Origin of the sequence: Roseibium sediminicola, from assembly GCF_023156505.1 — a bacterium.
Lineage (GTDB): Bacteria > Pseudomonadota > Alphaproteobacteria > Rhizobiales > Stappiaceae > Roseibium > Roseibium sediminicola.
In genome coordinates this window covers 168,821-225,621 of record NZ_JALNMJ010000003.1, presented here as the reverse complement: position 1 = coordinate 225,621, position 56,801 = coordinate 168,821, and the positions used below count along the sequence as shown (strand labels likewise).

Below are 56,801 nucleotides of genomic sequence, written 5' to 3'. Positions count from 1 at the left end.
GGATGGTGCTCTCGCACTCGCCGCGCCAGCTGACGAATTCCTTCGCAAGCGGATCTTCCAGCTCAACCGGCGTCTTGGACAGCGGGAAGAAGCCCGGCAGGGCGTTGCCGAAGATTTCCGCGAATTCCGGCGACGCCACCCAGGTCAGGAACGCCCTGGCCGCTTCCGGATGGGCAGTCTTGGCGTTCATGCCGATGCCGATATCCGTGTGGTCGGAAATGTAGCAGGTGTCGCCCTTGTTCTGGACCGGCGGCTTGAAGGCACCCATTTCGAAGTCGGCCTGGGTGTTGAAACCGGAGATCTCCCAGCTGCCGGCCGGATAGATGGCGGCGCGGCCGAGTGTGAAGATGTTCTGGCTGTCCGGATAGGTCTGGGCCTCGTAACCGTCGCCGAGATACTCGCCCCAGCGGGCCAGGGTCCGATAAGGAGCAACCCACGGCTCGTCGGTCAGCTTCTGAACGCCGAGCAACAGGGCCTGTCGTCCGGTCTCACCCTTCCAGTAGTTCGGACCGATGTTCTGATAGCCCATCGTGGCCGCTTCCCACTGGTCGTTGGTGCCCATCGCCATCGGGATGTAAGTGCCGTCTTCCTTGAACTTGTCGAGGGCGGCGAAGAATTCCGCCTCGGTGGTCGGCACTTCGACGCCAACTTCCGCAAACGCGTCCTTGTTGTAGATGAAGCCGTGAATAACGGAGGCCATCGGCACGCAGAAGCTGGCCGAACCGTCGTCAGACTGCCAGGCAGCCTTGGCGACATCGGAGAAATTGCCCATGGCTTCCATGTCAGACAGATCGGTCAGGTGACCGGCATCATAGAGCGCCAGCGAGGCGTCGAAGGGGCGGCAGGTGATCAGATCGCCTGCGGAACCGGCATCCAGCTTGGAGTTCAGGGCGGCGTTGTATTCCGTCGGAGCGGACGGAGTGAACTTCAACTTGATGCCCGGATGGCTGGCCTCAAAGGCCGGAATGATCTTCTCCTGCCACAGGGCCAGGTCGTCATTTCGCCAGCTTTCGATGGTCAGGGTGACGTCTTCAGCATAAGCGGTCGACGTGAAAAGAGCAGTACTGGCCAGGGCCAGTGCGAGGAATTTCCGATTCATAAGACACCTCCGAAAGTTCATCCGGTGAGGATGATTCCAAATGTTGCTGCCCGGCGCTGGATCTTCCCGCTTGTCGTGGCGGACGCCCCGATTGAGGCCTGCCGCCATCTGGCGCGTTTTTGTTTTACCGCCGGTGCAGAACAACCGTGCCGAAGGGCGTCAGCGCCCTCCTGCTGACATCATATAATACCTATTTGATACCACTTGTCGACCTATTAGTTTGAATTTATGAAAATCAATTTTGAGGGGGCATTTTTGGCAATATCACCCATCATTGGTATTTCTTTGGCATCTTTTTCGCTAAGTTCCCGGGCGAAAGGTATGGTTTTTCTGGATTTTTGGGAGCGCCGTCACCGCCGAAATCCGCGTTTTCCGGCTGATCCTGAAAAAATTGGACTGCTTTTCGAGCCGGGAGGACGAAGTGCCGGTCGTGAATGGGTGGCCCCTGCCCTTCCGGCCCAGGAGGCGCACTGAAACTCGTGGGGCGCGCTGCGGCAGACGGAAACGGGACCAGCCCGCCAAATGAAACAGGCCGCCCGGTGGGCGGCCTGCTTTTGGTTTTGATGGTCAGGAAATTACGCGAATTTCTTGATCTCTCCGGATTTCAAGCGGCTCAGGTAGCTGTTGAGCTCTTTCTTGACGATCGGCATCAAGGCGTAAAGCGCGATGATGTTGACGACCGCCATGGCGAAGATCGCGGCATCGGAGAAATCGATCACCGGGCCGAGGCTGGCGGCGGCACCGATCACCACGAAGATGCAGAACAGGATCTTGAATGCCAGTTCCTTGGCCTTGCCTTCGCCGAACAGGAAGGTCCAGGCCTTCAGACCGTAGTAGGACCAGCTGATCATGGTGGAAAAGGCAAACAGCACCACCGCGACAGCCAGCACATACTGGAACCAGCCGAAGGCCGAGGAGAAGGCCGCCGAGGTCAGCGCGACGCCGGAATTGCCGTCAACCGTCTGAATGGTGGAACCGCCTTCATTGAGAAGGTAGAGACCCGTTGCCGGATCGGCCACCAGCTGGCCGGTGATGATGATGACCAGTGCGGTCATGGTGCAGATCACGACGGTGTCGATGAACGGCTCCAGCAGGGAAACGAACCCTTCTGTGATCGGTTCCTTGGTGCGTACCGCCGAGTGGGCGATAGCTGCGGAACCGACGCCGGCCTCATTGGAGAAGGCCGCCCGCTTGAAACCCTGGATCAGAGCCCCTACCAGGCCGCCGGCAACGCCGAGGCCGGTGAAAGCGCCGTCGATGATCTGGCCGAAGGCCCAGCCGATCTTGTCAGCGTTCACGCCGATGATCACCAGAGCGGTGACGACGTAGAGAACACCCATGAACGGCACGACCTTCTCGGTGACCGAGGCAATCGACTTAAGGCCGCCGACGATGACGGCAAAGACGATGGCTGCGAAGACGACACCGGTAATCCAGCCCGGATAATCGCCGATGACATTGGCGATCTGGGCATGGGCCTGGTTGGCCTGGAACATGTTGCCGCCACCGAGCGAGCCGAGAATGCAGAAGATTGCAAACAGAACCGCCAGGAACTTGCCGGCCGGAAGACCGCGTTCCTCGAAGCCCTTGGTCATGTAATACATCGGACCGCCCGACACCGTGCCGTCTTCGTACTCGTTGCGGTACTTCACACCAAGCGTGCACTCGGTGAACTTGGACGCCATGCCCATCAGGCCGGCAAGGATCATCCAGAAGGTCGCTCCTGGACCGCCGATGCCGACGGCAACGGCCACACCGGCAATGTTGCCGAGACCGACGGTACCGGAGAGTGCCGTGGCCAGGGCCTGGAAGTGGCTGACCTCCCCGGCATCGTTCGGATCGGAATAATCGCCTTTCACCAGGGCGATGGAATGCGGAAACGCCCGGAACTGGATGAAGCCGAAATAGAGCGTGAACACGGTGGCCGCGACCACCAGCCAGGCGACGATCCACGGGAAGGACGTTCCGGGGAACGGGCTGAAAATAAAGCTGACGAACCAGCCGGTGGAGCTGGCAAAGAGGGCATTGACCTGTTCGTCGATCGATTGGGCCATCGCCGGCGCGGAGGCGCAGAGCGTTGCCGTTGCGGCAAGGGCCGCGGCGCTGAATTTTTTCATGTTGAATTCGCCTTCAGGAAACTTACGGAACGATGGTGACGGGCACAGGCGCGGCCTGGGCCAAGCTGCCGGCAACCGAACCGAAAATGCGCGTGGAGAGACTGGAATGACCGGTTCGGCCAATCACCAGATGCTCAACGCCCTCGTCCTCGGCGATCTTGATCAAGGTTTCCGCGATGTGGCCGTAGCGCAGCTCGGTCGTGACCTCCAGGCCGCTTTCGGCCAGCTTTGCCACGACTGGAGCCAGCACCGCAGTTTCCGCGCGTTGCAGTTCCTCGGTCCGCCGCTTGTGGCGCTCCTCGATTTCCGTAGGTGTCAGGAAGGTGTAGGGCGACCATTCCAGCACATGTGCAATGACGAGCCCCGCTCCACTGGCCTTTGCAAGACCAGCCGCGAATTCCAGCGCGTTCGCGCCGCTTTCACTGCCGTCGTAACCGACGACGATCCTCTTCGACATGTTTCTTTTCCCCTGTCATGCGGCATTTTGCCGTAGAGGAAATTTACCCTGCTAAGATTCACAAATATTCTCGAATTTCGAAAAGATTCGGATATTTTATGAATAATTATCGAATTTGACCACGATCTTCGGAAAATTTCTCATGGATGCGCTCGATCAGAAAATTCTTACAGCTTTGCAGAAAGACAGCCGGATCTCGATGGCCAGGCTGTCCGAACAGGTCGGCCTGTCGCTCTCGGCCTGCCACCGCAGGGTCAAGCTGCTGGAGAGCAACGGGATCATTTCCGGCTACACCGTTCGCGTGGATCGAAATGCGCTCAACCTCGAGATCCAGGTATTTATCGAGGTGAAATTGACCAGCCAGCGCAAAGACGACATCACCGCGTTCGAAAACGCGATCGAACGCATGCCGGAAGTGCTCGAATGTCATCTGATCTCAGGCGAGTTCGACTATCTGATCCGTTTGATCACCAGAAACACCGCCGCCTATGAAAGCCTTTACCGCAACCGGCTGTCGCAGATCCCCAGCGTCTCGCAGATGAAGACCCTGCTCAGCCTGTCGACGGTCAAGGAGTTCCGGGGCCTTCACCTGGAGCAGTAGCAATGCCGGACCGTGTTTTTGGCTTGCCCCCCTCAATCAGGAGCAAACCCTGGCCCAATGCGAGCGGCAGAAAGCTTGCGCCAATGGCTACAAGAACCCCCTCCAGACCTGGCCAGGGCAGACCGAGAATCCCGGAAAGACCGGGATGCGCCAACGCAAGCACAATCAGGACAACACACAAAGCCAGTGCCGCCCAGACATAGCCGTTGCGCACTATGCCGCTTTTCAGAAAATGCGTGGAAGCGCTCCTGACATTGAAGACGTTCCACAGCTGCGCAAGGGCAAGCGTCACAAAGGCAACGCTTACGGCGCTCTCCGGGGCCAACTCAAGCTGGAACAATGCCACCGCGAAGGCTCCCAGGGTCGCCAGTGTGATCGCACCGCCAAGAAAGGCGATCAGGAACCAGCCATGCCGGTCGACGATCGGCGCGCGCGGATCACGTGGCGGCCGCACCATCACCTCGTCGTCGCCCTGCCCCAGCCCGAGCGCGAATGCCGGAAAGACATCCGTGACGAGATTGAGAAAGAGAATCTGGAGCGGCAACAGAGGTACAGGCAGGCCAATGCCTACCGCGATGCCGACGATCAGCACTTCGCTCACGTTGCAGGACATCAGATAGAGCACGAACTTGCGGATATTGCCGAAGATGATGCGGCCCTGGCGCATGGCATCAACGATGGTCGCGAAATTGTCGTCCTTCAGGACAATGTCCGATGCTTCGCGCGCAACCTGTGTTCCGCGCTGCCCCATTGCGATGCCGATGTCGGCTTTCTTGAGAGCCGGCGCGTCATTGACGCCATCGCCGGTCATGGCAACCACATGACCACCGTCCTGGAACAGCGAGACGAGGTTAAACTTGGTCTCCGGAGCCACCCGCGCAAAGACGTCAATATCCATGAGGCGGATTTGCGCTTCCTTGTCGCCGGAAATCAATTCCTGCTCGCCGACATCCTGTCCCGACAGCACCTTTGGATCCCGACGGCCTATGCCGGCCTCCTGCGCGATCTTTGCCGCCGTATCCGCATGATCGCCGGTCATCATCACGATTCGGACACCTGCGTTCTGGCATGCGCTGATCGCTTCCGGGATTTCCGCGCGCAATGGATCCAGAAAGCAGACCAGGGCAAGGAGACACAAGTCTTCGTAAGGTTTCGTGGAGGGCATGTCGGACCACTTGCAGGCGAGTGCGAGAAGACGCTGACCCGAGCGGGCGGCCTCGGCCTGGCGGGAAAGCCACGCCTCGCGATCTTCTTCAGTGATCGGTTGTATACCGTCTTTGCCCAAAACACCGGAGGCGGCCTTAATGACGGCTTCCGGAGCCCCCTTCACGGCATAAAGGTAACGCCCGTCGCAGGCATGAACGGTGGCCATCATCTTGCGGACCGGGTCGAAGGCATGCTGCCCGACCGGCACGAATTCCTCGTGAAGTGTCGCACGATCGAATCCAGTGCCCGCCGCCGTTTCAAGCAGCGAAATCTCCATCGGATCGCCGATGCCTGGCACGGCGGCTTTGCCATCCCACTCGGCGGTGTTGCACAGCGCACCGACTGTCAGGGCCCAGTCGAGTTCCTTCCACGTCCGCGGGTCGATCTGCCGGTCTTCAGCCGTGAAGAACACACCCGCATCACCGCGCGAAACGCCGACGGCTCCCCGATCCGTCAGATACCCGACGGCGGTCATGCGGTTTTCCGTGAGCGTGCCGGTCTTGTCCGTCAGGATCAGGGTTGTTGCACCGAGTGTCTCAACGGCGGACAGTTTGGTCACAAGCGCGTTTCTGTTCGCCATCCGCAACAAGCCGCGTGCCAGGCACAAAGTGGCCACAACCGGCAGGCCTTCCGGTATGGCGGCTACTGCGAGTGCAACGCCGGTCTTGAGCATTTCGGGGATCGAGTGTCCCCAGGCCATGCCTGCCAGGCTGGTTGCAGCCGCGAGGACAATGGTCAGCCAGACCAGCTTTTGGCCGAGGATGTCGAGACGCCTTTCCAGAGGCGAAGCTTCCTCGTCCGCCTTCTGCGCAAGGCTGCTGATATGCCCCAGCTGGGTTGCCATTCCGGTGGAAACAACAATTCCCTCGCCGAGCCCCTGTGTAACCGCTGTTCCGCTGAAAGCCATGTTGGTGCGTTCGGCCAGCGGGGTCTCTTCCGGCAAGAAAGTCACTTGCTTGATCACGGGAGCCGATTCACCCGTCAAAAGGGACTCGTCGCAATAGAGGTTCGACACGGAAACCAGGCGCAGGTCCGCGGACACAACGTCGCCCGCCTCCAAAAGGACGATGTCACCGGGGACCAGGTCCTTTGCGTTGATCACGCGCGTTTTTCCGTCCCGCCGGACACGGCAGCTGACCTCGGTAATGCGCAGCAGCGCTTCCATGGAGCGGGCCGCGCGCAACTCGGTGACGAAGCCGATAGCGGAGTTGAGCAGAAGTACGACGCAGATTGCGACCGCATCTGCAATATCGCCGAGGATTAGCGACAATACCGCTGCCGCGGCCAGAAGCCAGACGATAAGGCTCCTGAATTGGTGCGCCAGTATGCCTAGAGCACTTCGTTTCTCGTGCAGGCGAAGGCTGTTGGGACCATGAGCCCTGAGGCGTCTGGCCGCTTCCCCCTCGTCGAGGCCGACCGGCGTTTGAGTTCCCAGTTCCGCGGCAATGTCCACGGCCTCGGACGCGAAGGATTTTTCCGTACTCTTCAGACTGTCCCCCGTTGCTGCAGGTCCTGCCTGCCTGACTTGCCCGGCAGCTCTGTGCCCCGCAGCAGGCTGCCGGGACATATGCGCCACTCTCCGCAATCCGTCACCGCTACGCCAAGTCAGGAACACTCCGTATGTCCGGACGCAGCGGATGCCGCGCCGTATGACGGAACCAGCCTTCCCCGGCACGCCGCAGCCTCGCCATTGATCCAAGCCCTTCCGTAGGTAGTCGCCCCCAGCTTGTGCCGAGATCGAAACTGCGCCGATACTATACCGGCATACCATTCAATGACGTGGAAACATTATCGCATGTCCATCAGAACGATACTCGCAATAACAGATTTGGAGACAGCTCTGACGAACATTGACAAGGCCGTTTCCATTGCGCGTGCCTGCAAGGCTCACCTAACGGTGCTTGCCGTCGGTGAAGTGCCGCACCTGCCGTTTTACGGCTATGGCGGCCATGGCTATGTCGAGATCTGGGCGCGGGAATGCGACAAGCGAAAAACGGCTTTGACCTCGGTCGCCGAAGACCTGGAAAACCGCCTAGCAGGGGAAGACATATCCTTTGACGTCCGACCCGGCCTGGCCGCCATCGCCCGTGAGGACGATCTGGTTGCCCGGCATGCGATCTACTGCGACCTGGCGCTTGTCCTGCGGTCCGGGGAACTGGAGCTGTCCCTCGTGGAAAAAAATGCCATAGATGGCGCCCTGTTCGATTCGGGCAGACCGGTTCTCTATATTCCCAAGACCTTTGAGAACGGCCGGATCGGAACGCGAGTGGCAATAGCCTGGAACGCCCGGCCGGAGGCAGCGCGTGCGATCTCCGATGCATTGCCGTTCCTGATGGAGACCAAGGACATAACTCTTCTGGTCGTGGACCCTGTCGTCGGCGATGATGATCATGGCGAGGACCCGGGCAGCGACATCGCGCTTGTCCTTGCCCGCCATGGCCTCAAGGTCACTGTCCAGAACGTTGCCTCTACCGGCAGAACGGTGTCCGAAACGCTTCTCGACACCTGCCGGGAACATGGCACCGACCTGTTGGTCATGGGGGCCTATGGTCATTCGAGATTGCGGGAGAACATTTTGGGAGGCACCACGCGGGAGATGCTGGAGCGAAGCCCCGTGCCCCTGCTGCTGTCACGCTGATGACCGTCGGCCTGACGCACCAACGTCGCCAGCAGCTCAAACACCAATGACGACCGCTGAAGGGACCGGAGATCCAGTGAATGAGCGTGAAACTTACATTTCTTGGCGGTGTCGGAACGGTCACCGGATCGAAATATCTGCTGGAGGCCGAGGGGCTGAAGATCCTCGTCGATTGCGGTCTCTTTCAGGGATACAAGCAGCTGCGCCTTCGCAACTGGGGCCCCTTGCCGGTCGACCCAAAGAGCATTGACGCGGTCATCCTGACCCATGCGCATCTGGATCATTCCGGCTATGTGCCGCTCCTGGTCCGAAACGGGTTCAAGGGACCGGTTATCTCGACCGAGGCGACCCGTGACCTCTGCGCAATCCTGCTTCCCGACAGTGGTTTCCTGCAGGAAAAAGACGCCGATTTCGCCAATCGCCACGGCTTCTCCAAACACCATCCGGCGCTGCCGCTCTACACACGCAAGGACGCGGAATTGTCGCTGGAGCGGTTCAGGCCGGTCGGTTTCGGCGCGCAGAAAAAACTCTTCGACAAGGTGGACGTCCGCTTCCGAGGCGCAGGCCATATTCTCGGGGCCTCAACGGTCGAGCTGGACTGGAATGGCCGTAAGATCGTGTTTTCCGGTGATCTCGGCCGTTATGGCGACGGCATGATGCTCGACCCGGAACCGGTGCGGCATGCGGACTATCTTCTGGTGGAATCCACCTATGGCAACCGCCTTCACGAACAGGAAGATCCAGAGGATGTTCTGGCCAAGGTCATTACCGAAACAGCCGGCCGAGGCGGGACCATTGTCATTCCGGCCTTCGCCGTCGGGCGGGCCCAGTTGCTCCTGTTCCATATCCAGCGCCTCAAGGACGCCGGTCGCATCCCTGACCTGCCGGTTTTCCTGGACAGCCCAATGGCGGTCAGTGCCTCGGAGGTCTATCGCGGGCACCTTGGCGAACACAGGCTGACCGCAGAAGAATGCAACTGGTCGGGAAATGCGGCACGTTATGTCCAGGACGTCGAGGAATCAAAGGATCTCGACCGGAACCGGATGCCCAAGGTGATCGTTTCGGCCAGCGGCATGGCCACCGGCGGGCGCGTGCTGCACCACCTCAAGCACTATGCGACCGATCATCGCAACACGATCCTGTTTGCCGGATACCAGGCCGGCGGGACAAGGGGAGCCGCGCTCGTCGCCGGCGCGACCAGCGTGAAAATTCACGGCTCACAAATACCGGTGCGCGCGCAGGTCGGCAGCCTGCAGATGCTGTCGGCCCACGCGGACGCCGACGAGATCATGCGCTGGCTCGGCAACTTCCAGGCACCGCCCAAACTGACCTTCGTCACCCATGGTGAGCCGGACGCAGCGGATGCCCTTCGCCACCGGATCGAAAGCGACTTGCACTGGTCCTGCCATGTTCCGGACTATCGCGAGGAAATCGAACTTGCCTGAACAAGGTCGTGGCGACTCGACAGGCGCGGTGCCTTTTCGATCATGGACCCGGGTGCCAGGACCCAGCCGCGCCTCCGGCGAAACGCACCCCGGAAGGCCCTATTTGACGTCGAACAGGAAATAGTCCGGCCACAGGTCCTGAAAGGTGCCGATGTCGATCTGCAGCTTGTTGAGGTGGCTGGTCATCGCGGCAACCGCCGCATCGGCGTTGCCCTGTTCAATTGCGTCGAGAACCGCTGCGTGCTCGGCAACGATCATCTCCATCCGGCCGTCCTGCGGCAGGGTCAGACGCCGGTAGCGTTCCACCTGCACGCGGATCTTCTCGATCATTGTCCAGATGCCGGGATAGCCGCCGGCGGAAGCGATGCCCGCATGAAAGGCGTTGTCGGCCTCGTGGAAGGCCTGCTCATTGCCGGCTTCCGCGAGTTCGCGCTCGCGCTGGATAACGGCCCGCAGCGCCATCAACTGGCTCTTGCTGGCCTTTGCGGTCGCCTCGCGGACGCAAACCTCCTCCAGCGCCTTGCGGGCAACGATGGCTTCCTGCAGCTCTGTCACCGGTATCCTGGCGACGAAAGTGCCCGATTTCGGCACCACATCCACCAGGCGCTCCTCGGCCAGCCGCAGGATCGCCTCGCGTACGGGTGTCCGGCTGATGCCGTATGTCTCGGTGATGTCTTTCTCAACAAGCGATGTGCCGGGAGGTAGCGTGACGTTAATGATGGCGTCGCGCAGGTCGCGGTAGACGATCTCGGAGTTTCGCGTCGCCCTTGCGGACTGACGCGTCACCGGACTGCGCGGCGGAGAATTGCGCGCCCTCGGCTTGCGTTGCCTCGCCTCGCCCGCGGGTTTCTCGTCCAGTCTCACGGCCATCTCGTCTCCCGAAACCGCATCTTGCAAGCACGTAGAGTGTCGGCACTATCCGCCTCAAGACTCAACGGTTTCTCCTCTTCCGCTCATTTCACTAGCAGCCGGCATGTCGAATGGCCAGCCGGTTTGGGTTGCATTCTTAAAATATGTCATATACGTAAAATATCTTGTATACTAGTTATGCAAGTCAAGGCCGACCGGGTTGAGGAGCCTGGTTGGCCAACGGGAGGACATCATGATTGGAAGAACGATGAAGCGCGGCCTGTTGGCCGCCGCCATGACACTTGCCCTTGCCGGCCAGTCCTGGGCCGCCGACCTGAAATGGGCGCATGTCTACGAAGAAGGCTCCAGCTACCACAAATGGGCGCTCTGGGCCGCGGAGCAGATCCAAGACAAGACCGAAGGTCGCGTGACAATTTCGGTGTTTCCCGCCTCTTCGCTCGGCAAGGAAGCGGAAATCAACGAAGGCCTGACCATTGGCTCGGTCGACATGATCTATACCGGCCCGAATTTCGCCGAACGCGACTACGGCCCGATCGCCATCTCCGACTATCCTTTCATGCTGAAGGACTACGCCCACTGGCAAGCCTATCGGGACAGCGATCTTTTCAAGGAGCTCTCGGACGGCTACAAGGAGGCGACCGGCCATACGGTGATGGGTATCACCTGGTACGGCTACCGGCATGTGACCTCCAAGTTTCCGATCACCAAGCCGGCCGACATGGAAGGCCTGAAGATCAGGGTCCCGGACTCGCCGCTGATGGTGCTGTTCCCGAACGCGGTGGGCGCCAACCCGACGCCGATCGTCTTTTCCGAAGTCTATCTGGCCCTGCAGCAGGGTGTTGTCGATGCCCAGGAAAACCCGCTGCCGACCATCAAGTTCAAGAAATTCTACGAGGTCCAGTCGAACATCAACTTGACCGGCCATATCGGCAACTCGCTGATTGTCGTGGTCTCCGAGACCGCAATGGGACAGCTCGGTGATGACGCAGTCATCGTGGAAGAAGTGGTCAAGGACGCCCTGGCGCAGAACGCAGACGAAATCTACCAGTCCGAACAGGAGCTGGCGCAGTGGTTTGTTGAACAGGGGATCCAGGTGAACGAGGTTGACAAGGCAGCGTTCCAGGCAGCTGTCGCCCCGATCCTGACCGACGAAAGCAAGGTGCCCTATACCCAGGAGCACTACGAGCGGATGCAGGCCCTCGCTCAATGACGGACAGCAGCGAGGCAGTGGCAGGCAAGCCGCCGCGTGACACCTCACCCTTGCCGGAAGGGCGCGCCGACAGCGCGCCCGACCTGCTCCGGTTCGAAGACGAGAAAACCGATCTGAGCGCCGTGAAATGGATTGATGCTCCCGGTATTCTGGTCTTCTGGGTGCTGGCCGTGGTGGTGTTCCTGCAGTTCTTTACCCGCTATGTGCTCAACGATTCCCTCGCTTGGACCGAGGAAGTCGCGCGCTATCTGCTGATCCTTGTCTGTTTCCTGGGATCGGTCACGGCAACCCGGCGCGGCGCTCATATCACGCTGGAATTCCTGATGCGCCTGGTGCCGCCGGCCCTGGCGAAAGTCCTGACATTGCTGTCCCAGACGATCACGCTCGGCTTTTTCGGCGCCATGACCTGGATCGGCGTCGAGCTAACCCAGAAAACCCGGCAGAAAATGATTTCCCTGCCGATCCCGAAAGCCTGGATCTACACGATCTGCGTGATCGCGCTCGCCCTGACGACCCTCTATTCGGCCCTTTGGCTATGGCGGCGCCTGCGCCAATCCCCCGAAGAGATCGTCCGTTCCTTGGACGATCACCTGACCACCGATTGAACGAAAGACACACCGCATGGCCATAGCGCTGATGATCCTGTTCCTGTTTGCGCTGATGATCATCGGCGTCCCGGTTGCCGCCGCGCTCGGGCTGGCCTCCCTGGCCTTCATCGTCTTCGAGGGCCTGCCGCCGATGATCGTCCTGGCCAACATGGTCAACGGCATCAATTCTTTCCCGTTGATCGCGGTTCCCTTCTTTATCCTGGCCGGCAACCTGATGAACTCGGCCGGCATCACGACCCGCATCTTCGCCTTTGCCCGCGCGGCCGTCGGCTGGATGCATGGCGGACTGGGGCATGTGAATGTCGGCGCCAGCGTCATCTTCGCCGGCATGTCCGGCGCGGCGGTCGCCGATGCGGGCGGGCTCGGCAACATCGAGATCCGGGCCATGCGCGATGCCGGCTACGACACGGATTTCGCCGTCGGTGTCACGGCCGCCTCATCGACCATCGGGCCGATCATTCCCCCGTCCCTGCCGCTGGTGATCTATGGCGTCGTCGCCGATGCCTCCATCGGCCAGCTGTTCATGGCCGGCATTGTCCCGGGTCTGATGATGGCGCTGGCCCTGATGGTCATGGTGGCCTGGTATTCGCGCCGCCGGAACTATCCGCGCGACCTCGATTTCCGGATCGGCCGGCTCGGCCGGACTTTCGTGGACGCGCTGCTGCCGCTGATGACCCCGATGATCATCATCGGCGGCATCATGTTCGGTGTTTTCACTCCGACCGAAGCCGCGATCGCGGCGGTCGCCTGGTGCATCTTTCTCGGGACCGCGGTCTACCGGACACTTGATTTCCGTAAGATCCTGAAAGTGTCCTTCGAAACCGTGGAAATGACCGCGGCCATCATGCTCATCGTCGCCGCCTCGACCATCTTCGCCTGGATCCTGACCGCCAACCAGACCGCACGGGAATTTTCCGAGTTGATGGTCAGCGTCACCGACAACCGCGTCGCCCTGCTTCTGATCATCACCCTGATCGTTCTGGTGATCGGCCTTTTCATGGAAACCATCGCCGCAATCACGATCCTGACCCCCGTGCTGCTGCCCGTTGCGGTCGGCCTCGGCATCGATCCGGTGCATTTCGGCATCATCATGATCCTGAATCTGATGATCGGCCTGCTGACGCCACCGGTCGGCATGGTGCTTTATGTGCTGTCCAAGGTTGCGCAGGTGCCGTTCGAGCGCTGCGTGACGGCGACGGCGCCGTTCCTGGTGCCGCTGATCACGGTTCTCCTGCTGCTGACCTTCGTGCCGGCCTTTTCCATGTGGCTGCCCAGCCTGATTTACCGGTAAGGCGCTTTCTCCCGCCGCTTTTTTCGAGGGGTGACCGCTCCGCACCAGGAGGATGTCCCGATTGCACAGTGTCAATGGCTTCCCGGCGGCGCCCCTCGCTGAAACTTGCGCGATCAAGAACCGGTTCCGTCGAGGTACCACGTTCACAAGGATCTGGATCACGACGACGCTGCAAACGGCTTCCTTCTCCGGGCCTCGTGGGCGCTGCTCCACCAGGCGCCGGTCTGCCGGCTCCAAACGCAGCCGTTCCCGGAATGCAGCATACTTAATAAAAGCCAAAATCCGGGACGCGATCGAATTTCAAAAACAAATAAATTCTGTCCCACCAATGTTTTTTTGAATTAATACTTCGAATTTAAGCTCCTCCTCAAAACGAGATACCCACTCCATTGATCTGGTATTTTTTACAATTACCAGATTTGCATAACTCAATTTCCATACACTCCACATGATCGCCACAATTAACTCTGCGGCAATCAAATGGAAATATCGTTCAGCGTCAGATCAAGGGGAGAACACGCCCGGTCCGGTTGCGCACTAGATTTCCCAGGTGCCTGACGGGAGAACGGACCCCACGCCTACAGAGTAATTCGACAACACTTGCCCAACCCTGAACGAATGCGGGTGCTTGCCTGTCCCGTTGAACCAGTACGGAGGACCTCGCCAAGTGACTTTGACAGATCAACAACAGAGATTGGCCATTGATGGCGGCACGCCAGTGCGCACGACACCGTTGCCCTGGGAGCTCCCGGGCGCGCATTGGATCGGCGAGGAAGAACGCGAACTGGTGGATCGGGTCTTGCGCTCGAAGAGCCCGTTCCGCTTCTACGGCATCGATCCCCAGTTCATGGTGGAAACCCTGGAACGGGAATGGTGCGAGACCTATGGGTACAACCACGCGCTGGCCGTCAATTCCGGCACGGCGGCGCTTTCCATCGCCTTGTCGGCGCTTGAGGTTGGCCCGGGTGACGAGGTACTGGTCGCCGGGTACATGTGGGTAAGCTGCATATCGGCCATCGTCCGGGCCGGCGCCATTCCCCGGCTGGTCGATATCGACGACACGTTCTGCATGGATCCCAAGGACCTGGAGCGCAAGATCAGTTCCCGCAGCAGGGCCGTCCTGCTGGTTCACATGAGCGGCGCCCCCGGCCACGTCACGGAAATCGCGGAGATCGCTCGCAAGCACGGACTGGGGCTGATTGAAGACTGCGCGCAGGCCGCCGGTGCCAGCCAGAACGGGACGCCCGTCGGCCGCTTCGGCGATATTGCGACGTTCAGCTTTCAGATGAACAAGAACATGACGTCGGGCGACGGCGGCATGATCGTGTGCAAGGACGACGTGCTTTATCGCCGGATTGTTGCCATGCACGACCTGGGTTATGCCCGCAACGACGCCGGCCGGTTCGATCCGGAGGATACGACCTGTCAGTTCTGGGGCATCGGCGCGCGCATGTCGGATCTCGCCGGGGCCATGGCCTTGGCGCAGTCGCGCAAGCTCGGCAAGATCACAGGTGCCATGCGCAGTGCAAAATGGCGCATCCGCGAAGCCCTGTCCGACATACCCGATATCAAGTTCCGTCATGTTATCGATCCGAACGGTGACAGCGGTCCGTTCCTGATCATGACCTTCGAGGATGCGGATATCTGTTCGCGCTTCATGGCAGCCGTTAAAGCCGAAGGCATTCATGGTCCTGAAGGATCCTTGGGCTGTCTGCCCATGCGCGACTGGGGGCTTCACTGGTATTTCAACATCCCCAGCCTGACCGAAAAACGCTCAAACACCCGGGACGGCTTCCCCTGGTCACACCCGGACAACGCCTTTGCATCACAGATCGACTATCATCGCGGACTGCTGCCGGTCTGCGACGACCTGCACGACCGCTCAGGATTGCTGTCCATCGCCTCAATCCTGACCGAAGCGGATGTCGACGACATTGTTCAGGCGATCCGCAAAGTTGCTTCTGTCTATTTCAATCGCTGAGGTTTGATCATCATGAAATCCCTGTCCTCGGTCCTGACCTCGGACCTGTTTTCCATCGCCAAGTCCACAACGAACATCGACGTCCTGATCATAGGGTCCGGCAAGGCGGGCGTTACCAGTGCCATTGAACTGGCAAACAAGGGCCTGTCGGTCGTGATCCTTGAGGCCGGGCCGTTTGTGCTTTCCAGCCACGTCGGGTCGACCCCGTTCCGCAGCCGCAGCGATCTGACACCGCAGGTTCATAACCTTGTGCGGTACAGAACCGCCTGGACAGATCGGGCTCACTTCGATGAAGCCGTTGCGCCACCCCTGAACAACGACGCCTGGGCGGCCGTCGGGGGCCGCACCCTGTTCTGGGGAGGCTGCACGCCGCGCTTTGCAGAATGGGATTTCGCCGACTGGCCGTTCAGTTACGGCGAGTTCGAACCTTATTACCAGAAGGCCGAGAACCTGATGCACGTCTCGGGCCCGAACACGGACCGTCCAGCCTTTTTCCGGGGGGAGGCTCAACAGGGACTTCTCAACCGCCTCAACGAGGCCGGTATTGAGGCCGTGCACGCCTCGACAGGTGTGGATACCCAGGAAACACTCAACGGCTACATGCCACGCGGTTTCGACAGTTCGTCGGACCGGCTGATCCGCAGCGGGCTTCTGGCGCGAGAGGTCGCACGAGGACGGATTGTGCTGGTGCCCAATACGATTGCCGAACATGTCGACCATGACGGCCGCAATGTTACCGGCCTGGTCGCCAGAGGCACCGACGAAGAACAGCGCTTTCGCCTGGTTGCCCGCCACTACACACTTGCAGGCGGCGCGATCCAGTCAACCCGTCTGGCCCTGGCCTCAGGCCTGAAGGACCTGCACCCGGATGTGGGCACCCACATCGCCGATCACCAGTTCATCCAGGGCCTGTTCAAGTTGCGCAAGCCCCTGAAAGAACCGATTTATGCGTTTATTCCACCGACAAAGGAACGCCCCTATCACATCCAGATCCAGGGTCCGTTCGCTGAAACCTGGTACACGCCCTATCACGCCACCGTCTGGCTCGATTGCAATCCGGACGGCCTGTATCTTCTGGCCTATTGCTTCGGTGTCGGGGAATCCTCGGAAACCAACGAGGTCGTGCTGACCAGGGGCCAGAGTGACGGCCCCGGTGATTTGGGCAAATACGCTGTCATTGCCGACCGCAGCGACAGCGACAAACGAATCCTGGGCGAGATGGACGCCTTCCTGCCGCAGGTTGCCGACGCGCTCGATGCCGAACTGATGCGCACCCAGGTCAATCCGCTCGGAGCAGCCCTGCACGAGATAGGCGGATTGCGCATGTCGGGAGAACCGGACCAGGGGGTCACCAACTCCCATGGTCAATTCTGGCGGCTTCCGAACCTGTCTGTCGCGGACGCGGCCGCGTGGCCTTCACAGGGCTCTGCCAACAGCTACCTGACAATCACTGCATGGTCTCTGCGCCATGCCGAGGGCGTTTACGCACGCCTTTCGGCCTGAAAACGCGAAGGAAGACTCGGATGCTCATAAGATTGGTTGCCCTGGCCGCCCTGTTCGGCATGCTGTTCGGGTTCGATGAAGGCGTGATAGCCGGCGCCCTGCCCCTGATCACCAAGACCTTCGACATTTCCGCAACCGGCGAAGGGTTTATGACGGCCGCAGTCCCGCTTGGGGCGGTCGCGGGGGCAATTCTGGCCGCAATGTATGCAGACAGCCTCGGCCGGCGGAAAGTGCTGATGATGTGTTCCCTCGTCTTCGCGTTCGGCGCGGTTGCAGCCGGCTCTGCGACAAGCGAGGAAATCCTCGTCGGTGCGCGTCTGATGCTCGGTCTTGCCATCGGGGCGTCGGCGCTGGCGGCTCCCATGTTTCTGGCCGAGCTTGCGCCCGCGAAATACAGGGGCGCCGTGGTGTCGGCGTTTCAGTTGATGATTACCGTCGGCATTCTCACCTCCTACCTCGTCGACATGGTCCTCGAGCCCCATGGTGCGTGGCGGTGGATGCTCGCGCTCGGTGCAGTGCCGGCTCTGGTGTGCTTCACCGGCATCATCTTTTCGCCCGAGAGCCCGCGCTGGCTGACCATGAAAGGCGCACGGGACAAGGCGATTGAGGTCGTCAGCCTGATCCAGCCGGACCTTTCCAGGGAACAGGCCACTCACGTTGTCGCGGAAATCGAGCAAGCGAAAGCCGCCGGGGGCGCAGAACCGGGATGGACTGCCTTCCTGTCCGACAACGTCCGGCCGCTGGTGATATTCACGATTGCCGCCTTCGTGCTCCAGCAGGTCAGCGGGATCAACGCGGTCATCTACTATGCGCCGATCATCATGAAAGATGCGGGTTTCGACGGCTCCAGCTCACAACTCGCCGCAACGGTGGGTATCGGGGTGGTGAACGTATTGATGACGGTCGTCGCCATGTTCGTGGTCGACCGTTTTGGCCGCCGCCCCCTGCTCATCCTGGGATTTATCGGGACCGCGCTGAGCCTTGTGGTGATTTCCTTTGCCATGCAGCCCGACAAGCCGGAGCTGGCTCCGCTGGCTCTCACGGCGCTGTTCGCCTATATCGCCTTCTTCGCAGTCAGCCTTGGCCCGTTGCCCTGGCTTTACATGTCAGAGCTGTTCCCGCTCGCGCTGCGCAGCCGCGGCATGGCCATGGCGTCGGTCGCCAACTGGAGCTTCAATTTCATCGTTGTCTTCGCCTTCCCGGTGGTCCTGGCTCATTTCGGCGCTGTGGTGACCTTCGCCATTTTCGGCATCTTCTGCACCATTGGCGCGATTTTCTCCTGGTTCTATGCCCCCGAAACCAAGGGCGTCAGTCTTGAAGAAATCGAAATGCAGCACAGCCCAGCTGCTGCGACATGACAGCTGAACAGGTCACAGGCACGCGGCTCTACCTTGCAGTGGCCCGCGTGTCGTTCCTGACGATTTGCGCGGGTTTGCTGTTTGGCTACAGCACCGCCAGCATCGCTGGATGGCTGGACGAAATCGGCCGCGAATTCGACCTCGGAACGACGGGCAAGGAATACGTCACCGTTTCTCTGGTGTTCTGCTGCTTTCTCGGAGCGATAGCCGCCGGCCCGCTGGCGAAAACGTCCGGGCGACGGATCACGCTGTTGACGGCCTTCGGGCTGGCAGCTGCCGGTTATGGCCTGATCCTTACCCATCCCGGCCTGTCCGGATTGATCCTTGCGCGCATTCTTGTCGGCCTCTCTGTCGGCCTGTCGTCGATGGCGGGGCCCATGTATGCGGGCGAGGCAACCCCGGCCCGGTTCCGCGGAAGCGTCGTGTCCCTGTTCCAGCTTGCCGTCACCATGGGCATACTCGCTGCCTATACCGTGCCGCTTATAATTGAGGACCCGGCGTCATGGGCCTTTGGCATCGGTCTGGGCATCGTGATCGCTCTGGCAGGCTTCGCCGCCTTGCTGATGACACCGGAAAGCCCGGTCTGGCTGGCGCGCGTCGGTCGCGAGGCCGAGGCGCAATCCGTCTCGGCGTCTCTGGGTCTTGCGCGGGTTCCCGTTGCAGGAACGACCGTGCAGCCCGCACTGCCCCTCGGGAAAATCCTGCGGGTCGGCACCACCCCGGCTGTCCTGACACTATGCTGCGGCTTGTTCATTCTGCAAAACCTGAGCGGTATCGACGGCATTCTCTATTATGCTCCCGCGATCTTCGTCGATCTGGGCTTCTCGCGCGGAACCGCCGCCCTCGGGGCGACCTTTGGACTGGGGCTGATCAACCTGATCGCGACCATCGTGGCGATCGCAACGGTCGACCGGCTGGGACGCAGGCCGCTTGCTATCTACGGATCGCTCGTCATGGTCGCCGGCCTGCTGGGAGTCGTCGCTGCCCATCTCTGGTCCTTGCCCATGCTCGGCCTGACTGCCTTGTGCGTCTATATCGCGGCCTTTGCCATCAGCCTTGGTCCCCTGCCCTATGTCGTCATGTCGGAGCTGGTTCCCTCGGCCATCCGGGAGACCGGCATCGCCGTGGCGTCGGCCACCAGCTGGCTGTTCAACGCCCTGATCGCCTTCGTCTTCCTGACCGGCGTTTCAAGCATCGGACTTGACGGGGTCTTTCTGATCTTCGCGGCGGTTTGTGTCTGTTCTCTGGTCATCTCGCTGGTCTGGTTGCCGGAGACCAAGTCCAGAAACCTTGCAGCGATCGAGAGCAACGTAATAAACGGAGTTCCGCTTCGCCAGCTGGGCAAGGAAGCTCAGGAATAGGCACCTGGCCGGCGCTGTAAATGGTGCAGAAACTGTGTTTCTCTGAAAGAGTTTCCCGAAATACCGCACGTCAGGGTGGTCAGCATGTTCAGGATCAATACCTTTGCCACAGTCGTTTCCGCAGCAATGTCGCTGCCGCTCGCGAGTGCCCTTGCACAGGATACCACCCCGCCACTTCAGCCGGGTCCTGATGAGGGCCTTTTCCTGATCGTGACCGATATTCATTTCGATCCCTTCACCAATCCGGCCCTGGTTCCTGAACTTGACAAAAGCCCGCTCTCCGGCTGGCCCGCTATCTTGAAATCGGCACCGCCCACAATCGAGGGCTACGGAAAGGATGCCGGCTTCACGCTGATGCTCTCGGCTCTCGAGGCCGCGGCAGCCCAGAACATGTCCTATGACTATGTGCTCTATACCGGCGACTACCTGAGCCACCATTTCAACGACCACTACAACAAATACGCCGGCCCTTCGCCTGAAGGGGTTACCTCCTTTGCCGTCAAAACCACGCAACTGGTTTCGAAACTCCTGGGGGAGAGTTTTGGCGGGATTCCGGTCTTTGGCGTTCTCGGCAACGAGGATTCCGCCTGCGGCGACTACAACATCGCGCCGAGTGGGGCCTATCTGGATGGCCTTGCAAACCAATGGGCCAAACTGAGCCTGCAGCCGCAGCGTTTCGGCCATTTTGCTTCGGGTGGATACTACAAGGTTGCACACCCCACCCTCGCGGACCAGGACGTCATAGCCCTCAACAGCGTCTTCTGGTCCACACGCTATTCGGACAAATGCAATCCGGATGGCGGCGATCCTGGAGCCGACGTCATGACCTGGCTCGAGCAACAGCTTTCCGAAACGCGGGATGCGGGCCGGAGAGCCCAGATCCTCATGCATGTTCCGCCGGGGATCGACGCTTATGACACGGCCCAGGATGCGGGTGCGGGCACCTGCGACGCAGGCGTCGAGCTGTTCTGGCGCGATCCGTATCTGTCGGACTATCTGGCCCTCATGAAGAAATACGCCGGGACCGTCGATTATTCGTTCTCTGGACACACGCACATGGACGGATTTACGGTGCTCAGGGACGATGGCGGCCAACCGCTGATGGTCAACAAGATCAGCCCATCAGTGAGCCCCAAGTTCGGCAACAACCCGGCGTTTTCGGTATTTCTCTACAACCGCAAAAGCGGTGTGCTGAAGGATTCCGTGACCTTCTATCTGACGAATCTGGTCGCAGCCACATCGGGCGCACAACCGGAATGGCGTCCGGAATACACCTACCGCGGCACCTATTCGGTCCCGGACCTATCCGCTGACAGCTTCGCTTCGGTCGCGGAGACACTCGGCAGCAACACACAGCTGCAACAGCGTTTCATTGACCTTTACTCCGTGTCAGCGGCCAAAAAGCAGATCGACAGCTCGAGTTGGCAGGCCTTTTCCTGCGCCCTTGAGGCCGCTGACATGGATGCCTACAAGACGTGCTACTGCGGCGGCAACTAGAGCCCATCCGTCAGGCCGCCAGGCGGCGGCCGTCCGGGTCGAACAGATGCGTCTTGGCAAGATCGACGGCAATGCCGACCGGCTCCCCGGTCTTCAGCGGAAAATGACCGTGCTCGCGCACCAGCACCTGGCCGATGCCCGGCACATGCGCGTGGATGTTGGTGTCGGAGCCCAGATGTTCGACCAGCTCCGCCGTGCCTGACAGGTGCGCGGCGTCCGGGGCAACGATGTTGAGATGTTCGGGGCGCACGCCAAGTTCGCTGGCGCGTTTCTGGCCGTCCGGCAGACCGACCGAAAGCGCCGCGCCGTTTTTCAGGCGAATGCCGCCCTCGCCCGGCTCGATCTCCAGAATGTTCATGGTCGGCGAACCGATGAACTGGGCGACAAACTTGTTGGCCGGCCGGTCGTAGAGTTCCAGAGGCGTGCCGACCTGCTGGATGTCGCCGGCATTCAGAACCACGATCCGGTCGGCCAGGGTCAGGGCCTCGACCTGGTCGTGGGTGACGTAGATCATCGTCGCCTTCAGCCGCTGATGCAGCCGGGCGATTTCAAGGCGCATTTCGACACGCAAAGCGGCGTCAAGGTTCGACAGCGGCTCGTCGAACAGGAAGGCGCTTGGATCGCGCACGATGGCGCGGCCCATGGCAACGCGCTGGCGCTGGCCGCCAGAGAGCTGTTTCGGCAGCCGTTCGGTCAGCTTGGTGAGGCCGAGGGTCTGCGCCGCCAGGGCGACCTTGCTTGTCCGCTCCTCATTCGGCGCTTTGCGGATCTCAAGCGAAAAGCCCATGTTCCGGGCGACATCCATATGCGGGTAGAGCGCATAGGACTGGAACACCATGGCCATGTCGCGATCGCGCGGCGGCACCTCGTTCATGCGCTTTCCGTCGACGGTAAAGTCGCCACCGGAAATCGGTTCCAGACCCGCGATCATCCTGAGCAAGGTCGACTTGCCGCAGCCGGACGGGCCAACCAGCACGATGAATTCGCCGTCTTCGATGGTCAGGTTGATGTCGCGCATGACTTCGACCGAGCCATAGGACTTGGCAATGTTGTTGAGCTGGATACGTGCCATTTGAATGTCCTCTAGGGTCAGGACCCATGAATTTGGTTGATTTGGCGCAGCAAACGGCGATGAGCTGCGAGGAAAAGCGCGAAAAGCGGGCTTCCTGCCCGGTTGAGCGGTTTGACGCAGCAGATCGAAGCCGTTTTTGCGTCCCTACGGGATAGTGTGAATTTGCCCGGCAACGTCGTTGCAAATCTTTGAAAACCAGGCGGTTTCCTGCAGTTTTGCGCCTCGTATCCGAACAAATTCATCCCTACCAAATCAACCAAATTCATGGGTCCTGACCCTACCCTTTGACGGCGCCAGAGGTCAGCCCCTGGACCAGATAGCGCTGGATGAAGATGAAGAAGAGACAGGACGGCACCAGGGCAAGCACGCCGGCGGCCATCATCTGTCCCCAGTCGACCGAGAATTTCGAGACGAAGGTCAGCAGCCCGACCGGGAAGGTCATGGTGTCGTTGGAATTGATCAGCATGAGCGCAAAGAGCAGTTCGCTCCAGGCCGCCGTGAAGACAAAGCCAAGCGTCGCGCCGAGCCCCGGCAGGGTCAGCGGCATGATGATCTTCCTGAGCGCCTCGAAACGGGTGCAGCCGTCGATCATGCCGGCTTCCTCAAGATCCTTCGGGATGCCGTCGAAGAAGGACTGCATCAGGAAGGTCGCGAAGGGAATGTTGAAGGCGGTGTAGACGATGATCAGGCTGGTCAGCGAGTTCAGGAGCCCGATGGCCGCAACGATCTTGTAGATCGGCGCGATGATCATCAGGAGCGGGAACATCTGGGTGATCAACATCAATGCGATCACCAGCCGCTTGCCGCGGAAGTCGAAACGCGAGAAAGCATAGCCGGCGGCTGCCGCAAAGCAGGTGGTGATGGCGGCCGTGCCGAGCGACACGATCAGGCTGTTCTTGAAATAGGCCAGGAAATCCGTCGCCACCAGGACCGTCTCGAAATTCTCGAACGTGACCTTGCTCGGGAAGAGCGCCGTGCCTTCGGTGTAGATCAGCTTGTCCGGCGTGATCGCGATCTTGGCAAGCCAGTAGAGCGGGAACAGGGCGAAGCCGACATAAAAGGCCAGCGCCAGGTATTTTCCCGTGACCGCCAGAGGCGTGCTTCTGCGGAGAGCGCTCATGGAAACCTCAGATCTTGACCAGCTTCTTGCGCAGAACCAAGAGGATCACGGCATAGAGCAGCAGCAGGGCCAGCAGCGCGACGGCAATCGCCGAGGCGTAGCCGAATTCCAGTTTGCGGAAGGCGGTGGTGAAAATGTAGGTCGACAGGATCTGCGTGGAATTGGCAGGCCCGCCGCCGGTCATGACGAAGATGAGATCGGCGAAGTTCGCGATCCAGATCGTCCTCAGCATGACGGTGATGGCGATCATCGGCGCCAGGAACGGCAGCGTGATCTTGGTGAATGTCTGCCAGGCCGTGGCACCGTCGATCTCCGCGGCTTCATAGAGCTCGCCCGGAATAGACTGCAGGGCCGCCAGCAGCGTGATGGCGAAGAACGGAATGCCGAACCAGACATTGGCGGTGACCGGGCCCCACATGGCCAGGTTCGGATCGCCCAGGATGTTGAACGGTTCGGACAGGATGCCGAGCGCGGCGAGCCAGTGCGGCAACGGGCCGATGGTCGGGTTGAACAGCCATGCCCAGGTCAGCGCAGACAGAAAGGTCGGCACGGCCCACGGCAGGAACACCAGCGCCTGGACGATGCGCTTGCCGTAAAACTGCGTGTTGAGCAGAAGGGCAAGGCCGAGGCCGAGAAAGAACTGGAAGAAGATGGAGCCGATGGTCCACCAGAAGGTGTTGGTCAGCGCCAGCCAGAATTTCCGGTCGCTCCAGAGCGCCTGGAAATTCTCGAAACCGACCCAGCCGGTCTCGAACGGCCGCAGCAGGTTGACGGCCTGGAAGGCGTAGGAGATCCCGATCACCAGGGGAACCAGCATCACGAGCGCGATCAGGATCAGCGCGGGCGCGATGTAGAGATAGGGTTCCACCATGTAGCGGAAGTAGAAGGAGGGCCGCGCCCGGGAGTTCCCGGGCGCGGCGGTGTCAATCGCGGTCATTGTGCGGCTTTCCAGCGTGTATATTCGTCCGTCAGGAACTCGGCCCACTGATCGGCCACTTCCTGGGCACTGATCTGGCCCAGCAGCGCTTCCTGGCTGGTCTCCAGGGCGATGCTGTCGGCGAAGTAGCCGAACTGTTCCAGATAGGTCGGCATGACCGTCGGGATGTATTCGTCACCGTTCAGTGTGTCGAACCAGCCGGCGAACTGCTCGGTCTTGAAGAACGGATCCTGTTCGGCGCCTTCATGGATCGGAATGACACCGACGCGCTTGGCCCATTCCTTGTTGGCTTCCGGGCTGGAGAGATGCGCGATCAGCTTCCAGGAGAGATCCTTATCGGAAGACGTATCGAACATGGACCAACCGGCGAAGCCGATTGTCGGGAAGGCCTTGCCGGCCGGGCCGACCGGCATCGGTACGACGGCGAAGTCTTCCGCGTCCATGCGCTCGGAGACGGCGATCAGCGCGTCCGGATCCTGGTCGAGGAAGGCACAAGTGCCGGAATAGAAGCCGGCGACGATCTCATTGAAGCCCCAGCTGACGGAATCCTTCGGCGCATAGCCGTTCTGATACATGTCGATCAGGAACTGGATGCCTTCCACGGAGCCCGGCTGGTTGAGCGTGCTCTTGCCGTCCTCGTCGAAGAAGGTGTTGCTGCCGTTCATGGTGGCAGCCATCATGATCCAGCCGTTGAGACCGCCCGGGCCGCCGCGCAGGCAGTAGCCGTATTTGCCGTCCAGCTCGGACACGGCCTTGGAGGCGGCCATGAAGTCGTCCATGGTGCGCGGCGGTTCGCTGACACCGGCCTCTTCAAGCAGTTTCTTGTTGTAGAAGAGAGCGCGCAGATAGAAACCGTACGGAATCATGCGGGCGCTCTTGCCGTCCGTCTGACGGCCCATGTCGAGCGTCTTCTGGGTGAGCGTCGAACCGTGCTCCCACTCGGCAATGCGGTCGTTGAGGTCGACCAGCTTGTCCTTGTAGATGCCGGCCCAGCGGTCGGGCATCTCGACGACATCGGGAATGTCGCCTCCGGCCACCATGGTGGCGAATTTCTCGAAGGCCTGGCCCCAGGGCAGCGAGACGATCTCGACCTCGGTGCCCGGATTGGCGGCCTCGAAGGCATCGACCTGGGCTTGCAGCACCTTGGTGCGTTCCGGGCTGGTGATGACTTCCACCAGTTTCAGCGTTTCGGCGCTCGCGGCAGATCCCGCCATCATCGCCAATACGCTAATTGCTCCTATCAGTCCCCTCATGATCAACTCCACTTGTTGGAAGGTTTCGTCGTGATTGCGCCGCTTATGTCCGGGCGCTTGTGCTCAGGGCCGCTTCGAAATCGGCCCAAAGGTCGTTGGGGTCTTCCAGACCCAGGCTCAGGCGCAGGATCCGGTCCGAGACGCCAAAGCGTTGCATTGAATTCTGTTCGCCCGCCTGGGCGAGGCCGATCCTTGTGGGCAGGATCAGGCTTTCAAAACCGCCCCAGCTGACACCGAGCCGGAACAGGTTGAGCGCGTCGGCCAGACGCGGAATATCGATGGTCTCATCAACCTCGACGGAGAGCAGTCCGGAGCGGCCGGTGAGGCCTGGCACCACGTTGGGTCCGGGCGACAGCACCGCGGTCACGTTCGGATGGGCCGACAGCCGGTCGACAAACAGATTGGCGGTTTCCTGGTGCTGGCGCATGCGAGCCCCAAGCGTGCGCAGGCCCCGGGTCAGCAAGAAGGCTTCGAAGGGGGCGAGCTTGCCGCCGAGCAGGGTCAGGGTGAGATCGCGGATCCGGGTGATCAGTTCCTGGCGCGCGATCACCACTCCGGCGACCGTGTCGGAATGCCCGGAGAGATACTTCGAGGCGGAATGCAGGGTGATGTCGATGCCGAGGGAGAGCGGGCGCTGGAACAGCGGCGTTGCCCAGGAATTGTCGACCACCGTCAGCGTGCCATGCCGTTTGGCGTTTGCGGCAACCGCGCTCAGGTCCATGGTCTGGAACACGACCGAGTTCGGGCTTTCCAGATAGGCCAGCTTCACGCCCTTGAGCAGATCGGGGTCGGTCTGGAATTCCTCGATGGAATGGTAGCTGACACCGATCCCGAAGGGCTTCAGCAGACGTTCGAACAGGCGGTAAGCATCCGGGTAGACATGTTCGATACAGGCAATCCGGTCACCGGGCTTTACAAAGGCCAGCACGGTCGAGGAGATTGCCGCCATGCCGGACGCAAAACCGACGGCGGCCTCGCCGTCCTCGGCCTGCGCCATCAGCTTCTCGAAGGCGGCGACCGTCGGGTTCTGGACGCGCGTATAGAGCGGATCGCCCGAGCGGCCCGCCATGCGGTCCTCGAAGGCCTGGTAGCTGTCGAAGGTGAACAGCGAGGTCTGCACGATCGGCGGCGCCACCGCACCGCCGAAATCGGTCGCGGCCGCGGCCAGCAAGGTTTCGATCGAATATCCGCCCGGCACAGCGTCAGCCATCATGTTCCTCTGAAATCTTCTGGGTTTCGACGCAGACCATGTCGATGATCGTCTGGGTCAGTTCCGCAGCCTTGTCCTCGTCCCCCGCAATGATCGCGTCGGCGAGCGGACGGTGAAGCGGAATGGTCTCCTGGCCGAGATGGGCCTTGCCGAACGGCGTTTCGTAAATGTCGTGAAAGGCTTTCTGGATCTGCTCGATGAACTGCCGGAACAGGGGATTGCCGGTCGCCTCGTGAATGGCGTTGTGAAAGCGATGGTCCGCCGGCCGCCAGTCCTCGCCGGCCTCGAACACCGCCATCAGTTCGGCCGCCCTTGCGTTGATGAGCTTGCGCTGTTCCGGGGTCGCCTGACGCGTGGCGATCCGAACCGCCTCGATTTCCAGCGGCCCGCGGACCTGCTGCATGCGCAACAGGCTTTCAGCTTCGTGTTTGATGGTCAGGGCCACGCGCAGAGTGTTTTGTGAGATTTCCGCGATCAGGCGGGTGCCGGCGCCCTTGTTCCGGCTGACCACGCCCATGCTTTCCCAGGTTTTCAGGGTTTCGCGGATGGTCGAGCGGCCAAAACCGAGACGGCGCACCAGGTCCAGCTCCGGCGGCAGGCGATCGCCCACCTTGAGCCCCTCTTCCTCGATCAACGCGATCAAAGCCCGCGGCACGTCCCGGGGCCCGTCGGTCCGCTCCGTGTCGATCTCAGAAGATGTCTGGTTTGCGTTTTCCGGCATGGACCGCTGTCGACCTTTGTTGTTTGCCATAGGACGTTACCACTTTGTCTGACATTGTAAAGACTTTGTCTGACATAATTTTCAGACATAGCATGTGACGGAATAAATAGCTGGATTTGTTGAAGAATTCTGAAACGAGCACTGTGAAGAAATGCAGAGATGTACGCCCTCTCCTGCGTCATCCTGGCCAAGCGAAGCGCGCGCCGGGACCGGGGAGCCAATGCCGGTCTTGATATGAGCAACATCTCGAGGCCCGGGCTCACCGGTCCCGGATCTTCGCTTCGCTGCGTCCGGGATGACGCTGGCGAGGGACACCTCAACTCAAACGCATCACCGGAAAGACGACGGCGGGGTGCACTTCCCGTTCCCAAACAAAAAGCCCGGCACGCGGTGCCGGGCTGAGAAATGTCTGCCGGATATTTTAGCTGCCCTCACCCGATCTGGGCGGTCGCCTCGATCTCGATCAGCGCCTCGTCCTCGATCAGGTCGGCGACGACCACGACCGACATGGCCGGGAAATGGCGGCCCATGACGCGGCGATAGGCGGCGCCGACGTCTTTCTGTTTGGCGAGATATTCGCGCTTGTCCTTGATGAACCAGGTCAGGCGGGCGATGTCCGTGACTGACCCGCCGGCTTCTTCCACGATGGCCGCGATATTCTTCAGCGTCTGTTCCATCTGGCCGACAAAGTCATGGGCCTCGAATACCTGGTCGCCGTTCCAGCCGATCTGGCCGCCGATATGGAGTGTCTGGCCCTCGGTCAACATGCCGTTGGCATAGCCCTTGGCCGGCGCCCAGCCGTCCGGTTGAATGGTTTTGAGCGTCATGGGTCCAGTCTTTCCTTGAATTGCTGCAATTTCTCTTTGACCTCGTCCGGCCAGGGTGTCGGCTTGCCGGCAGCGTCTATGTTGACGAGGGTCTGTTCCGTCTCGAAGCGGGTTTCCTCGCCGCAGGCACAATCGATGGTCAGACCCAGGCTGGTGCGCCCGGTATGGGTCACGGCGAGCGACAGCACCAAATGATCCCCGAGCCGGCTCGGCTTGACAAAGCGGGTCCGGATCTCCGCCGTCGGCACCGCACCGTCCTTGTGGATCTCCACGAAAGACCATTCCGCGACCGCCGAGAAAAAGGTCTCGATGCAATCGTTGATCATCTCGAAATAGCGCGGATAGAAGACGATCCCGGCGGGGTCGCAATGCTTGAAACTGACAGGCTGGTGATAGCGGAACATTCCTGTCAGACCCCGATATAGCTGGTGGTGACGTCTTCGGAGAGCGCGTCGATTGAGCCGGTCCAGACGGACTTGCCGCGTTCCAGGATCGTTGCCCGGTCGCAGACCTGCCTGAGTTCCTTGATCGACTTGTCGATGACGAGAATGGCAAGGCCCGTTTCAGCCTTGAGCTGGCGGATGACGGCCCAGATCTCCTGGCGGATCACAGGCGCCAGGCCTTCGGTGGCCTCGTCCAGGATCAGAAGCTTCGGATTGGTCATCAGGGCCCGGCCGATGGCCAGCATCTGCTGTTCGCCGCCCGACAGGGACCCGGCTCGCTGGTTGCGCCGCTCGCCAAGCCGCGGGAACAACTCGATCACGCGCTCGAAGGTCCAGTCCCCGCGCCGTGCCGCGGCTATCAGGTTTTCCTGAACGCTCAGATCCGCGAAACAGCGGCGGCCTTCCGGCACCAGCCCCAGTCCCAGCCGCGCGGCCTTGTGGCTTGGCAGCCTGGACAAGTCCTGGCCGTCGAAACTCAGCGTGCCCTGAGCCGGCAGCATCCGGCAGATGGATTTCACCGTGGTCGACTTGCCCATGCCGTTGCGGCCGAGCAGTGCCAGAACCTCGCCCTCGTGGATTTCCAGATCGACCCCGAACAGCGCCTGGCTGGCGCCGTAGGAAGCGGTGACGTTGGACAGTGTCAGAAGCGCACTCATGCCTCGTCCCCCAGATAGGCTTCCTTGACGGCGGTATTGGCCCGGATTTCGTCGACCGTGCCGGTGGCGATCACCTCGCCATAGACCAGCACGCTGATCCGGTCGGCGAGCGAGAAAACAGCGTCCATGTCGTGTTCCACCAGCAGGATCGGCGCCTCCTGGCGCAGCTTGTCCAGGAACCCGGTGAGGATCTTGGAGCCTTCCGAACCCATGCCGGCCATCGGCTCGTCCATCACGAGAGCCTTGGGTTTGAGCGTCAGGGCAACCGCAACCTCGAGCTGCCGGCGCTGGCCATGGCTGAGTTCGGCGGTGCGCATGCGCGCCTGATCCTGGAGACCGACACGCTCCAGCGCCTCTTCCGCCGTTTCGCGCAGGGCCTTGTCCTTGAGCGCATTGCCGAAGAACCGCCAGGGCTTGCCGGCCGCTCCCAATGCGCCGAGCACGGCATTCTGGAGAACCGTGTCCTCCATGGCGAGCGCGGAGATCTGGAAGGTCCGGCCGAGCCCTGCCCGGGCGCGCGACCGTGTCGGCTCCTGGGTAACGTCCTGCCCGAGCAGATGCACCGAGCCTGCGTCGGGTTTGAGCGTGCCGCAGATCTGGCCGATCAGGGTCGACTTGCCGGCGCCGTTCGGACCGATGATCGCATGGATCTCGCCGGGTTTCAGGTCGATGGAAATGTCCCGGCTGGCGCGCAGCGCGCCGAAGCTCTTGGTGATGCCTTTCGTTTGCAGAACAGCGTCAGTCATGCACCTTCTCCCGTCCGCAAATCATGCCGATTAGGCCGCCTCGTCCGAACAGGACAATGACGAGCAGCAGCAGGCCAAGATAGATGTGCCAGAAGTCGGAGAGGCCTCCGAGCCAGTGTTCCAGCGCGACGAAGACCAGCGCGCCGACCACCGGGCCGAACAGGCGGCCGACCCCGCCGATGATGATGAAGATCATGATTTCGCCGCTCGTCTGCCAGGAGAACATGGTCGGGCTGACAAAGCGGTTGAGGTCGGCAAAGAGCGCACCCGCGAGACCGGTGATCGCCCCGGAGACCACAAAAGCGACCAGCTTGAGACGCACCGGATCGAGCCCGACGGTTTCCACCCGCACCGGCACCTGCCGGGCGGCGTTCAGCGCCAGACCGAAGGGCGACCCGCCAAGGCGCCAGGCAAAGGCGAGCACCAGGCAGAGCAGTGCCAGGCAGAGGCCGTAGAACTGGATCGGGTCCAGCGTGTTCAGCCCCGGAAAGCCGTTGCGGACATAGATGGAGAGCCCGTCCTCGCCGCCATATTCCGCCCAGGAAATGGCGAAGAAGAAGAACATCTGCCCAAAGGCCAGCGTGATCATGATGAAATAGACACCGGCGGTCCGCAGCGACAGGATGCCGATCACCAGCGCGGCCAGCGACGACAGCACCACTGCGACCAGCCAGATCACCGGCATCGATTTGGTGCCCTCGATCAGAAACGGCCATTCGGTGACGGCGGTATAAGTCTGGGCGTGGTGTGCGAGAATGCCCATGGCATAGCCGCCGAGACCGAAGAAGACCGCATGGCCGAGGCTGACCAACCCGCCGAGACCCAGCGCGATGTTGAGGCCGACGGCGGCGATGGCGAAGACCACGGCGCGGGTCATCAGGGTGATGGTGAAGGGTTCGTCGGCGCTCATTGCCCAGACAGGAATGGCGACGAGCAGCGCCAGCGTCGCGGCGTTGAGGTAGCTTTCCCGGATCATGCGCGCGCTCCGAACAGTCCGGCAGGACGCAGGATCAGCACCGCAGCCATGAGAATATAGATCGCCATGGAGGCGAGCGAGGAGCCGACCGAGGTTGCGGTCGATGGATCGAGAACCAGCTTCAGGAGCTCCGGCAGGAAGATGCCGCCGAGCGTGTCGGTGAGGCCGACCAGGATCGCCCCGACCAGCGCGCCCTTGATGGAGCCGATGCCGCCGATGACGATGACGACGAAGGCAAGGATCAGGACCGGTTCGCCCATGCCCACCTGAACCGACTGGATCGCACCGACCAGCGCACCGGCAAGGCCGGCCAGCGCGGCGCCGAGCGCAAAGACGATGGTGTAGAGCTTGGCGATGTCGATGCCGAGGGCGGCAATCATTTCGCGGTCGTTTTCACCGGCGCGGATCTGCACCCCAAGGCGGGTCCGGGAAATCAGCAGCCACAGGCCTAATGCCACGAGCAGACCGACCACGATCAGGGTCAACCGGTAAAGCGGATATTCGATACCGCCCGGCAGGGTCACCGGGCCGGAGAGAAACTCGGGCACGTTCAGGAAGAGCGGAAACGAGCCGAAGATCCAGCGCGTGCCTTCCGAAAAAATCAGGATCAGGGCGAAGGTCGCCAGCACCTGGTCGAGATGGTCCTTGTCGTAAAGACGCCGGATCACGACCAGTTCCACCAGCGCACCCGCTATCGCGGCACCCGCCAGCGCGGCCACAAGGCCGAGCAGGAACGATCCGGTGGCGGCGGCGACGGCCGCTGCGCAGAAGGCACCGACCATGTAGAGCGAGCCGTGGGCCAGGTTGATCAGCCCCATCACGCCGAAGATGAGCGTCAGTCCGGCAGCCATCAGGAACAGCATGATGCCGAATTGCAGGCCGTTCAGAACCTGCTCTATGAGCAATAACAAAGACATGAGATCCCCGCCCTTGGCGCCGGCCCGAAGAATCGGGCCGGCGCGAAGTGCTTACCTTACATGCTGCACTCGGACCAGTAGGCATCGGCGTGGCTGGTCAGCGCCTTGCCGATGATCTTGTTGGTGTAGACGTCGCCTTCCTTGATCACTTCGCGGACATAGATGTCCTGGATCGGATGGTGGTTCGGGCCGAACTTGAAGTTGCCGCGGGTGGAGGCGAAGTCGGCCTCTTCCAGCGCCGCGCGGAAGGCGTCGGCGTCTTTCACGTCGGCCTTGGCCATGGCGGAGAGCAGCAGGTTGGCGGTATCAAAACCCTGCGAAGCATAGAGGGACGGCAGGCGGCCGTATTCGGCCTGGAAGGCTTCGACGAAGGCCTTGTTGGCCGGCGCCTCGATGTCCTTGCTCCATTGGCTGGTGTTCTTTACGCCGAGCGCGGCATCGCCGACGGCCTGCAGGATGCCCTGATCAAACGAAAAGGCCGGACCGACGACGGGAAGGTCGATGCCGCTGTCCTTGTACTGTTTCAGGAACGAGATCCCCATGCCGCCCGGCAGGAAGAAGTAGACGCTGTCGGCACCCGACGCACGGATCTGTGCGAGTTCCGCCGCATAGTCGGTCTGGCCGAGCTTGGTGTAAAGCTCGCCCGCGACGTCGCCCTGATACATGCGCTTGTAGCCAGTGAGCGCGTCCTTGCCGGCCGGATAGTTCGGCGCCAGGATGAAGCTGTTCTTGAAACCTTCGAAATTGGCGTAGGCGCCGGCGGCTTCATGCAGGTTGTCGTTCTGCCAGGCGACGTTGAAATAGTTCGGGTGGCAGCCCTTGCCGGCGAGAGCCGACGGGCCCGCGTTCGGCGAGAGATAGAACTTGCCCTGGGCGGTCACCGCCGGGACCACGGCCATGGCCAGGTTCGACCAGATGATGCCGGTGAGCACATCGACCTTTTCGGACTGCACCATCTTGTCGGCCAGCTGGACGGCGATGTCCGGCTTGCGCTGGTCGTCCTCAATGACGACTTCCAGATCCGGATTACCGGCCTGCTTGACCGCCAGCATGAAGCCGTCGCGGACATCGATGCCGAGGCCGGCACCACCGCCGGACAGCGTGGTGATCATGCCGACCTTGACCGGCTCGGCCTGGGCGCTGGTTAGGCCGATTGCAAGAGCGGCGGCGGCTGCCATTGTCGTGAATTTCATCTGCTGTTCCTCTTGGTCTTTAAGACTGCTGTTCCCGTTTCTATTCAGGTGCCGCCGTGCTTCCTTGCTTGAGCACAATCGGCCAAGGGCTTGTTTTTGTTAAATAACCCGCGCCCCATGCGGGATGAGCCACTGCTCAGGCATCCGGCCTCAGCCGGAAACGCTGGATCTTGCCGGTTTCGGTCTTCGGCAGGGTGTCCTCGAAAATGATCGAGCGCGGATACTTGTAAGGCGCGATCGTCGCTTTCACGTGATCTTTCAGAGCCTTGACGAGCTCTTCCGAGATTTCGATTCCCTCGGCGACGACCACATGGGCCTGAACGATCGAGCCGCGACCCTCGTCCGGAACGCCGATGACGGCGCATTCCTGGACGGCCGCATGGGCGAGCAGCGCCGCCTCCACTTCCGGTCCGGCAATGTTGTAGCCGGCGGAGATGATCATGTCGTCGTTGCGGGCGGCAAAATGCAGGTGGCCGTCCTCGCTCATGGAAAAGCTGTCGCCGGTGATGTTCCAGCCGTCGACCACATAGTCCTGCTGGCGGTCATCCGCGAGATAGCGGCAACCGGTGGGGCCACGCACGGCCAGGCGACCGACCTCGCCCGGCGCAACGGATGCGCCGTCCGGGCCGATGATCTTGACCTCGTAGCCGCTGACCGGCTTGCCGGTACAGGCGGGCTTGTGATCCTCGAAGCGGTTGGAGATGAAGATATGCAGCATCTCGGTGGCGCCGATGCCATCCAGCATCGGTTTGCCGGTCTTTGCCATCCAGGCTTCATAGACCGGTGCCGGCAGGGTTTCTCCGGCCGAAACGGCCGCGCGCAGCGACGACAGGTCCGCGCCTTCGTCCATGGCCTGCAGCATGACCCGGTAGGCGGTCGGCGCGGTGAAGCAGACGGTCGCTTTGTATTTCTCGATGATCTCGACCATGTTCGGCGGTGTCGCGGCTTCCAAAAGCGTGGCGGCCGCGCCAAAGCGCAGCGGGAAGATCGCAAGGCCGCCGAGACCGAACGTGAAGGCGAGCGGCGGCGAACCGACAAAGACGTCGTCCGGGGTCACACCGAGCACTTCCTTCGCATAACCGTCGGCGATGATCAGCAGATCGCGATGGAAATGCATCGTCGCCTTGGGCGTGCCGGTGGAACCTGAGGTGAAGCCCAGCAGCGCAACATCGTCGCGGCCGGTCGGCACAGCGTCATAAAGAACGGATTTTTCCAGTGCCAGACGGTCCAGTTCGGCGTCGTGGTTGGAGGTGCCGTCAAAACCGATGACTTTTTTGAGAAAAGACGACGTCTTGGCGCAGGCGACCATCTCGTCCATCAAACGGGTGTCGCAGAGCGCAAACTCAATCTCCGCCTTGTCGACGATCTTGCCAAGTTCCCCTGCCCGCAGCATCGGCATGGTGTTGACGACCACCGCACCGGCCTTGGTGGCCGCCAGCCAGCAGGCGACCATGGCCGGGTTGTTGGCGGAACGGATCAGCACCCGGTTACCCGGCTTGACGCCGAGATCCTCGGTCAGCGCATGGGCCAGCCGGTTGGTCCAGTCGGCAAGTTCCTTGTAGGTGCGCCGGCGGCCGTTGCCGATCAGGGCTGTGTGATCACCGAAGCCCTGCTCGACCATCCTGTCGGTCAGCTCGATACCCGCGTTGAGGCGCTCCGGATACTGGAAATTCTCAAGCAGGAAATCGGGCCACTGGTCTTCCGGCGGAAGATTGTCCCGGGTGAAGGTGTCGACATGTGCGGAGGGACCAAGCATGGATCAGTCTCCCTGAAAGGCGCCAAGGGCCTGGCGCGCGATGATGATTTTCTGAACGTCCGACGCGCCTTCGTAAATGCGCAACGCCCGGATCTCACGATAGAGCTTTTCGACGGTGGTGCCGGAGCGGACACCGTCACCACCATGCAGCTGGACCGCCTTGTCGATGATCTGCTGCGCCTGGTCGGTGGCGAAAAGCTTCGCCATGGCCGCTTCGCGGGTCACGCGCGGAGCACCTGAATCCTTGGTCCAGGCGGCCCGGTAGACGAGCAAAGCGGCGGCATCGACATCGAGCGCCATGTCGGCGATATGCCCCTGCACCAGCTGCAGGTCGAACAGCGGCGCGCCCTGGATTTCCCGCGTGATGACCCGCGACAGCGCCTCGTCGAGCGCCCGCCTCGCAAAGCCGAGGGCGGCGGCGGCAACGGTGGAGCGGAAAATGTCGAGGACCGACATGGCAATCCGGAAGCCAGACCCCGGCGTACCGATGAGGTTTTCCTTCGGCACCCGGCAGCCGGTGAAGCGCAGGGTGGCGAGCGGATGGGGCGCGATGGTCTCCAGCCGTTCGGCGATTTCGAAACCGGGCAGATCCGGTGTCACGATGAAAGCGCTGAGGCCCTTGGCGCCCGGCGCCTCGCCGGTGCGGGCAAAAAGCGTATAGACATCGGCAATGCCGCCGTTGGAAATCCAGGTCTTTTCGCCGTCGAGCACGTAGGCATCGCCGTCGTCGGTGGCGGTCATGGTCGAATTGGCGACATCGGATCCCGATTGCGGCTCGGTCAGGGCAAAGGCGGAGATGGCCTTGCCGGAGCGTGTCTTCGGCAGCCACTCGGCTTTCTGGTCGTCGGTGCCGAACAGCGAGATCGCGCCGGTGCCAAGCCCCTGCATGGCAAAGGCGAAATCGGCGAGACCGTCATGGCGGGCCAGAGTTTCGCGGATCAGGCAGAGGCTGCGCACGTCCAGGCGGCCGTCCGGAGCACCGGAATGCTGCAGGAACCCGGCTTCGCCAAGCGCCGTGACCAGATGCCGGCAGGCGGCATCCGTGTCGGTATGATCGACATCGGCCAGGTGGGCATCGGCCCAGTTTTCCTGCTCCTCGGAGAGAACCCGGTGCTTGCCTTCAAAAAATGGCCACTGAAGAAAAGTCTTGTCCGACATCAGTCGCCCTCGAAGACCGGTTTTTCTTTCTTGACGAAGGCCTCATAGGCCCGGCGGAAATCGTTGCCCTGCATGCAGATCGCCTGCGCCTGGGCTTCTGCCTCGATGGCCTGGTCCAGGGTCATCGACCATTCCTGGGCGAGCATGGTCTTGGTCATGGAATTGGCGAAGGTCGGGCCGGCGACAATGCGCTCAGCCATCTCAACCGCTGCGCCTGCCAGCGCGTCCGCCTCGACAACCGCATTGAAAAAGCCCCAGGCATGGCCTTCCTCGGCCTTCATGGAACGGCCGAGATACAAAAGCTCCGCCGCCCGTCCCTGGCCGATGATGCGCGGCAGGATCGCGCAGGCGCCCATGTCGCAGCCGGCAAGACCGACGCGGTTGAACAGGAACGCGACCTTGGCCTCCGGTGTCGCGATGCGCAGATCCGAGGCCATTGCCATGATCGCGCCGGCCCCGGCGCAAATGCCGTCAACGGCGGAAATGATCGGTTTGCCGCAATGGAGCATGGCTTTCACCAGGTCTCCGGTCATCCGGGTGAAGGCGAGCAGTTCCTTCATGTTCATTTTCGTCAGCGGGCCGATAATGTCGTGCACGTCGCCGCCGGAGGAGAAATTGCCGCCATTCGGCAGGATCACCACGGCGTGGACATCGTCGGAGTAGTGCAGGTCGCGGAACCAGTCGCGCAGCTCGGCATAGCTCTCGAAGGTCAGCGGGTTCTTGCGCTCAGGCCGGTCCAGCGAAATGCGCGCAATGCCGCCTGAAATCTCGCAGTTGAAATGCGTCACACCCTCACGCATGGCTCGCGTCCTCTTCGTTCTGGCGGTTCAGGACCAACTCAAGACGGCTCGACAGCGCGTCAATATCCTCGGGCGACCAGCCGTCCAGCAGGCCGTTGATCCAGTTTTCGTGATGTAAGGCCAGCTCCTCGAAGGCCGTCCTGCCCTTGCCCGTCAGCCGGGCCAGCTGGGCCCGGCGATCGCCCGGAACGGCGACACGTTCTGCCAGACCTTCCTCGGTCAGCTTGTCGACAATGCCGGTGACATTGCCGTTGGAAACCTTCAGGAAGGTGGACAGGTCCGACATCTTCAGGCCTTCTGGAAACCGCGCCAGCGCCGACATGACGTCGAAGCGCGGCAGCGTGGTGTTGTGGCCGTCCCTGAGATTGCGCCGGATCTCGGCCTCGATGCCGTTGACCGATTTCAGAAGCTTCAGCCACAGCCGCAAACGGGCCTTGGACAACTGATCCTGTGAAAGTTCCGGCATCAGAGCTCCCCTCCCGCCAGCGTCAGCGCGTGGCCATTGACCGACTTTGCCCCGTCCGAGAAAAGATAGAGCACTGCTTCAGCAACTTCCTCCACCTGGATGAAGCGGCCCTGCGGATTGTCGGCCTTGAGACTGTCGGCGGCCGCTTCCGCGCTCATGCCGGTCTTCTCGACAATGTTCTGGATCGAGCGTTCCAGCATCGGCGTCTCGATGAAGCCTGGGCAGATCGCGTTGACCGTGATGCCGGTTTTCGCGAGTTCCCGCGCCAGAGAGCGGGTCAGGCCGACGACGGCATGTTTGGCCGCGCAATAGCCGCTGACATAAGGATAACCGCGCAGGCCCGCCGTCGAGGCAATCGCGATCATCCGGCCCCAGCCGCTTGCCTTCATGTCCGGCAGGGCTGCCTGCCAGACATTGGCGGTGCCGTGCAGATTGACGTTGATCATCGCCTGCAGGTCATCCGCCGTCGTCCGGGCAAAAGGTTTGCTGAGCGCGCCGCCCGCATTGGCAATCACACCGTCGACCGGGCCGTGTTGCGAGCGTGCGCTCTCAAAGGCCGCGTTGACGGCCTCGGCGTCGGTAACGTCACAGACCTGGAAGGCCAGTTTCTGCTCCGCCAGCGAGCTTTCAGTCCGGCCGAAGATCGTGACCTTGGCCCCCTTGTCGGCCAAAAGGTGAGCGCAGGCGGCGCCGACGCCGCTGCCGCCGCCCGTGACAATGATATGGCGGCCGGCGACACTCATACTTTCAGCATCTCCGCTTCGCGATCGGCCAGACGCCACATCTGGTCCCGGCCCGCCAGATAGGGGAGCGGCCAGTCGGTTGCGTTGCGATCGCCGATCTTGGCCGCTTCATGCAGCGTCCAGTAGGGATCGGCGAGATGCGGCCGGCCGACAGCGACAAGATCCGCTCGGCCTGCCATCAGGATGGAGTTGGCATGGTCGGCCTCGTAGATGTTGCCGACCGCCATGGTCGGCAGGCCACCCTCGTTGCGGATCCGGTCGGAGAACGGCGTCTGGAACATGCGGCCATAGACGGGCTTTGCCTTCGGCGTGGTCTGGCCCGCGGAGACGTCGACCAGATCGACACCGGCGTCGCGGAATGCCCTGGCGATCTCGACCGCATCGTCCGGCGTGATGCCTTCATCGCCGACCCAGTCATTGGCGGAGATACGCACGGACATCGGCTTGTCGTCCGGCCAGACGGCGCGCATCGCCTTGAAAACGTCCAGCGGCCAGCGCAGACGGTTTTCCAGGGAGCCGCCATATTCATCGACACGGATATTGGAGACCGGCGAAATGAAGGAGGACAGCAGGTAGCCATGGGCGGCATGCAGCTCAATCATGTCGAAACCGGCGCGGCCGGCCATCTCGGCGGCGGATACGAACTGGCCCTTGATCTCGTCCATCTCGGCGCGGGTGATCTCGCGCGGCATGGCGTTGCTGTCGGACCAGGGAATTGCGGAGGCGGAGACCAGCTCCCAGTTGCCGCTTTCCAGCGGCTGATCCATGCCTTCCCAGCCGATCCGGGTGGAGCCCTTGCGGCCGGAATGGCCGATCTGGCAGCAGATCTTGGCGTCGGTCTCGGCATGAACAAAGTCCGTCAGCCGTTTCCAGGCGGCTTCGTGCTCCGGCGCATAGAGGCCCGGGCAGCCCGGCGTGATCCGGCCTTCGGCGCTGACACAGGTCATTTCCACATAGACAAGGCCCGCCCCGCCCTTGGCACGTTCGCCGTAATGGATCAGGTGCCAGTCGGCCGGCGCGCCGTCGACGGCCTTGTACTGGGCCATCGGCGAGACAACGATGCGGTTCTTCAGCTCCATGCCGCGCAAACGGAACGGCGTGAACATCGGCGAGCGAACAGGCGCATTGGGCGAGACACCGGCCTGATCCATGAACCAGCGCTCGGCCGATTCCAGCCACTGCGGGTCGCGCAGGCGCAGGTTTTCATGGCTGATCCGCTGGGAGCGGGTCAGCATGGAATAGTTGAACTGGACCGGATCGAGATAGAGGTAACGCTTGACGTGCTCGAACCATTCCAGCGAGTTGCGCGCCGCCGACTGCAGGCGCAGCACTTCCAGGCGCCGGTCTTCCTGGTAGCGCCTGAAGGCGGCTTCCATGTCCGGCTCGGTGTGCAGGTATTCGGCGAGCGCAATGGCCGACTCGAAAGCCAGCTTGGTGCCCGAGCCGATGGAAAAATGCGCGGTCGCGGAAGCATCGCCCAGGAGGACCACATTCTCGTGGCTCCACTTCTCGCACAGAACCCTCGGGAAACGGATCCAGGCCGAGCCGCGAATGTGCTTGGCGTTGGTCATCAGCGGATGGCCACCAAGATGATCCTTGAAGATCTCCTCGCAGGTCCGGATGCTGTCTTCCTGGCTCATCTCGCCAAAGCCGAAGGCGTCGAAGGTCTCCTGGTCGCACTCGACGATGAAGGTCGCCGTGTCGTCATCGAACTGGTAGGCATGAGCCCAGACCCAGCCGTGCTCGGTTTCCTCGAAGATGAAGGTGAAGGCGTCGGCGAATTTCTGGTGCGTGCCGAGCCAGACGAACTGGCAAAGACGCTGGTCGATGTCCGGCTTGAACGTGTCCTGATAGAGCGTGCGGGTCTTGGAATTCAGCCCGTCGCTGGCGACCACCAGGTCATAATCCTTGCGGTAATCCTCTGCGCTCTCGACTTCCGTTTCAAATTTCAGGTTGATGCCGAGTTCGCGGGCGCGGTCCTGCAGGAGCAGCAGCAGTTTCATGCGGCCGATGCCGCAGAAACCGTGGCCGGTGGACACCAGGCGCTCACCGCGCAGATGCAGGGCGATGTCGTCCCAATAGGCGAAATTCTCGCCGATGGCCTTGGCGCTGACGGCATCGTTTTGAGCGAGGTTCTGCAAGGTCTCGTCGGAGAGCACCACGCCCCAGCCGAACGTGTCGTCGGGCTTGTTGCGCTCGATCACGTCGATCTCGTGCGAAGGATCGCGCAACTTCATCGAGATGGCGAAATAGAGACCGGCGGGTCCTCCACCCAGACAAGCAATCCGCATACGATCCTCCCTTGCTGCGAGGATCTCAGCGAACCACAGGCAGAGAGATATTTCAAGCCTAAAGTTTTAAGTTTGAAATAAATGGGCAGCGATGCTGACCGTTTACGGAAAACCGGTCGGCATTCCTACAGCGGAGCGGCTGCGGGTAGCCGTCCTTGATAAGCGCCTGATACATAGATTTGGCCAAAGTTCCAGATTGAGTAAGGGCGCTATTTTGCTTACTGTGACGTATTGCGCCAACCGGCATAAATCGCATGCAATTGAGACTTCCGGGCTTGGTGTTTCGGCACACGCCCACTCCACTTCAAGGCATCTGCCATAAAGCGTATCAAGATATGAAAACAAATTTACAAGACGAACTTGATCGAACGAAGCGATATGTGCGGAAGCACTTCTCCAATGCCCTAATGTCGGATGCGAAATGGTGGAAACTAATTTGTTCCTTGGAAGCAGAAGTTATTGGTATTGAACAGATCGTCGTGAAATTTATCGACTCTGCCGATACACACACTATCAGAATGCCAAGAATTGCGGATCTTTCCCCGCCAAAGCCCTTCATAGACACTCTCGAATTCGGACCGATAGAAACGTGTGCTATCGAGTGGATCGAAATTCCCGAGATGACAAGGCCCTATATCGATGGTGTGCCTGCATCAACGGCAAAGCAGGATATCAAGGCAGCCCGTGCAACTATCGCAAGTTTGGGAAAATACCCCGTCGAGGATTCACGAAACGGATTGGTGATACGCGGTTACCTAAGATGACAACTGACTGAGTTGCCTTTTTGTTGCAATCATTAATCCCATGTCTCAAACGTCCGAACGGTGCCGAAGTCGACATTTTCAATATGCAACACCAGTGCCTTCTCAGACACGAACTTCACTTGGATCTGATATTACACGACAGATGAAGCGGTCTCACAAACCGATGCTACCGTGCTCTTACGGTTTCACGCCTCGCCGTCGATTCTCTCACCACCACCTCCCCAGCTATCGCTTCGTCCGATGCCTGGTCGCCAGCAAAGATTCGCTCCACGGCAGATGTAGCCAGCCGCTCAATCGGCTGGCGCAAGGTGGTCAGGCGTGGGACGACGAGCGAAGCAAGCGTGATGTCGTCGAAGCCGGTGACGGAGAGATCTTGCGGCACTGCGAGTTTCAGATCGCGGGCGCAGCGGAGGACACCGATGGCCTGCTGGTCGCTGGCGGCGGCAATGGCGGTGGGGCAGGTGCCGGCGGGGGCGTCCTTCAGGATCGCGCGGCCGATCTCCTCGCCGCTGTCATAGTCGAACTGGCCTTCATGGATCGTCAGGCTGATCGGGTCGTCCGGGGTCGAGAGTGCTTCGATGCGGGCGACAAAGCCGTCGCGGCGCTGGCGGGCGACTTCCATCGATTGCGGGCCGGCAATATAGGCGATCCGACGGTGGCCGAGGCCGACCAGGTGATCGGCGATTTTTTGCGAGCCGTTGAAATGGTCGGTGGCGACCAGCGGATAGGTGCCGAAGCGGCGGTCGAGCGAGACGATCGGCACGTCGGCCTTGTGGGCCTCGCCGCCGTCTGAGGTCGCCACAACGATGACGCCGCAAACCGAGCGGTCGAGCAGCACGGAGATCTGTGTCTTCTCGGCCTGCGGGTCGTCATGGGAATTGGCCAGCATGACTGAGTGACCGCGCTTGGCGGCCTCCATCTCGATGTTCTTGGCAAGCTGAGAGAAGAACGGGTTGGTGATGTCCGGCACCACCAGGCCGATCACCTCGATGGAATTGGTCCTGAGGGCCCGCGCCGCAAGATTGGGCTTGTAGTCCAGCTCCTGCATCGCCGCCAGAACCCGCTTTTTCAGGGGCTCCTTGACGGTTTCATTCTTGGACAGAACGCGCGAGACAGTCCCGACAGACACACCGGCCTTGCGCGCGACGTCTTTGATTGTTGGCATCTGCAGGCGGTCTCCGGATCGTCTTTCTCTCCTTGAAGCATTCCTCGGAGCGGCAATCAAGTTGCTGATTTCATTCAGGCGGAAAGAGATTTGAGCGGTGCCTCCAATTCCTCCAGTGTCGGCAATGAGGAAGCCGCTCCCTTGCGCGTGGTCGCAAGCGCCGCAGCGCGCATGGCAAAGGCGATGGCCTCCTTCGGGCTTTCGCCCAGGCTGAGGCGGGTTGCCAGCGCGCCGTTGAAACAATCGCCGGCCGCCACCGTGTCGATGGCCTTGACCTTCGGCGCGGGCAGAGACCCGACATCATCACCGAGCTCCCAGGCAACGCCCTTTTCGCCAAGCGTGACGATGGCGCCAATCCGGCAGAAGTCGCGCAGGACCTTCGCGGCTTCCCGTCCCTCATCCAGCATCTTGGGCTCCCAGCCCAGAAGACCGCCCGCCTCATGGGCGTTGGGCGTGATGATGTCGAAATTCTGGAGCACGTCGCGCGGCCAGGCCGGGACGGGAGCAGGCGCCGGATCCATGATCACCAGGGCCCCTGCAGCGTGCGCCAGCCGGGCGGCTTCCAGGGATGTCTCCAGGCCGATCTCGTTCTGCAGCAGCACCACGTCGCAGGCGGCCAGAACATCCGCCTGCGCGCGAATGTCCGCCGGTGTCAGCTTGTGATTGGCACCACCGGCGAGCCGGATCATGTTGCCGCCCTCCGGGCCGACGTCGATGAAGGCAAGGCCGGTTGCCGTCTCCGCCAGTTCCGCCAACAGCGCGCCGACCCCTTCCCGCCTCAGTTCGCCGGCCGCCTGCTGCGCAAAACCGTCGGTGCCGACCGCGCCGATGAAGGTTGCCCTGGCGCCGAGCCGTGCGGCGGCGACCGCCTGGTTGGCGCCCTTGCCGCCCAGGGACGACACGGTCTCGCGCACCGCGATGGTCTCGCCGACATTGGGCCAGCGGTCGAGATAGCTGGTCAGGTCGATATTGATGCTGCCGACGACAGTTACGGATTTCAAAACGCGACCCCGCTGACAAGAATGATGTTGGCGTAAGGCGTCGTCTCGCCCGTGCGGATGATGGCCTCGGCAGACGCGCTGCGCTGTTTGAAGGCCTCATGAGGCAGCTTTGAAGTGTCGACCGGCTTGCCAGTCTGGTCGCGCCAGAAATCCACTTCGGCCTGCATCACGCCGGCAAGCGTTTCCGAGGCCTCCTCGGCCCAGATTGCCTGTTCGATGACCAGTTCGGAACGCAGGGCGTCAAGCACATCGTGGAACCGGGGCACTCCTGGGGAAACGGCAAGGTCGATCACCTGCACACCGTCCGGCACCGGCAGGCCGGCATCTGCCACGACGATTTCGTCGAGATGCCCGAGCGAGGCGACCAGCGCGCTCAGGTGGCGGTTGAGAAGCTGCGTCCGTTTCATGTCGATGCGTACTTTGCGCGGTAATAGTCGAGAATGACGGCAACGATGATGACGACACCGGTGATCATCTGGCGCATGAAATCGCTGAGGCCGATCAGGATCAGGCCGTTGGCAAGCACGCCGATGATGAAGGCGCCGAGCAATGTGCCGATCACAGAGCCGCGGCCGCCGCTGAGGCTGGTGCCGCCGATGATGACGGCGGCGATCGCGTTCAGCTCAAAGCCGATGCCGGCAATCGGGCTGGAGATGTTGAGGCGGGCCATATAGACGATGGCGGCGATGCCCGCGGTCAGGCCGCAGATGGTGAAGGCGGCGATCTTGTAGCGGGAGACGGAATGGCCCGCGAGGCGTACGGCTTCCTCGTTGTTTCCGATGCCGTAGATCAACCGGCCGAAGACGGTGAAATTCAGCACGAACCAGGCGATGAACACCAGCACCAGCGCCACCAGGAACACCACCGGCACGCCATAGATCATGGCCGAGCCGAATTCCTCGAAGGCGAAGGGGAAAGAATAGATCGTCTGGGCCTCGGAGACCTGCAGCGCCGCGCCGCGGGCAATGTTGAGCATGCCGAGCGTGATGATGAAGGAGGGCAGCGCCCAATAGGCACTGATGGCCCCGTTCAGAAACCCGCAGAGCACCCCGGTCAGGGTGGCGGCGACAATGGCGAGCGCGATGGCTTCCGCCGGGCCGAAGCCGGGCAGCGTGATCGCCTTGCCAGCAACGACAGCGGCAAAGGCCATGACCGAGCCGACCGAGAGATCGATGCCGCCGATCAGGATCACGAAGGTCATGCCGACGGCCAGGATCAGGTTGATGGTGATCTGGGTCAGGATGTTGGTGATGTTGTTCGGCGTCAGGAAATGCTCGGTGAAGACCGAGAAGAACAGGATCAGCGCCAGCAGGGCCAGGCCGATGCCGGCATTGTGCAGCACCGTGCGCACGGAGAATTTGGAAACCGGCGGCGCGGCCTCCTGCAGAGTGTCGGTTGTCATTGTGTGTCTCCCGCGGCTTCGGGCGTCTGCCCATAGGCCAGTTTCAGGATGTTTTCTTCGGAGAAGTCGGCCCGGCCGAGCTCCCCCTGAATGCGGTGTTCGGCGAGAACGAGAATGCGGTCGGCCAGCGTCATCAGCTCCGGCATTTCGGAGGAGACGACCAGAAGGGCGACGCCCTCGCGCGCGAGATCCTTCAAGATGGCGTAGATCTCCGCCTTGGCGCCGACATCAACGCCCCGGGTCGGCTCGTCCAGCAGCAGGACCTGCGGCCCCCGGGCCAGCCACTTGGCCAGCACCACCTTCTGCTGGTTGCCGCCGGAGAGGCTGGAGACCGCGTCAGAGGTCTTGCCGTATTTGAGTTTCAGCTTCGCCCCGCCCTCACGGGCGCGTTTCGTTTCGCTGGCGAGCTGGAGCAGGCCGGATTTCGAGACGGACTTGAGGCTTGCCAGGGACATGTTGGCGGCAATCGGCATGTCGAGGATCAGACCCTCGTCCTTGCGATCCTCGGTGACAAAACCGATGCCGGCGGCAATCGCGTCCTTCGGCCCGTTGAAGCGGACCTCCTTGCCATTCCGATGGATCGTGCCGGCGCGAACCGGGTCGATGCCGAAAATGCCGCGCAGGATTTCCGTGCGGCCGGCGCCGACCAGCCCTGCAATGCCGACGATCTCGCCGGCTTTGAGATCCAGCGAGACGCCGGTCTCACCCGGATTGGCCTGGGTGAGAAGATTTTCCACCCGAAGAGCCGTTTCGCCGGTCGCATGCGTTTCCTGGTCTTCCAACCCTTCGGCCAGTTTCCGGCCGACCATGCGCTGGACCACGCCTTCCGGCGTCATCTCCGAAATCAGGTCGGTGGCGATGGTCTTGCCGTTTCGGAACACGGTGACCCGGTCGCAGATGGCAAAGACCTCGTCGAGGTGATGGGAGACAAAGACGACCGTGACACCGTCGGCCTTGATGCCGCCGACAATGTCGAACAGACGTTTGGTCTCGCGCTCGGTCAGGGTCGCGGTCGGCTCGTCCAGGATCAGGATCCGGCTTTTCGACTGCAGCGCCCTTGCGATCTCGACCAGCTGGCGATGGGCGATGCCGAGCGAGGACACCGGCTGGGTGACATTGATATCTGTCAGGCCGATGGCGTCGAGCGCCTGGCGGGCCCGTCGGTTCATTTCCTTGCGGTCGAGCAGGCCGAACCGGCCGGTCGGCATGTCCTCGATGGAAATGTTCTCGGCAATGGTCAGGTGATCGAGCAGGTTGAATTCCTGGTGCACCACCTGGATGCCGTGGCCCTTGGCGTTGTGCGGGCTCGACGGCCGGTAGGCATCGCCTGCAAGCGAAATCTCGCCGGAATCATAGGGAAAGACACCCGAGAGGATCTTGATCAGGGTCGATTTGCCGGCGCCGTTCTCGCCGACCAGCGCATGGACCTCACCCTCTTCCAGGGAAAAACTCACACCGTCCAGCGCCTTGACGCCGCCGAAATACTTCTTGAGGCCGAGGACGGAGAGAAAAGGCGTCTCCGGCGCAGCTGCGGGCGCTGCGGCGAGCCGTGCTGCCATGATGCGTCCAGTCATGTTTTGAAAAAGAAGGAACCGCTCCCGTCCCCAATCATGGGTTCATTGGCTGACCGGACGGGAGCGCTCTTGGAGACTGCTTAGTTCGCAGTGACCAATTCGATCGGTGTCTTGACCCAGCCTTCCAGCTGTTCGCCGCTGGAAACGACTTCAAGGGCGAGATCGATGGCATTGGCGGCCATGTCGGTGCCAAACTGGTCGACGGTGGCCAGCATGCGGCCGTCCTCGATCATCGGGCCGACGGCCGGGATGTTGTCGAAGCCGACAACCTCGATGTCGGTGCGGCCGGCACTTTCCAGAGCCTTGACGACGCCGATGGCCATGGAGTCATTGGCCGCCATCACGCCCTGGATGTCCGGATGGGCGGTCAGCATGGTGGCGAAGACCTGGTTGGCTTCCTCGGTTTCCCAATGGGCCGTGCGGCTGTCGAGCAGGTTCAGCTTGTATTCGGCAACGCTGTCCTCGAAGCCGAGACGGCGCTGGGTGGCGTTGTCGGCACCCGGGTTGCCCTCGATGATGACGACCTTGCCGCCCTCACCCAGCTTCTTGCCGAGCGCATCGCCGGCAAGCTTGGCGCCGCCGCGGTTGTCAGGGCCGACAAAGGCCAGTTCCACGCCCTGCTGCTTCTTGGCGTCTTCATCCAGAGACACGTCGAAGTTCACCACGACGATGCCGGCTTCCATCGCCTTTTTCAGCGGACGGACCATGGCGCGGCTGTCGGCCGGCGCCACCACGATGGCATCGACACCTTGCGTGATGAAATTCTCGACCGCGTTGATCTGCGATTCAAAGTCGGTCTCGTTCTGCATGCCGACCGCTTTCAGCTCGTAGTCGCCACGCTTTTCCTGGTGGGCTTCCGCACCGACCATCATGTTCTGGAAGAACTCGTTGGCCAGCGATTTCATGATCAGGCCGACGACGGGCTTGTCATCGGCCAGAGCGGTTCCACCAAGCAAAGCGAGACCGGTCGCCGCGGCGGCGGCGATTTTGAACAACTTCATGATTTTCCTCCCAAAAAGGCTGCACCCTCGCCGTGTTTCATCGACGGCGATCAGGCTGCCAAATTGAAAGCACGGTCCGTTTTCGGCGTCAATATGAAACGTTTCATTTTTTTGAATGCATTCATTTCATGGGTAAAAATCGCGAGCGATTTCAGGACGTTTCGCCTGAAATTATTTTGGAAAAAATGTGTTTGGGTGGGACCAGGAACAGTATACGGCCGGTCGAATCCCGTCTTCACCGTCATTCCGGACAAGCGCAGCGCATGCTGCGTGCCGATCCGGAACCCAGCAGGTCAGCGCGCGCGACAGCGCGCACCAATTCTTTCAATCGATGAAACTGAGCGGCTGCGCCGCAAATATGTCTGGGTTCCGGATCAGCGATCGGCTGCGCCTCACTTGTCCGGAATGACGGTGGAGAAGATTGCGATTGCTCAACGAAAAACCAGACTTCAGCGCGCTCTTTTCTTCCAGACCTCGCTCTTCCAACGGGTGTCACCCCGGACAAGCGCAGCGCAGATCCGAGGCCTACTCGCAGTTCAGCTTGCATCAAGCCCCCGTTGGTTCATGCCAGCGCTTCTGAACACACCACTGCTCTGGAAACGAGTGGGCCCCGGGTCTCGCGTTGCTCGCCCGGGGTGACACCGGTGGGGTTTGCAAGGTCACCGGAATTGGGTTGCGCCCTACTCGCGCTCCCCATCCTCCCGGTCCCGCTCGTAAAGCGTCATCTCCGGAATGGCCGGCAACCAGGCCTCGCGCCTTATCGTCCAGAGTTCATAACTCGGCCGGAACTGGTCCGGCGCGTCGAACGCGCCCAGATGCAGCTCCATCTCGTCGCCGGTTTGGGAAAAGACCGAGGAGCCGCAGCGGGGGCAAAAGAACCGGCGTTCATAGGACCCCGTTTCGCCTTCGACCGAGACGGTCTCCTCGGGAAAGATCGCCGAGGCATGAAACAGCGCGCCGTGATGTTTGCGGCAATCCATGCAGTGGCAGAGGCCGACGCGCAGCGGCTGTCCCTTGGCGGAAAATTGGACCGCCCCGCATAGGCAGCCGCCGGTATGGGTTGCCACGGCCTTTTCCTCAGATGCAGCGACCACCATCGACCTCCATTGCGACCCCGGTGATCATGCCTGCTTCGTCGGAACAGAGAAAACAGGCGGCGTTGCCCATGTCTTCCGGGGTCGAGAAACGGCCGATCGGGATGGTGGAGAGGAATTTGGCGCGCATTTCCGGCGTGTCCTCGCCCATGAAGCTTTTCAGGAGCGGGGTTTCGCCTGCAACCGGGCAGATGGCGTTGACGCGCACGCCGGACGGCGCCAGTTCAACAGCCATGGTCTTGGTCGCCGTGATCATCCAGCCCTTGGAGGCATTGTACCAGTTGAGCTTCGGGCGCGGGCTCAGGCCGGCCGTCGAGGCGACGTTCAGGATCGCGCCCTTGCCGGCCTTGGTCATGGCAGGCACGAAATGCTTTGCGGTCAGGTAGACCGACTTGCAATTGACGGCCATGACCCGGTCGAACTCGTCCTCGGTGACGTCCTGCATCGGTTTCGGCAGATGGGTGATGCCGGCATTGTTGACCAGGATGTCGACGGAGCCGAGCAGCGACGATGCCACATCTGCCAGATGGCTGACGCTGTCATTGCTGGAAACATCGGCCTTGATGGCCAGGCCATTCACTTCCGAAGCGATCTCCTCGGCCAGATCCAGGTTCAAGTCGGCCACCATCACCTTGGCGCCCTCGGCCGCGAACTTGCGCACGATGCCGGCGCCAAAGCCGGAAGCCCCTCCGGTGACGATTGCACGTTTTCCGTCCAGTCTCATGTCTGTCTCCCTGTTTCATTTGTTCCTGCTCTCAATCGTCATCCCGGCCAAGCGCAGCGCGAGCCGGGACCAGAGAGCCGCCGTGCTCTGATTGTTACTTCAACGTCAATTCTCACTATTCGTCATTGCCGGGCTTGACCCGGCAATCCATGCCGTGACCACGCAACACGCCGAGGCCGTGCAGCGGGAAACGAAACGGCATGGATGCCATGGTCGAGCCATGGCATGACGAAGGAGAAGTTGAGTTCCAAAAAACCGTCGCCATCCATTCACTGCCCAGTTCCCGCAACTTGTCATCCCGGCCGCAGCGCAGCGGAGAGCCGGGACCCAGGACTCCGTGTCGCCTGCTCCAAAACACAAAGGATCTCATGAGGTTCCTGGGTCCCCGCCTGCGCGGGATGACAAGTGTGGGTGTGGCTGTCGTGCAAGTTCCGTCCTTCGACACAGCGCTTGGCCCTCACCCGTGAAACGCCGCCACGGTCTTCAGCGTGGTGAAGCCGTAGAGCGCCTCGAAGCCTTTTTCGCGGCCGTGGCCGGACTTGCCCATGCCGCCGAAGGGCAGTTCGACACCACCGCCGGCGCCATAGTTGTTGATGAAGACCTGACCGGTGCGGATTTTCCTGGCGAGCCGCATCTGGCGGGCGCCGTCGCGGGTCCACAGGCTTGCGACAAGGCCGTAGTCGGTGCCGTTGGCAATCGCGACCGCCTCGTCCTCGTCGTCAAAGGGAATGATCACCTGGACCGGTCCGAAGATTTCATCGCGGGCCAGCACATGATCGGGCGCCACACCGGCGAAGAGCGTCGGGCGGACGTAGTTGCCGCCCTCCGGCGCCTCGTGCAGAACGCCTTCCGCAACCTTGTCCAGGTCCGCGCCACGGTCCAGAAAGCTGGAGACGATGCCTTGCTGTTTCGCCGAGATCAGCGGGCCGACATCGAGATCTGAGAGTGCCGGTCCCACCCGCAGGGCGCCATAGCGCTTCGCCATCAGCTCCGTGACTTCGTCGAGCCTCGAGCGCTGCACCAGGATGCGCGAGGAGGCCGAGCAGGTCTGGCCGGCGTTCTGGATGCCCGCATTGACCAGGAACGGCAGCGCCGCCTCCAGATCGGCATCCTCGAACACCAGCTGGGGCGACTTGCCGCCAAGTTCCAGCGTCACCGGCACCACGTTTTTCGCCGCCGCCGTCTGCACGTGCACCCCGGTCGCGACCGAGCCGGTGAAGCTGATGTGGTGGACGCGCGGGTGGGCGGTGAGCGCGGCCCCGGCTTCCGAGCCAAGGCCCGGCACCACATTCAGCGCGCCGTCCGGCAGCCCTGCCTGACGGGCAAGGTCCGCAAAGGCAAGCGCGGTCAGACAGGCGTCTTCGGCGGGTTTCAGGACGCAGGCATTGCCGGTCGCGAGCGCCGCGCCGACCGAACGGCCGATGATCTGCATCGGATAGTTCCAGGGTACGATATGGCCGGTGACCCCGTGCGGCTCGCGCAGGGTATAGACCGTGTAGCCGTCGAGATAGGGAATGGTCTGCCCGTGCAGCTTGTCGGCGGCGCCACCATAGAATTCCAGGTAACGTGCCAGCGCGACGGCATCGGCGCGCGCCTGTTTCAGCGGTTTGCCGACGTCGATCGCTTCGATCCGGGCGAGTTGCTCAACCTTGTCCAGAACCAGCTCGCGCAGGCGGAACAGGAAGCGGCCGCGCTCGGCGGCGGCGGTCTTGCCCCACTCCCCTGCCATCGCGGCTTCGGCAGCGGCAACGGCTGCGTCGATATCCGCTGTTCGTCCGCGTGCAATCGAACCGATACGCGCGCCGGTTGAGGGATCGTTCAGGGGCAGCCCCTCGCCGCCCGCCGGGTCCACCCATTGGCCGGCAATCAGGCATTTCGCGGGATCGAACCAGAGATCGAGCTTCTGGGTCATGGCTCCTCCTTCAGGCCGCATCCGCCGGCAGAACCGGCGCGGCGGCGACAAGCTGTTGCGTGTAGGGGTCTTTCGGGTGGTCGAAGACGGTAGCCGTCGGGCCTTCCTCGACGATCCTGCCGGCCTTCATCACCAGCACCCGGTCGGTGATCGAGCGCACGACGCTCAGGTCATGGCTGATGAAGAGATAGGTCAGGCCGAAACGGCCGCTCAGATCCGCCAGGAGATCGAGCACCTGGGCCCGCACCGAGACATCGAGGGCGGAGACGGCCTCGTCCAGAATGATCAGGTCCGGCCTGATGATCAGCGCCCTTGCAATGGCGATCCGCTGGCGCTGGCCGCCGGAGAACTCGTGAATGTACTTGTCCGCGTCTGCGGCGCGCATGCCGACGCTTTCCAGCGCCTCCGCGATGGCCTTTTCCCGTTCGCGGCCCCTCGGCGGTTCCTCCAGAAGATGGAACGGTTCGGTGACCAGCCGTCCGACCTTCCAGCGGGGATTGAAGCTGCCATAGGGATCCTGGAAGACCACCTGCATGCGCCGGCGCACGGCGGCATTGGCGTGGTGATGGGTAAAGACCGGCAGGCCGTCGAACAGGATCTCGCCGCGCTGGACCTCTTCAAGCCCCAGAATCGCGCGGGTCAGCGTGGACTTGCCGCAACCGGACTCCCCGACAAGACCGAGACTTTCGCCCTTGCGGATTGAAAAGCTGACCTGGTCCACCGCCCGGAAATGGGTCGTCTTGCCCCACCAGCCATGGCTGTGGCCGGTATAGTCGCGCACGACCTCACGCACTTCCAGAAGCGGAACCTCGACCGCCTCGCCAGTGCGCAGGGGCACGTGGCTGGAGGCCTCCAGGAGCGCCTTCGAATAGGGATGCTGCATGTTGGCGAAAAGGGACTTCGCGGGACCGCTTTCCACCACCTCGCCGTCCTTCATGATCACCAGATCGTCGGCAAGATCGGCGACAACCGCGAGATCGTGGCTGATCAGCATCAGGCCCATGCCGTCTTCGGCAACCAGACGCTTCAGGAGATCGAGGATCTGGGCCTGGGTGGTCACGTCCAGCGCCGTGGTCGGCTCATCGGCGATCAAGAGTTTGGGCTTCAGGGCAATCGCCATGGCGATCACCACCCGCTGGCGCTGGCCACCGGAGAGTTCGTGCGGGTAGCGCGACAGCGGGAACCGGTCCTGGGGCAGTTCGGCCCGGCGAAGCGCCTCTGCGGCGCGGGCCATCGCCTCCGATTTCGAGACCTTCTCGTGAATGAGGATCGTCTCGGCGACCTGTGCGCCGATGGTCTTCAAGGGATTGAGCGCTGTCATCGGTTCCTGGAAAACCATGCCGACTTCGCGGCCACGCAATCCGCAGAGGTCCCTTTCGCTCAAGGAAAGGATGTCGTTTCCGTTCAGGGTGATGCGGCCGGTACAGTCCGTGCCGTTGGGCAGGAGGTGCAAAACACTGAAGGCGGTGATCGACTTGCCCGAGCCGCTCTCGCCGATGACACCGAGAATGCGTCCCGGCGCCACGCCCATGGAAACCTCTTTCAGGATCGGCAGACCGTGAATGCTGAGCGACAGGTTTTCGATCGCCAGAAGGCTCATACGCGCGCCCTCCGGAGTTTCGGGTCGAGCGCGTCGCGCAGGCCATCGCCCAGCAGATTGAGGCCGAGCACGGTCAGGAGAATGGCGAGCCCCGGAAACAGCGCAAGATGCGGCGCCAGCGAGATCATGGTCTGGCTGTCGGCAAGCATCCGCCCCCAGCTGGCGATCGGCGGCTGAGCGCCAAGCCCGACATAGCTGAGGCCGGCCTCGGCCAGGATGCCGAGCGAGAACTGGATCGTGCCCTGGACGATCAGGAGATTGGCGACATTGGGCAGGATGTGTTCCAGCGAGATCCGCGCCTGCCCCTTGCCGGCGACCCGTGCCGCCAGAATGTAGTCGCGGCTCCACAGCGACAGCGCCGCCCCGCGCGTCAGCCGGGCGAAGACCGGAATGTTGAAGATGCCGATGGCGATGATGGCATTCAGCGCCGAGGCGCCGAAGACGGCGGTGATCATCACGGCGATCAGAAGGCTCGGAAACGCAAAGACCAGATCGTTGCCGCGCATGATGACCTCGTCCATCAGGCCACCCTTGCGGACAGCGGCGGCCAGACCGAACGGCACGCCGATGACCATGCCGATGCCGACGGCGACCAGCGCGACCGCAATCGAGGTGCGCGCGCCCTCCATGATCATGCTCAGGATGTCCCGGCCGAACTGGTCCGTACCAAAGGGATGGACCCAACTGGGCGGCTTCATCCGGCTGGCAATGTCAAGCACGGTGATGTCGTAGGGCACCCAGACGAGGCTGATCAGCGCCGCGCCGGTGAAGACAAGCGTCAGGACCAGGCCGGGCAGAAGCGTGCGGCTGTGAAGGAGAAGGCTCATCAGCGCCGCCTCCTCAGGCGCGGGTCGACCCAGGCATAGGCCATGTCGACCGCGAAGTTGACCAGTATCACCGCGAACACCAGCAGCATCACTATACTCTCTACCACGATCAGATCGCGCGCGCTGATCGACTGAAACACAAGCCGGCCAAGGCCCGGCAGGAAGAAGACGTTCTCGATGATGATGGCGCCGGCCAGCAGAAACGAGAATTGAAGGCCGAGAATGGTCAGCACCGGAATGAGCGCATTGCGGACAGCGTGCCGCCACAGCGCCTGGCCCTTGGTCAGCCCCTTGGCCCGCGCGGTGCGGATAAAATCTTCATTCAATGTGTCGAGAAGGCTGGAGCGCATCACGCGGGTGAGGATGCTCGCCTGCGGCAGGGCCAGTGCGATGGCCGGCAAGGTCAGGGCCTTCATGGCAACGAAAAACCCGGCGTCCCAGCCGGGAAAACCGCCGGCGGAAAACCAGCGCAGATTGATGGCAAAGACCAGCACCATCAGCATGGCGAACCAGAAATTCGGGATCGCGACGCCGAGCTGGGTCACGCCCATGACGGTGGCATCGGCAGCCGTGCCGCGCCGCGCGGCCGCCCAGATGCCCGCTGGAAAGGCGATCAGGGTGCTCAAGATGAGCGCGTAAAGCGCCAGCGGCAGGGACACCCAGAGCCGGTCACCGATCATGCCCGCGACCGGCGTGCGGTAGGTGTAGGAGGTGCCGAAATCGCCGGTCAGAAGCCCGCCCGCCCAGGAGACATAGCGCTCCAGGATCGTACCGTTCAGGCCAAGTTCCTGGCGCAGGGCGTTGAGCGTGTCCTCTTGCGCGTTGAGGCCGAGCATGTAGGACGCCGGGTCGCCCGGCACGACTTCCAGCGCCAGGAAGATCACCACCGAGGCGGCCACGAGGCTCAGCCCCAGGGATATCAGGCGTTTCAGGAAATAGTGCAGCATGACCGCGTTATGAGCCTATCGGCGGTTCGAAGAAGGCGAAGCTTTGGGGGACGGGTGTCCGCAACTGCGTGCGGACACCCTTCTGCAGGTTGGGATCAGTCTTCCCAGTAGACCGCGGTCAGGTCGGTTGCCTGGGTCGGCTGGTTCTTCCAGAGCCCCTTGATCTTGGCGTCGGCGACGGTCGGGAATGCCAGCTGGAACAGGTAGCCGTTGACATAGTCGTTGGAGATCGTCTCCTGCGCATCCTTCAAAAGCGCCGAGCGCTTCTCCGGATCGTTCTCGACGGTCAGGTCGGCAATCAGCTTCTGGAATTCCGGATTGTCATACTGGAAATAATAGTCCGGCCGCGCATATATGCCGATATCCATCGGTTCGGTATGGCTGACGATGGTCAAGCCGAAGTCCTTGCCCTTGAACACCTGCTCCAGCCACTGCGCCCATTCCAGGTTCGTGATCTCGGTCTCGATGCCGACGGCGCGCAGCTGCGAAGCGATGATCTCGCCGCCCCGGCGGGCATAGGACGGCGGCGGCAGTTTCAAGGTGGTGGTGAAACCGTCCGGATAACCGGCCTCGGCCAGCAGCTTCTTCGACAGCTCCGGGTCGTACTGGCTCAGGGAAGTCAGGTCGACATAGTCCGGATTATGCGGTGCGAAATGGGTGCCGATCGGGGTGCCGTAGCCGAACATGGCCCCGTCGATGATCGCCTGGCGGTCGATGGCATGGGCAATCGCCTCGCGCACCTTGATGTTGTCGAGCGGCGGCAGCTTGTTGTTGGTCGACAGGATGGTCTCGCCCTCGGTTGAACCGACCAGCACCTGGAAGCGCGGATCGGCCTCGAATTGCGGCAGGTTCTCCGGCGCCGGGAAACCGACAAAGGCGTTGACGTCCTCGGCCATCACCGCGGCGAAAGCCGCGGTCGGGTCGGAGATGAACTTGAAGGTGACCTTGTCGAGCTTGGCCGGCTCGCCCCAATAGTCGGTGTTCTTTTCCAGATCGATCCGGTCGCCCTGGACCCAGTTGGTGAACTTGAAAGCGCCGGTTCCCACCGGTTTGGAGGCAATGTCGCCGATGGTTTCCGGCGCCACTATCACTGCGTCGCCCCAGGCCATATTGAACAGGAAACTGCCGTTCGGTTCTTTCAGCGTCACCTTGACCGTCAGCGGATCGACGGCCTCGACGCCGTCGATGCCGGCGAAAAGCGCCTTCTGGGCGTTCTGGCTGTCGTCGCCGCGGGCGCGGTCCAGGCTGAACTTGACGTCCTCGGCGGTCATGTCGGTGCCGTCGTGGAACTTCACGCCCTCATGCAGCTTGAAGGTATAGGTCTTGCCGTCCTCGGAAATCTCCCAGCTTTCGGCAAGTCCGGGATTGACCGAGCCGTCCGGCCCGAAGCGGGTCAGGCCTTCGAAGACGTTGGAATAAAGCACGGAATCGATGGCCCCGGCCGCATTGCTGGTCGGGTCCAGATTCGGCGGCTCCAGCTGCATCGCGACAATGATGTCGCCCTTGGCATGGGCGAGACCCATGCTCGCGGTCAGCGCCAAGGCGCTTATCACTCCCAGTCCGATCTTACGCAAGCTCATGACTTCCCCCTTTTTCTGACGGCTGAACCTGGCCTTCAGCCAGAAGTTCGATCAGCGAGCGGCCCATCACCTTCGCCGAGTCGAGCATGTCGTCGACGCCGACATATTCGTCCGGTTTGTGTGCCAGATCCAGAATGCCCGGGCCATAGGCGATACAATTTTTCAGTTTGCCGATGCGGTCGATGTGCTTCTGGTCGTAGGTGCCGGGACTGACCACATATTCGGCGTCCTTGCCCATGGTCTCGCGGATGGCCTTCGCCACTGTCATGACAACAGGCGCGTCCTTTTCCGTCATGGTCGGCAGAACCCGGTGCAGCTCGCGCACATCGTAGCGGAATTTGTCGCGCCGGCCCTCAACGGTCTTCAACACTTCCAGGACTTCCGCCTGGACCTCGTCGATATTCTCTTCCAGCAGGAACCGGCGGTCGATCACCATGCGGCAGCTGTCGGGCACACAGGGGCTCGGCAGGCCGGTGAAATCGGCATCGCCTTCCGACTGACCGCCATGGATCGAATTGATGTTGAGCGTCGACTGGCGCGCGCCTTCGGGCACCACCGGCATGTCGGTGCGTTTTTGCGCCAGGGCGGGAAACAGGCTTTCTTCCATTTCGTCGATCACCGCGCCCATGTGGCGCACGGCGCAATCGCCCAGAAACGGCATCGAGCCATGGGCAATCTCGCCA

53 protein-coding genes (2 of these 53 running past the window's edge) are annotated in these 56,801 nt (G+C 61.7%); 14 read left to right on the top strand and 39 right to left on the bottom strand.

Annotated elements, in window-relative coordinates; translation table 11 throughout:
- On the bottom strand, positions 1-1,099 hold the 5' portion of the coding sequence (locus M0H32_RS06530) for an ABC transporter substrate-binding protein (protein ID WP_248152378.1). 155 nt of this gene lie to the left of the window's left edge; the window shows 1,099 of its 1,254 coding nt (coding positions 1-1,099); its start codon is at positions 1,097-1,099; the stop codon falls past the left edge of the window.
- A 228-nt stretch (positions 1,100-1,327) separates the two neighbouring features.
- Here M0H32_RS06530 and M0H32_RS06525 point away from each other — a divergent pair, with 228 nt between their 5' ends.
- Positions 1,328-1,573 (top strand): hypothetical protein, encoded by a 246-nt coding sequence (locus M0H32_RS06525; protein WP_248152376.1) that lies wholly within the window; start codon positions 1,328-1,330, stop codon positions 1,571-1,573.
- Positions 1,574-1,674: 101 nt separating this feature from the next.
- Here the strand turns inward: M0H32_RS06525 and M0H32_RS06520 are convergent, their stop codons facing one another.
- Positions 1,675-3,216: an alanine/glycine:cation symporter family protein gene (locus M0H32_RS06520; RefSeq protein ID WP_248152374.1), complete on the bottom strand. Its 1,542-nt coding sequence runs from the start codon at positions 3,214-3,216 to the stop codon at positions 1,675-1,677.
- Positions 3,217-3,238: 22 nt separating this feature from the next.
- Positions 3,239-3,673 (bottom strand): universal stress protein, encoded by a 435-nt coding sequence (locus M0H32_RS06515; protein ID WP_248152372.1) that lies wholly within the window; start codon positions 3,671-3,673, stop codon positions 3,239-3,241.
- Positions 3,674-3,815: 142 nt separating this feature from the next.
- Between M0H32_RS06515 and M0H32_RS06510 the strand changes: the two genes are divergently transcribed.
- Positions 3,816-4,274: an Lrp/AsnC family transcriptional regulator gene (locus M0H32_RS06510; protein WP_248152370.1), complete on the top strand. Its 459-nt coding sequence runs from the start codon at positions 3,816-3,818 to the stop codon at positions 4,272-4,274.
- Here the strand turns inward: M0H32_RS06510 and M0H32_RS06505 are convergent.
- Entirely contained in the window at positions 4,240-7,047 is a 2,808-nt protein-coding gene (locus tag M0H32_RS06505; RefSeq protein WP_248152358.1) for a cation-translocating P-type ATPase, read from the bottom strand. The genes M0H32_RS06510 and M0H32_RS06505 overlap by 35 nt on opposite strands.
- A gap of 228 nt (positions 7,048-7,275) precedes the next feature.
- Between M0H32_RS06505 and M0H32_RS06500 the strand changes: the two genes are divergently transcribed.
- Together M0H32_RS06500 and M0H32_RS06495 are read left to right on the top strand one after the other, a co-directional pair.
- Positions 7,276-8,118 carry a universal stress protein gene (locus M0H32_RS06500; protein ID WP_248152355.1) on the top strand — a complete coding sequence of 281 codons (843 nt, stop codon included), beginning with the start codon at positions 7,276-7,278 and terminating at the stop codon, positions 8,116-8,118.
- Positions 8,119-8,198: 80 nt separating this feature from the next.
- Positions 8,199-9,563, top strand: coding sequence for an MBL fold metallo-hydrolase RNA specificity domain-containing protein (locus tag M0H32_RS06495; protein WP_248152353.1), 1,365 nt, complete (start codon positions 8,199-8,201; stop codon positions 9,561-9,563).
- Between the two features lie 99 nt (positions 9,564-9,662).
- Here the strand turns inward: M0H32_RS06495 and M0H32_RS06490 are convergent, their stop codons facing one another.
- Positions 9,663-10,433, bottom strand: a complete 771-nt coding sequence (locus M0H32_RS06490) for a GntR family transcriptional regulator (RefSeq protein WP_248152351.1) — start codon at positions 10,431-10,433, stop codon at positions 9,663-9,665.
- A 232-nt stretch (positions 10,434-10,665) separates the two neighbouring features.
- Between M0H32_RS06490 and M0H32_RS06485 the strand changes: the two genes are divergently transcribed.
- The 8 genes from M0H32_RS06485 (at position 10,666) to M0H32_RS06450 (ending at position 21,242) form a co-directional block, all read left to right on the top strand.
- Positions 10,666-11,643 carry a sialic acid TRAP transporter substrate-binding protein SiaP gene (locus M0H32_RS06485; RefSeq protein WP_248152349.1) on the top strand — a complete coding sequence of 326 codons (978 nt, stop codon included), beginning with the start codon at positions 10,666-10,668 and terminating at the stop codon, positions 11,641-11,643.
- Entirely contained in the window at positions 11,640-12,248 is a 609-nt protein-coding gene (locus M0H32_RS06480) for a TRAP transporter small permease (RefSeq protein ID WP_248152345.1), read from the top strand. The genes M0H32_RS06485 and M0H32_RS06480 overlap by 4 nt, the downstream gene beginning before the upstream one ends.
- A 16-nt stretch (positions 12,249-12,264) precedes the next feature.
- Positions 12,265-13,542, top strand: a complete 1,278-nt coding sequence (locus M0H32_RS06475) for a TRAP transporter large permease (protein WP_248152343.1) — start codon at positions 12,265-12,267, stop codon at positions 13,540-13,542.
- A 667-nt stretch (positions 13,543-14,209) separates the two neighbouring features.
- Positions 14,210-15,523, top strand: coding sequence for a DegT/DnrJ/EryC1/StrS family aminotransferase (locus tag M0H32_RS06470; protein WP_248152340.1), 1,314 nt, complete (start codon positions 14,210-14,212; stop codon positions 15,521-15,523).
- A 12-nt stretch (positions 15,524-15,535) separates the two neighbouring features.
- Positions 15,536-17,026, top strand: a complete 1,491-nt coding sequence (locus M0H32_RS06465) for a GMC oxidoreductase (protein ID WP_248152339.1) — start codon at positions 15,536-15,538, stop codon at positions 17,024-17,026.
- The gene (locus M0H32_RS06460; protein WP_282449242.1) at positions 16,978-18,384 is read left to right on the top strand and encodes a sugar porter family MFS transporter; all 1,407 of its coding nucleotides are present in this window, start codon (positions 16,978-16,980) and stop codon (positions 18,382-18,384) included. The genes M0H32_RS06465 and M0H32_RS06460 overlap by 49 nt, the downstream gene beginning before the upstream one ends.
- Complete coding sequence (locus M0H32_RS06455; RefSeq protein WP_248152334.1) at positions 18,381-19,745, top strand: sugar porter family MFS transporter; 1,365 nt, start codon at positions 18,381-18,383, stop codon at positions 19,743-19,745. The genes M0H32_RS06460 and M0H32_RS06455 overlap by 4 nt, the downstream gene beginning before the upstream one ends.
- An 84-nt stretch (positions 19,746-19,829) precedes the next feature.
- On the top strand, positions 19,830-21,242 hold the full coding sequence (locus tag M0H32_RS06450) for a metallophosphoesterase (RefSeq protein WP_248152331.1): 1,413 nt from the start codon (positions 19,830-19,832) through the stop codon (positions 21,240-21,242).
- A gap of 10 nt (positions 21,243-21,252) precedes the next feature.
- Here the strand turns inward: M0H32_RS06450 and M0H32_RS06445 are convergent, their stop codons facing one another.
- From M0H32_RS06445 to M0H32_RS06355, 19 genes are all read right to left on the bottom strand, one after another.
- The gene (locus tag M0H32_RS06445; protein WP_248152328.1) at positions 21,253-22,314 is read right to left on the bottom strand and encodes an ABC transporter ATP-binding protein; all 1,062 of its coding nucleotides are present in this window, start codon (positions 22,312-22,314) and stop codon (positions 21,253-21,255) included.
- A 277-nt stretch (positions 22,315-22,591) separates the two neighbouring features.
- Positions 22,592-23,434 (bottom strand): carbohydrate ABC transporter permease, encoded by an 843-nt coding sequence (locus tag M0H32_RS06440; protein ID WP_248152319.1) that lies wholly within the window; start codon positions 23,432-23,434, stop codon positions 22,592-22,594.
- Positions 23,435-23,441: 7 nt separating this feature from the next.
- Positions 23,442-24,371: a carbohydrate ABC transporter permease gene (locus M0H32_RS06435; protein ID WP_425607298.1), complete on the bottom strand. Its 930-nt coding sequence runs from the start codon at positions 24,369-24,371 to the stop codon at positions 23,442-23,444.
- The gene (locus M0H32_RS06430) at positions 24,368-25,624 is read right to left on the bottom strand and encodes an ABC transporter substrate-binding protein (protein WP_248152317.1); all 1,257 of its coding nucleotides are present in this window, start codon (positions 25,622-25,624) and stop codon (positions 24,368-24,370) included. The genes M0H32_RS06435 and M0H32_RS06430 overlap by 4 nt, the downstream gene beginning before the upstream one ends.
- A 43-nt stretch (positions 25,625-25,667) precedes the next feature.
- On the bottom strand, positions 25,668-26,834 hold the full coding sequence (locus M0H32_RS06425; protein ID WP_248152315.1) for an aminotransferase class I/II-fold pyridoxal phosphate-dependent enzyme: 1,167 nt from the start codon (positions 26,832-26,834) through the stop codon (positions 25,668-25,670).
- A complete protein-coding gene (locus M0H32_RS06420; RefSeq protein ID WP_248152310.1) occupies positions 26,827-27,555 on the bottom strand; it encodes a FadR/GntR family transcriptional regulator in 729 nt (242 codons plus the stop codon). Before M0H32_RS06420 ends, M0H32_RS06425 begins: the two co-directional genes overlap by 8 nt.
- A 431-nt stretch (positions 27,556-27,986) precedes the next feature.
- Positions 27,987-28,382: a RidA family protein gene (locus tag M0H32_RS06415; RefSeq protein WP_248152308.1), complete on the bottom strand. Its 396-nt coding sequence runs from the start codon at positions 28,380-28,382 to the stop codon at positions 27,987-27,989.
- Positions 28,379-28,786 carry an acyl-CoA thioesterase gene (locus M0H32_RS06410; RefSeq protein WP_248152305.1) on the bottom strand — a complete coding sequence of 136 codons (408 nt, stop codon included), beginning with the start codon at positions 28,784-28,786 and terminating at the stop codon, positions 28,379-28,381. The genes M0H32_RS06415 and M0H32_RS06410 overlap by 4 nt, the downstream gene beginning before the upstream one ends.
- Positions 28,787-28,791: 5 nt before the next feature.
- Positions 28,792-29,481 (bottom strand): ABC transporter ATP-binding protein, encoded by a 690-nt coding sequence (locus tag M0H32_RS06405; protein WP_248152303.1) that lies wholly within the window; start codon positions 29,479-29,481, stop codon positions 28,792-28,794.
- Positions 29,478-30,227, bottom strand: coding sequence for an ABC transporter ATP-binding protein (locus M0H32_RS06400; RefSeq protein ID WP_248152301.1), 750 nt, complete (start codon positions 30,225-30,227; stop codon positions 29,478-29,480). The genes M0H32_RS06405 and M0H32_RS06400 overlap by 4 nt, the downstream gene beginning before the upstream one ends.
- Positions 30,220-31,203 (bottom strand): branched-chain amino acid ABC transporter permease, encoded by a 984-nt coding sequence (locus tag M0H32_RS06395; protein ID WP_248152299.1) that lies wholly within the window; start codon positions 31,201-31,203, stop codon positions 30,220-30,222. The genes M0H32_RS06400 and M0H32_RS06395 overlap by 8 nt, the downstream gene beginning before the upstream one ends.
- Positions 31,200-32,120: a branched-chain amino acid ABC transporter permease gene (locus M0H32_RS06390; RefSeq protein ID WP_248152298.1), complete on the bottom strand. Its 921-nt coding sequence runs from the start codon at positions 32,118-32,120 to the stop codon at positions 31,200-31,202. Before M0H32_RS06390 ends, M0H32_RS06395 begins: the two co-directional genes overlap by 4 nt.
- 56 nt (positions 32,121-32,176) lie before the next feature.
- Positions 32,177-33,313 (bottom strand): ABC transporter substrate-binding protein, encoded by a 1,137-nt coding sequence (locus tag M0H32_RS06385; protein ID WP_248152297.1) that lies wholly within the window; start codon positions 33,311-33,313, stop codon positions 32,177-32,179.
- A gap of 136 nt (positions 33,314-33,449) precedes the next feature.
- The gene (locus M0H32_RS06380; RefSeq protein ID WP_248152296.1) at positions 33,450-35,069 is read right to left on the bottom strand and encodes an AMP-binding protein; all 1,620 of its coding nucleotides are present in this window, start codon (positions 35,067-35,069) and stop codon (positions 33,450-33,452) included.
- 3 nt (positions 35,070-35,072) lie between these two features.
- The gene (locus M0H32_RS06375) at positions 35,073-36,227 is read right to left on the bottom strand and encodes an acyl-CoA dehydrogenase family protein (RefSeq protein WP_248152295.1); all 1,155 of its coding nucleotides are present in this window, start codon (positions 36,225-36,227) and stop codon (positions 35,073-35,075) included.
- Entirely contained in the window at positions 36,227-37,027 is an 801-nt protein-coding gene (locus M0H32_RS06370) for an enoyl-CoA hydratase family protein (RefSeq protein ID WP_248152294.1), read from the bottom strand. The genes M0H32_RS06375 and M0H32_RS06370 overlap by 1 nt, the downstream gene beginning before the upstream one ends.
- Positions 37,020-37,493, bottom strand: coding sequence for a MarR family winged helix-turn-helix transcriptional regulator (locus M0H32_RS06365; RefSeq protein WP_248152293.1), 474 nt, complete (start codon positions 37,491-37,493; stop codon positions 37,020-37,022). Before M0H32_RS06365 ends, M0H32_RS06370 begins: the two co-directional genes overlap by 8 nt.
- On the bottom strand, positions 37,493-38,236 hold the full coding sequence (locus M0H32_RS06360; protein WP_248152291.1) for an SDR family NAD(P)-dependent oxidoreductase: 744 nt from the start codon (positions 38,234-38,236) through the stop codon (positions 37,493-37,495). The genes M0H32_RS06365 and M0H32_RS06360 overlap by 1 nt, the downstream gene beginning before the upstream one ends.
- Positions 38,233-40,527: a bifunctional salicylyl-CoA 5-hydroxylase/oxidoreductase gene (locus M0H32_RS06355; RefSeq protein WP_248152287.1), complete on the bottom strand. Its 2,295-nt coding sequence runs from the start codon at positions 40,525-40,527 to the stop codon at positions 38,233-38,235. Before M0H32_RS06355 ends, M0H32_RS06360 begins: the two co-directional genes overlap by 4 nt.
- A gap of 254 nt (positions 40,528-40,781) precedes the next feature.
- Between M0H32_RS06355 and M0H32_RS06350 the strand changes: the two genes are divergently transcribed.
- Entirely contained in the window at positions 40,782-41,291 is a 510-nt protein-coding gene (locus M0H32_RS06350) for a hypothetical protein (RefSeq protein ID WP_248152285.1), read from the top strand.
- Positions 41,292-41,457: 166 nt separating this feature from the next.
- Here the strand turns inward: M0H32_RS06350 and M0H32_RS06345 are convergent, their stop codons facing one another.
- The 6 genes from M0H32_RS06345 to M0H32_RS06320 all read right to left on the bottom strand — a co-directional run bounded on the left by M0H32_RS06345 (position 41,458) and on the right by M0H32_RS06320 (position 47,434).
- Positions 41,458-42,456, bottom strand: a complete 999-nt coding sequence (locus M0H32_RS06345; protein WP_248152281.1) for a LacI family DNA-binding transcriptional regulator — start codon at positions 42,454-42,456, stop codon at positions 41,458-41,460.
- Between the two features lie 74 nt (positions 42,457-42,530).
- The gene (gene rbsK, locus M0H32_RS06340; RefSeq protein ID WP_248152276.1) at positions 42,531-43,457 is read right to left on the bottom strand and encodes a ribokinase; all 927 of its coding nucleotides are present in this window, start codon (positions 43,455-43,457) and stop codon (positions 42,531-42,533) included.
- The gene (gene rbsD / locus M0H32_RS06335) at positions 43,454-43,864 is read right to left on the bottom strand and encodes a D-ribose pyranase (protein ID WP_248152275.1); all 411 of its coding nucleotides are present in this window, start codon (positions 43,862-43,864) and stop codon (positions 43,454-43,456) included. The genes rbsK and rbsD overlap by 4 nt, the downstream gene beginning before the upstream one ends.
- The gene (locus M0H32_RS06330) at positions 43,861-44,859 is read right to left on the bottom strand and encodes an ABC transporter permease (RefSeq protein WP_248152274.1); all 999 of its coding nucleotides are present in this window, start codon (positions 44,857-44,859) and stop codon (positions 43,861-43,863) included. Before M0H32_RS06330 ends, rbsD begins: the two co-directional genes overlap by 4 nt.
- Complete coding sequence (locus tag M0H32_RS06325; RefSeq protein WP_248152272.1) at positions 44,856-46,418, bottom strand: sugar ABC transporter ATP-binding protein; 1,563 nt, start codon at positions 46,416-46,418, stop codon at positions 44,856-44,858. Before M0H32_RS06325 ends, M0H32_RS06330 begins: the two co-directional genes overlap by 4 nt.
- A gap of 95 nt (positions 46,419-46,513) precedes the next feature.
- A complete protein-coding gene (locus tag M0H32_RS06320; RefSeq protein WP_248152270.1) occupies positions 46,514-47,434 on the bottom strand; it encodes a sugar ABC transporter substrate-binding protein in 921 nt (306 codons plus the stop codon).
- 93 nt (positions 47,435-47,527) lie between these two features.
- Between M0H32_RS06320 and M0H32_RS06315 the strand changes: the two genes are divergently transcribed.
- Positions 47,528-48,073, top strand: a complete 546-nt coding sequence (locus M0H32_RS06315) for a hypothetical protein (protein WP_248152268.1) — start codon at positions 47,528-47,530, stop codon at positions 48,071-48,073.
- 41 nt (positions 48,074-48,114) lie between these two features.
- Here the strand turns inward: M0H32_RS06315 and M0H32_RS06310 are convergent, their stop codons facing one another.
- The 9 genes from M0H32_RS06310 to M0H32_RS06270 form a co-directional block, all read right to left on the bottom strand.
- Positions 48,115-48,501: a GFA family protein gene (locus tag M0H32_RS06310; protein WP_248152265.1), complete on the bottom strand. Its 387-nt coding sequence runs from the start codon at positions 48,499-48,501 to the stop codon at positions 48,115-48,117.
- 10 nt (positions 48,502-48,511) lie between these two features.
- A complete protein-coding gene (locus tag M0H32_RS06305; protein ID WP_248152260.1) occupies positions 48,512-49,252 on the bottom strand; it encodes an SDR family oxidoreductase in 741 nt (246 codons plus the stop codon).
- 115 nt (positions 49,253-49,367) lie between these two features.
- Positions 49,368-49,541, bottom strand: coding sequence for a hypothetical protein (locus M0H32_RS06300; RefSeq protein WP_248152252.1), 174 nt, complete (start codon positions 49,539-49,541; stop codon positions 49,368-49,370).
- Positions 49,542-49,709: 168 nt separating this feature from the next.
- Positions 49,710-51,164 carry an aldehyde dehydrogenase family protein gene (locus M0H32_RS06295; protein ID WP_248152251.1) on the bottom strand — a complete coding sequence of 485 codons (1,455 nt, stop codon included), beginning with the start codon at positions 51,162-51,164 and terminating at the stop codon, positions 49,710-49,712.
- 10 nt (positions 51,165-51,174) lie between these two features.
- Positions 51,175-52,764, bottom strand: coding sequence for an ABC transporter ATP-binding protein (locus M0H32_RS06290; protein ID WP_248152250.1), 1,590 nt, complete (start codon positions 52,762-52,764; stop codon positions 51,175-51,177).
- The gene (locus M0H32_RS06285) at positions 52,761-53,591 is read right to left on the bottom strand and encodes an ABC transporter permease (RefSeq protein WP_248152248.1); all 831 of its coding nucleotides are present in this window, start codon (positions 53,589-53,591) and stop codon (positions 52,761-52,763) included. Before M0H32_RS06285 ends, M0H32_RS06290 begins: the two co-directional genes overlap by 4 nt.
- Complete coding sequence (locus M0H32_RS06280) at positions 53,591-54,538, bottom strand: ABC transporter permease (protein WP_248152246.1); 948 nt, start codon at positions 54,536-54,538, stop codon at positions 53,591-53,593. Before M0H32_RS06280 ends, M0H32_RS06285 begins: the two co-directional genes overlap by 1 nt.
- Positions 54,539-54,633: 95 nt before the next feature.
- On the bottom strand, positions 54,634-56,118 hold the full coding sequence (locus M0H32_RS06275; RefSeq protein ID WP_248152244.1) for an ABC transporter substrate-binding protein: 1,485 nt from the start codon (positions 56,116-56,118) through the stop codon (positions 54,634-54,636).
- Positions 56,105-56,801: the 3' portion of an acetylornithine deacetylase/succinyl-diaminopimelate desuccinylase family protein gene (locus M0H32_RS06270; RefSeq protein WP_248152236.1), read on the bottom strand. 629 nt of this gene lie beyond the right edge of the window; 697 of the gene's 1,326 nt are visible here — the last part of the coding sequence; its start codon lies off the right edge, out of view; the stop codon is at positions 56,105-56,107. Before M0H32_RS06270 ends, M0H32_RS06275 begins: the two co-directional genes overlap by 14 nt.

Coding starts and splice junctions, on each gene's coding strand:
- M0H32_RS06280 (WP_248152246.1), bottom strand. CDS start 54,538: ATGCTGCACTATTTCCTGAAACGCCTGATATCCCTGGGGCTGAGCCTC.
- M0H32_RS06440 (WP_248152319.1), bottom strand. CDS start 23,434: ATGAGCGCTCTCCGCAGAAGCACGCCTCTGGCGGTCACGGGAAAATAC.
- M0H32_RS06450 (WP_248152331.1), top strand. CDS start 19,830: ATGTTCAGGATCAATACCTTTGCCACAGTCGTTTCCGCAGCAATGTCG.
- M0H32_RS06515 (WP_248152372.1), bottom strand. CDS start 3,673: ATGTCGAAGAGGATCGTCGTCGGTTACGACGGCAGTGAAAGCGGCGCG.
- M0H32_RS06370 (WP_248152294.1), bottom strand. CDS start 37,027: ATGCGTGAGGGTGTGACGCATTTCAACTGCGAGATTTCAGGCGGCATT.
- M0H32_RS06410 (WP_248152305.1), bottom strand. CDS start 28,786: ATGTTCCGCTATCACCAGCCTGTCAGTTTCAAGCATTGCGACCCCGCC.
- M0H32_RS06505 (WP_248152358.1), bottom strand. CDS start 7,047: ATGTCCCGGCAGCCTGCTGCGGGGCACAGAGCTGCCGGGCAAGTCAGG.
- M0H32_RS06285 (WP_248152248.1), bottom strand. CDS start 53,591: ATGAGCCTTCTCCTTCACAGCCGCACGCTTCTGCCCGGCCTGGTCCTG.
- M0H32_RS06405 (WP_248152303.1), bottom strand. CDS start 29,481: ATGAGTGCGCTTCTGACACTGTCCAACGTCACCGCTTCCTACGGCGCC.
- M0H32_RS06490 (WP_248152351.1), bottom strand. CDS start 10,433: ATGGCCGTGAGACTGGACGAGAAACCCGCGGGCGAGGCGAGGCAACGC.
- M0H32_RS06395 (WP_248152299.1), bottom strand. CDS start 31,203: ATGATCCGGGAAAGCTACCTCAACGCCGCGACGCTGGCGCTGCTCGTC.
- M0H32_RS06355 (WP_248152287.1), bottom strand. CDS start 40,527: ATGCGGATTGCTTGTCTGGGTGGAGGACCCGCCGGTCTCTATTTCGCC.
- M0H32_RS06475 (WP_248152343.1), top strand. CDS start 12,265: ATGGCCATAGCGCTGATGATCCTGTTCCTGTTTGCGCTGATGATCATC.
- M0H32_RS06510 (WP_248152370.1), top strand. CDS start 3,816: ATGGATGCGCTCGATCAGAAAATTCTTACAGCTTTGCAGAAAGACAGC.
- M0H32_RS06485 (WP_248152349.1), top strand. CDS start 10,666: ATGATTGGAAGAACGATGAAGCGCGGCCTGTTGGCCGCCGCCATGACA.
- M0H32_RS06415 (WP_248152308.1), bottom strand. CDS start 28,382: ATGACGCTCAAAACCATTCAACCGGACGGCTGGGCGCCGGCCAAGGGC.
- M0H32_RS06460 (WP_282449242.1), top strand. CDS start 16,978: ATGGTCTCTGCGCCATGCCGAGGGCGTTTACGCACGCCTTTCGGCCTG.
- M0H32_RS06325 (WP_248152272.1), bottom strand. CDS start 46,418: ATGGCAGCACGGCTCGCCGCAGCGCCCGCAGCTGCGCCGGAGACGCCT.
- M0H32_RS06400 (WP_248152301.1), bottom strand. CDS start 30,227: ATGACTGACGCTGTTCTGCAAACGAAAGGCATCACCAAGAGCTTCGGC.
- M0H32_RS06390 (WP_248152298.1), bottom strand. CDS start 32,120: ATGTCTTTGTTATTGCTCATAGAGCAGGTTCTGAACGGCCTGCAATTC.
- M0H32_RS06350 (WP_248152285.1), top strand. CDS start 40,782: ATGCAATTGAGACTTCCGGGCTTGGTGTTTCGGCACACGCCCACTCCA.
- M0H32_RS06380 (WP_248152296.1), bottom strand. CDS start 35,069: ATGCTTGGTCCCTCCGCACATGTCGACACCTTCACCCGGGACAATCTT.
- M0H32_RS06520 (WP_248152374.1), bottom strand. CDS start 3,216: ATGAAAAAATTCAGCGCCGCGGCCCTTGCCGCAACGGCAACGCTCTGC.
- M0H32_RS06480 (WP_248152345.1), top strand. CDS start 11,640: ATGACGGACAGCAGCGAGGCAGTGGCAGGCAAGCCGCCGCGTGACACC.
- M0H32_RS06465 (WP_248152339.1), top strand. CDS start 15,536: ATGAAATCCCTGTCCTCGGTCCTGACCTCGGACCTGTTTTCCATCGCC.
- M0H32_RS06420 (WP_248152310.1), bottom strand. CDS start 27,555: ATGCCGGAAAACGCAAACCAGACATCTTCTGAGATCGACACGGAGCGG.
- M0H32_RS06525 (WP_248152376.1), top strand. CDS start 1,328: ATGAAAATCAATTTTGAGGGGGCATTTTTGGCAATATCACCCATCATT.
- M0H32_RS06365 (WP_248152293.1), bottom strand. CDS start 37,493: ATGCCGGAACTTTCACAGGATCAGTTGTCCAAGGCCCGTTTGCGGCTG.
- M0H32_RS06425 (WP_248152315.1), bottom strand. CDS start 26,834: ATGGCTGACGCTGTGCCGGGCGGATATTCGATCGAAACCTTGCTGGCC.
- rbsD (WP_248152275.1), bottom strand. CDS start 43,864: ATGAAACGGACGCAGCTTCTCAACCGCCACCTGAGCGCGCTGGTCGCC.
- M0H32_RS06430 (WP_248152317.1), bottom strand. CDS start 25,624: ATGAGGGGACTGATAGGAGCAATTAGCGTATTGGCGATGATGGCGGGA.
- M0H32_RS06275 (WP_248152244.1), bottom strand. CDS start 56,118: ATGAGCTTGCGTAAGATCGGACTGGGAGTGATAAGCGCCTTGGCGCTG.
- M0H32_RS06345 (WP_248152281.1), bottom strand. CDS start 42,456: ATGCCAACAATCAAAGACGTCGCGCGCAAGGCCGGTGTGTCTGTCGGG.
- M0H32_RS06500 (WP_248152355.1), top strand. CDS start 7,276: ATGTCCATCAGAACGATACTCGCAATAACAGATTTGGAGACAGCTCTG.
- M0H32_RS06455 (WP_248152334.1), top strand. CDS start 18,381: ATGACAGCTGAACAGGTCACAGGCACGCGGCTCTACCTTGCAGTGGCC.
- M0H32_RS06305 (WP_248152260.1), bottom strand. CDS start 49,252: ATGAGACTGGACGGAAAACGTGCAATCGTCACCGGAGGGGCTTCCGGC.
- M0H32_RS06435 (WP_425607298.1), bottom strand. CDS start 24,371: ATGACCGCGATTGACACCGCCGCGCCCGGGAACTCCCGGGCGCGGCCC.
- M0H32_RS06290 (WP_248152250.1), bottom strand. CDS start 52,764: ATGAGCCTTCTGGCGATCGAAAACCTGTCGCTCAGCATTCACGGTCTG.
- M0H32_RS06320 (WP_248152270.1), bottom strand. CDS start 47,434: ATGAAGTTGTTCAAAATCGCCGCCGCCGCGGCGACCGGTCTCGCTTTG.
- M0H32_RS06445 (WP_248152328.1), bottom strand. CDS start 22,314: ATGGCACGTATCCAGCTCAACAACATTGCCAAGTCCTATGGCTCGGTC.
- M0H32_RS06295 (WP_248152251.1), bottom strand. CDS start 51,164: ATGACCCAGAAGCTCGATCTCTGGTTCGATCCCGCGAAATGCCTGATT.
- M0H32_RS06385 (WP_248152297.1), bottom strand. CDS start 33,313: ATGAAATTCACGACAATGGCAGCCGCCGCCGCTCTTGCAATCGGCCTA.
- M0H32_RS06495 (WP_248152353.1), top strand. CDS start 8,199: ATGAGCGTGAAACTTACATTTCTTGGCGGTGTCGGAACGGTCACCGGA.
- M0H32_RS06375 (WP_248152295.1), bottom strand. CDS start 36,227: ATGTCGGACAAGACTTTTCTTCAGTGGCCATTTTTTGAAGGCAAGCAC.
- M0H32_RS06315 (WP_248152268.1), top strand. CDS start 47,528: ATGAAACGTTTCATTTTTTTGAATGCATTCATTTCATGGGTAAAAATC.
- M0H32_RS06330 (WP_248152274.1), bottom strand. CDS start 44,859: ATGACAACCGACACTCTGCAGGAGGCCGCGCCGCCGGTTTCCAAATTC.
- M0H32_RS06360 (WP_248152291.1), bottom strand. CDS start 38,236: ATGAGTGTCGCCGGCCGCCATATCATTGTCACGGGCGGCGGCAGCGGC.